A 49914-nucleotide genomic window follows, 5' to 3' on the forward strand; every position below is an offset into this window, starting at 1 on the left:
CGCGCAGGGCCATGATCTCGTCGGTCATCGGGGGTCTCTCGGGTTCGGGGTTGGTCGTCGCAACCCGACCCTACCCGGCAACCGCCGATGACCACCCCTCAGCTACACCACCGCCTGGGACACGACCTTGACTTACCGTTTGCGTCGCTCGCAAGCCATCGACGATGTGCTCCTGCGTCGGCTCGTCCGTGAGATCGATCTGATCGAAGCGCGCCTCGTGATTTAGCTATCGATCGTCCTGGGCTGAGGAGCTCCGCCTGACTTAGGATGACTGCCTCGCGCACGCCTTTTGCAATTGATTGCACGAAGGATTGAGCGCTGTGGAGTTCGAGAAGCCCGAGGACAGGATCGGGTCCGCGTTCGTCCGGCGTCACCCTGCACCGACAGCGTCACCGCATCCGATCGAACGACGAAGAGGATCCTCTGGAGCTAGGTTCCGTACGATGAAAACGTCATCGGTTTTCCAGCCATTGATCTGATGCAACGGCGCAGTGCTGCGGCGTTGCCTTCACGATCAGGCGGGGACGGGGGCTCTACCAATTGCGTCGCTCGCAAGCCGGCGTACGAGATCCGCGTAGCGAGCCGAAACCCGCAGGAGAGGCGAGCGCCACAGGCCGTAGCCGTCGTCGCACAGGGGGTCGTTGACCACGGGACTGCCATCGTCTCCGACGAGGACGTTGCCGATGTTTGGGTCGAGGCTCTGGGGCGACACGGTTCGCAACGCGGCAACATAAGCCTCGTAGCCAGGCCACGCGGTCCTGAACGCCTCGCGGATGCCGTCGAAGCTCGGATGGTCGACCCGGGGCTCATGCGCCGGCCATTCAGTCTTGAACCGATCGCGCACACCCTCATCCATCGCAATTCCCGGATGGTCCGCGATGACGGCGTGGGCGTAGGCTAGCCACCAGGTGTCGCGGGAGGGATTGGACAGTCGCGAGCCCACGGTCATCAGCGCACCGCAGCGGCTAACGTGCATGTCGTGGATACGCGGTGCATGCGGTCCGTCGGAACCAGCGAACCCTCTGCGGAGCAGAGCCGCATAGTCACCGAAGCCATCGGCTTTACGTGCAAAGCGCACGACGACGTCCGGGTGGTCCTGATGCGCATGGACGGTGCCATGGTACCCGAAGCCAATCTCGGACCAACCAGTCGCTATGAGGGCAGCATAGGCCTTTGCCGCCGACCGTTCGGCAATGCCCAGCGCGGCAAGTGAAGGACTGGATGCATCGACCTGGTTTCTGAACCCAAACATCGCATCCACTCCTTCCTGCCAATCCACGATCCGACGCGACGCGCTCCAAGAAGCCGCACAGGTGCAGCGTCGAGGAGGAACCGGACGGGCGTGTCCGGCAAAGGTCGAAGTGACCCTGTCGATGTCGGGAGCAGCGTGACGCGCGTGTCACTCCACTGTCATGGCATGACGCGTGCCCTCGGAAAGTTCAATCCCTAAGGGGGCGTTAAATCGGCGGTCGGGAGATGAGATCCGTTCCGACCTATCGTTCAGCGAACGACGTCCATCCCAGCCAGAAGTCTTCGAGCTTGGGCCGCGTCCGCTTCGCTTAGGCCGGACTCCGCAATCGGCCGGACGTGTCGGCCCGCGTGAGCGGGACCGACCGCGACGTCGTCGAGTACGAGGTAGTCTAAGATGCGGTTTCGAGCCGCGTGCTCGGCAATCTCGTCGCCACGCCCAGCTCGCTCGGCCGGGAGCATACCGCCCGTTTCAGCATCTCGGCTCGTTGGTAGGATGGCGGTTCGCCAGTCTGGGTGGAAGCAGGCCTCGGGAAGGCCGGCTTTCACCAGGGTCGGACGACAGTCGTCGACGCGCCATGTCGATGAGACGACCACTTTGGCATCGAACTCTCTCACCAAGCCGGCGACGAGGGCGACCTGGGTCGGGTTGAGCCTGTCCTCGCCGGCCTGCCGTTGGTAGCTGACCGTCGTCACGACGCCATCGACGTCGAGATAGATCGTCAGCGGTGCCGCTCCTCTATGGTCGTTCAAGAGGCCAACCTCGCCTGGAGCAGCAACCCTGCATCTGTCGCGGACGCCTACAATGCGCTGCTGCGACCGTCCAGCACGCTGCTGAAGGGACACCGTTGGCGCGGGCGATCGTCGTGGGCGCCGGCTCCACGTGGAGTGCCCGCGCTGCAAGTGGCGGATTGTGCAACGAGCTGGAAGGATCGCACAGGGTATGGCCAGCACCAAGAACCGACCAGCGAACCGGGCCTCCAGCCTACCTCTGAAAGTGGCCTCGGCTCATCGCGAATGCCGCCTGCCCGATGGAACGGCGTCGAGCCAGCTTGGTCATGCCTGTCTCGATGGCCTCCCGGTCTAGCGCGTCGGGATCGAACGGGCCGCCGTACCACTCCAGCATCCGCTTCCGCTCAGGATGCCGGGGCTTGGTGACAGCCTCGAGGAACTCCTCAAAGCCCATCGTCCCTCCTACGTCCTCGGGTGGCGCCCGCCGAGCGCCGTCTAGGAACCTCGGGTAGGCCACCTCGGGGTCCGCTGGGCCGACCTTTTCGACCGTGACGGTGTGCTGCCAGTTGTCTCCGAAATCGTAGGTGTAAGTGAAGGTGGAGGTGCCTCGACCGACCAGGGCCCCGAGCTTGGTGGTCTTCGCGCTGCGGGTCTCCCGCCCGGCCCACTCCGAGTCTGGGATTGCGTACCGCACGGCCCCCTCCCGGAACTCGAAGAGGTGGTAGTCCTGGAATGGCATCGCCGCCTGGATCACCTCGTGCAGGAGCTTAAGGCTTGCCGAAAGCGGCACCTCGACGGCCCGCCAGATGGTCGGCTTGGTGTCGTCGAGGGTGACACGAAGGCGGGCGATGCGACTCGTCTCGGGCATCGCATGAGGTTATCGCGCGGCTCCCCAGAGGCAACCGAGCCAGGACGCCTGCTCCGATCGTATAATGATCGCGGTGGCGCGCTATTAATTGCGCAGCGGTTCAGACTGCGATCTCCGCGGGTGCCGGCGATCATCGAACCGATCTCATCCTGCCCAACGAAGCGATTTCGCGAAGTCGCGACAGTGGCAAGCAGATCGTTCTTCCCTCGGTTTGGCGAATGATTTGCTGTAGACCTGTGAGGCCATTCGACATGCCGAACGCAGGGCGTAGGCCATGATTCAGAGGATCCCCTGGTACCGTCGGCTCGCTTGGTTCGTAGCCGCGCCTTGCCTGCTGCTTGCTCTTATCCTGGCCGGGCAAGCTACCTGGGATGCACGTCCTCTGCCTGCCTGTCTCGCCAACGGGCTTGATCCACTCAATCCCGCTCAGAAATGCCGCCGCCTCGTTCAACTCAGAGATAGCCACACCGCTGGGACTGCAGATCGCACTCTCACATTGATTGAGCAGGGCACCGTCTCGGGGGTGCCAGACCTCCGGCTTGCCGGGAGCGCTGCCCTCGTGGGCTTGATAATATATTTCGCCCTCTGCGGTCTCGGCTGGCTCGTCGAACACCGCCAGAAACCGCTGAATGGGTGAGGCGCTCTGACCCACGTCAGTAGGTCGTGTCGCCAAATCATCTTCCAGCCCTGATATTGCGACTATGAATGATCTTGCTGCCACCATCATGCTTGTCAGCGCCTTCAGCGCAGCAGCCCTCGTCGCAGCCGCGCATCCCAAGGTCGAACGCCTTGTCAGGCGGGTCTACCTACAGTGAGATCACAGGCAGCCTCCCCAAGGCAGGCAAGCCGGTACGCATGCTCCGATCCTATGATGATCGCGCTGGCGCGCTATTTATGGATCGGCGCCGATCGTGACCCTACCTGGCGTGGTTTTTTGTCCACTTTTGCAATGATTTGGGCGCAGTTATGGGAGGGGGCATGCTTCGACGCCGATCCACACCGTGAATCACATTGTGGCCGCGGCAACTTCGACAGGGTTTTGAACTGACCTACTAACCGGCTCGCAACGCCATGTTGTCGAGCAACGCACGCCTCGTTACAGCGCGCCATGGACAAGCTCGAAGCCCTCCTGGACCGTCTCAAGACCCGCCAGCGCGACCTCATCATGGAAGGGCGTGTCGCAAACTCGGATCTGAGACGCGGAACGACCTTTGCCGTCTCGCTTTCACCCTTTGTTCGCCTGGGGAAGCCCGAAGCAGAGTGCGAGTAGCTGGTTTTGCTCACGCACCGTCCATGCGCCGACGAAGCCGAAGCCCTTGCGCAGCCAGAGCATGGCCTCGAAGCCCTGGATCGTGCGCCGGGCCGTGTTGAACGAGCGGAAACCGCCCACCCGCGGCATCGACCGCTTCACCCGGAAGTGGTCGCTCTCGATCCCTTGCTGCAGGTGCTTCGTGACGTAGTGGGTGGGTTTGCCGGGCAGCAGTACCTCCTTTCGGCTCTCGGCGATGGCCGGCGGATAGGTGCCGGCCCCATCCGTACCGATCCGGTCCGGGGCCAACAGCGGTTGATCCTGCAGCATCTTGCGAAAGAACCGCTTGGCGGCGTCGAGATCCCGGTTTGCGGTCAGCAGGAAGTCGACTGGATTGCCGTGCTTGTCGACGGCCCGGTAGAGATAGCGCCACTCACCGCGGACATTGATGTAGGTCTCGTCGATTCGGATCGAGCCGCAATGCGCCTTGCGGAAGGTCCGCAGCCGCTTCTCGATCATCGGCGCGTAGGCCAGCACCCAGCGGTTGATGGTGCTGTGATCGACCTCCAGACCCCGTTCCAGGAACAGCTCCTCGATATTACGGTAGCTCAGCGGGTAGCGCAGGTACCAGGAGACCGCCTGCACGATGAGTGTCGCCTCGTAGTGCCGGCCCTTGAAGTCGGCCTTGGAGCGCTGTTTCAGCTTCGCAACGATGGCGGACAGGATCATGGGCCGGCTCCAGGGCGGAGGCGGCAAGCTGGTCAGGGATGGCTAACGATCCGTAAACGAAGGCACATTCGCGTTTGCGACAGGCCCGCTTGGGCTCGGCTGCGACCGCGATGACGCGCAGCGAGGACGGAATGAATGGGAGCAAACGCTTCGGCATGGGAGGCTTGGGGATGTCATTCATCCCATCCGAATCGCCGTTACGTCCGGCGGCTCCCGTTCACCCGCACCACCACACAAAATAACAGAGAATCCCTAGGTGTATGGTCACCGGATCAGCTCGATCTTCACCGAGACCGCCCGCTTCAGGCTCTTCCACGCCCTGTCCGAAGTGAGGGCCGGCACGCCCTGGTGTTTCGCGGTCGCGAGACAGGCTCGATCGCCGAGGGATAGGCCGGCCTCACGAGTGTGGCTGCGGAGACGTGCGGCTTCGGCGGCCTGCTCGAGATCGAAGGGTAGGATCGTGAGCTGCAAGCCGGCGACGATGTCCTCTACGGTCGCCTGCGGCATCCCCAGATCGTACAGCTTGGTCATGACCTCGGACACGTTGACGGTCGAGATCATGGCCCCGGGAAGATGGCTCGCGACGCGCTCGGCGCCCGCTTCGTCGAAGATGACGGCCAGGACAGCCGAGGCATCGAGCACGATCTCAGTCACGGCCAGCACCCATGTCCGTGCCGCCGTCGCGCGACGCCTCTTCCCGTCGATCGGCAAGGAGCTCGTCGACGACGGATCGGCCGTCCGCCTTGAACGGCGCCGCCAGGGCGCGGATCCGTTTCAGGGCATGATCGGCGGTGGTCAGCAGAACTCCGTTCTCATCCTGTGTGAGGATCACGCGCCCGGGCCCACTGAGGCCCAAGGCGCGGCGAACGTCCGCGGGCAGGTTCATGCGTCCGTTCTCGGCAACCTGGACCAGGCGCTGTCGCGGTTGTGGCATCACCGATCTCCCAAATTTCCAAGCGAGGATCACTACAGGAGTTCTCCCCGTCGGGTCCATAGGGAGAGGATCGGCTGCACTCCACGGAAAGGACCCAGAAAGCGGGAATCCTGGCGGCCGGCTCGCGATCCCCAGATTGCCGACGATAATGGTAGTTATCGCAGATCATTGTGGATCGTTCACGATTGGGCCGCTACGATCGGTCCATGGAGCTCGACGCCGACGATCCCGACGCCGAACCGCCGCGCGGTTCGGTCGCCCTACCCGTCCCGTTCGTGGAGGCGCTTCCGCCCGGCCTCGACCTTCTGGTCGCGCGGCTGGAGGATCATGCCCGCGCCGCACGCGGCGCCTTCGCCGACAATACGCTCCGCGCGCTGGCCGCCGACAGCCGGATCTTCTCGGCATGGTGTTCGAGCGTCGGGCGGACGATGCTCCCGGCCAGCCCGGAAACCATCGCAGCGTTCATCGACGTCCAGGCCGAGACCAAGTCCCGCGCCACGGTCGGACGCTACCGCTCGTCGATCGCCGCGCTCCATCGCGCCGCCGGGCTGTCCAATCCCTGCGGCGACGAGATCGTGCGGCTCGCGGTGAAGCGGATGACCCGGGCCAAGGGCCGGCGTCAGAAGCAGGCCGAGCCGCTCAACAGGGGCAGCATCGAGCGCATGCTCGCGGCCGAAACGCCCAGGCGCCTTCACAGAAGGGTCCTCGAGGGAGAGCGGGAGACGCCGTTGATCGCGCTGCGCAACGCGGCCCTGATCGCAGTCGCCTACGACACGCTGCTGCGCCGCTCCGAACTCGTCTCATTATATATAGGGGATCTGGAGCGCGGCGCCGACGGCTCGGGCACCGTGCTGGTGCGACGCTCGAAGGCCGACCAGGAGGGCGAGGGAGCGATCAAGTATCTTGCGCCCGACACCTGGGCGCATGTCGAGGCCTGGCTCGCGGCCGCGCGGCTCGACGGCGGTCCCCTGTTCCGCCCTCTGACGAAGGGCGGGCGGGTCGGAGACGCCATGCTCGGCGCCGCCGAGGTCTCGCGCGTGTTCCGCGACCTCGCCGTGACGGCCGGGCTGAAGCTCACCCGCCTCCCCTCGGGCCACTCGACGCGGGTCGGGGCGACGCAGGACATGTTCGCGGCCGGATTCGAACTGCTCGAGGTGATGCAGGCGGGTTCCTGGAAGACGCCGGCCATGCCGGCCCGCTACGGCGAGCCACTCAGGGCGCAGCGCGGAGCGGCCAGGAAGCTCGCCACGCTCCAGAACCGTGCCTGACGGCATCCTCGGTGCTGCTGCCAGGCGGAATCGGGAAAGGCGCGGAAGTTCTATCCTGTAGATCGGCTTCGAAGCATGGCCCCGGCAAAAACTTTGCTAACGTGCTCTCTGATTTGCGAAAATCGAGATCGGGGTGGGGTCACGTTCGGCGCCGATCGTGCCCCCACCCCAAAGCGAAATTTCGCTGATATTTCGGCTTATTGAGCCCAGTCCTGGGAGGGGTGAACCTTCAACGCCTTTTTACAATCCGAGAGGCGGGTAGAACCAGCCAAGCCATGCGGTAGCCGCACGCGGGCGTTCGACATGGCGGACGGGTCTCAGACCTTGCGGGGTGCTATGCCGACGGCCTCTCGACGCTTGCGCGCCGCGGCGGTCGCGAACGCCGGCAGGCAGCCCGGCACAGAGAGCACGCGATGACAGGCCGGCGCGGGCCAGTTCCCTGCGCCATGCCCGTGAAGCCTTGGGTCGGGTGGTCGTGTGAAGGTCGGTGGCGCAGGGAACAGGAACCGTTGCGCCGGCTTATGGCCTGTCCTTCGCCATCCTACTGTAGCTGATACGGATCGGCGTTTGCCCTGATCCAGCGCGGTGAGAGGATGTCGCCGTCCTCGGTGATGATCCAGGGCTGCGCGTCGTCAGCCTCAATGCTTTCGGCCGCAGCCGCGAGGGCTTCCCGCAGCGTCGAGAACGTCTGCCCTCGTGCGGTATGAGCTGGCCTGTTGGACGGCCAGACGGTCAGCTCGGCACGCTTATCGAGGTCAGCAAGTACCATGCACATGCTCCGGTTCATCGCAGGAGCAGAGGTGTCTACCGCTCCACCATGATCGGCGTGTGGCGATCTTGTTGCTGGACCGTGTCGCTGAAATCACGTGGGCGTGAGGTCGGTTTGGCCTTCGCGATGCGGATACCAGCCTTCCTGCGGTCGACCCGAAGCCCGATCGTCGCCAGCTTGCCCGCCATCCCCGTCAGGATCTCGCGAAGGTGCGCTACGTCCCGGCAACCGGTCGCCGCTGCGATCCCGGCCTCGTCATGCCGGCTGCCGAGGGCGAGAAGCGCCAGGATGCCCGCGATGGTCGCCGTGGTGCCGATCCCGCCACCCGGACCGACGATCATCATCGCGGCCTCGTTCACGCCCCACAGCTTGCCCGCCGGTGGCCGGAAATTCGGCATCACCTGAGCCTGGAACACGCGTGCGGCCTCGTCAGCTCGGGCTTGCGCCTCGGCACGCTTGGTCGCGACGGGGGCTGGTTCCGTTCCCGGTTGGCCGTGATCGGTTGGCTTCGACCCAGCCGGTACGGTGGTTCTGCGTCGCCGCGCACTCGAAACTGACACTTGGTACCACCTTACGGAAAGCAAGCTTCAGCGGATCAGCCAGACCCCTACGAGAGATAGGGTCGCCGAGTAGACCGGATGGTGATCCTCGTCGGTCACGACCACGGTATAGGCGTTCCGGCCGCTCTCATGCAGCGCTTGGTCCCTCGCAACGTCGGGGAGCAGCCGCATCGCCTGCTCGCGCACCTCGTCCAAGGTGTCGAACTCGGTGCCCTTGTCATCGAACTGATGAACGCTGCCGTCATGAACGTCGAAGAAGTAGCGCGCCACGGGTGCACTCCACGCGCCGGTTTGGGGGCGAGAGCACACGCATCTCTCGGGCACTGGCTGCCAGGGGATCGAAGCGACCGATCGCTAACCGTGCTCCTTCCGTCCGCAGGCCGCAATCACATAAGCGATAGGGAGCCAAGCGTCAGATTTGGACCACTGGCGATCACCGCGGCCCTCAGCGCGGCAGCGGCAGGCGCGATCAGCAGACTCGGCGCGGAATGAGAAAGGGCGGGACTGCTCCCGACCTGACCCTACTCGAACTTGCCACAGAGAACGCGAAGCTGCGCCTTCAACTCCCGGAGGCATAGAACCAGCTCGTCGTGATGGCGGTCAACGCTGACTAGCTGCACGCGCAAATCGACGCGTTGCAGGGGGAGCTGATGCGGCGACAGAATTATGGGGTGACCACTTCGGCGAGTTTGGTCGCAACGCTCGCCATCGAGCCCTCGGCGGTGCTCAGGCCGCTGCGAGAGGCGAGCATGGGGCTAATCTCACGTAGCGCATCGTACGTTGTGTTGTGCACGATAGGCACGAGCAGATCGCACGCTAGGAGTACGGAAAGCTCCTTCTCGGCAATACCCTCCGCCTGAATGCGAGCCAAGAATGCGGTAGTCACCAGGACGAGGCCAACGCGCGACTTGGCTGTAGATCGGTTTCGAAGCATGACCCCGGCAAAAACTTTGCTAATGTTCTCTCTGATCTGCGAAAATTTAGATTGGGGTGGGGTCACGTTCGGCGCCGATCGTGACCCCACCCCAAAGCGAAATCTCGCTTATATTTCAACTTATTGAGCCCAGTCCTGGGAGGGGTGAACCTTCAACGCCTTTTCACAAACGATATCGACCAGAGGACCAGACCGCCGAGGGCGAGGGCGACCCCGACCCATCCGGTCGAAGGCAGGCCGAGCCCGGCCACGAGAGCGAGGCCGGCGAGCCAGGGCCCGAGAGCGTTGGCGACGTTGAAGGCGGAATGATTCAGGGCCGCGGCCAGGGTCTGGGCATCCTCGGCCACGTCCATCAGGCGGGTCTGCAGGATGGTGGCGAGACCGCCGCCGCATCCGATCAGGAAGACCACCGGACCCAGCGTCCACAGGCTGCCCACGGCGAAGGGGTATAGGGCGAGAGCGCATACGCTCCAGATCAGCGTCGCCCCGGCCGCCGGCATCAACGCGCGGTCGGCCGCCCAGGCGCAGACGAGATTGCCGACGGTGAGGCCGAGGCCGAACAGGGCCAGCACCACCGGGATCGCGACCGGCGAGGCATGGGTCACCTCCAGCATCGTCGAAGCCAGGTAGGTGTAGACCGAGAACAGCCCGCCGAAGCCGATCGCGCCGGTCGCGAGCGTCAGCCAGACCTGACCGCGCCGCAGGGCTCCGAGCTCCCGCAGGGCGCTCGCACCCTGGGCGGGGGCGCCGAGCGGCGCGAGGATGCGCACCATGGCGGCGGTCGTCAGGGCGAGCAGGGCGACCAGACCGAAGCTCCAGCGCCACCCGACGAGCTGCCCGATGACGTTGGCCAGGGGAACGCCGACGACGGTGGCGACGGTCAGGCCCGCGATCACCCGGGAGACCGCCTGGGTCCGCCGGTCGCGCGACACCAGCGAGGCGGCCACGAGGGCGGCTACGCCGAAGTAGGCCCCGTGCGGCAGGCCGGCGAGGAAGCGGAAGCCGAGCATCCAGTGGTAGCTCGGCGCCAGGGCGGAAAGGCCGTTGCACAGCGCGAACAGGACCATCAGCCCGACGAGAAGCGTGCGACGGGCGATCCTGGCCGCGAGCACCGCGATGACGGGCGCCCCCACCACGACGCCGAGGGCGTAGGCGCTGATCACGTGGCCGGCGGTGGGAGCGTCGATGCCGAGATCGGGGGCGAAATCGGGCACGAGGCTCATCGCCGCGAACTCGGTCGTGCCGATGGCGAACCCGCCCATCGCCAGCGCGAGCAGCACGAGGGTCGGATGATGGCCCGGGTTCGGCGCGTTCGGCGCGGCCGTCGCCGCCGCCTCGGCGTCGAGCGGAGCGGTCTCGGGGAGATCAACGAGGGTCATCGGATTGCAACCATGGAATGTGCGTGGCCGCCGCCGACGCCCTCGTCCGAAGCATCCAGCGCATCGAGCAAGTAGCCTGCCCGTTCACACGTCCCCAAGCAGGTGACGGCTCCCAAGCATGTCCGGCGCGTTGTCAGCGGTTGGCAGGAGGACATCATGGGCGACGACAAGGACAGAACCGACGAAGCGCCGGCGCCGACCGAGGACCTCGGCTTGCCGACGCCGCCGAGCCCGGGACGACTACCGCCGCCCCACCTGCCGCCGCCCCCGGAAGACGACGTCCCGTCCGACGAGCCTGTCCCAAGCGGACGAGATTGAGCCGACCGTCCCGATCGCTAGGCGAGACCCTGCCAAGGACCGGCGGGGCGACGACTGTCGATTGGCGGGACGCATCCCCATGCCCGGCAACCTCAGTCGTCGGTTTCGCCGCCCGATCCCGCACGGGACCGCTCGTAGGCGGCGATGGCCTGCGAACATCCCGGCGAAAGATTCGGGCGATTGCGCCTGAAGCAGGCCTTCACCTCGGGCCCGCCCGGCTTCATGCCGGCGCACAGGCGAAGGTAGTCGCCCCCGCAATTCGCACGCATCGCCTCCATCTCGGGGCCCTCCTGGGCATTGGAGGGCCGGGAGACGACCAGAGCGCCCGCGACGGCGAGTCCGGTCAGGGCGAGGATGCGGATATTCATCATGCTGTCTTTTCGAGTGGTGGGGCCGGATGCGAAACTCACGCGGGCGCCAGCCCGCGCGGGTCGACGTCGCCTCAGCGAGCGGGCTGGCTCGGCGCGGCGGGCGGGCTGGCGAGTTGCTGACGGACCTCGGCGAGCTTCGCCTGGGCCGTGCTCAGATCCTGACGGGCCGCGGCCAGCCGTTCGTCGAGAGCCGCAGCCTCCTTGTTGCGGGTCGCGAGGGTCTCGGTCAGCGTAGCCAACTCGCCCTGCGCGTCGGTCTGGCGCTTGCGCAGGGTATCGAGGGCGGCCGTACCGGCATCGCGGTCGGCTGAGAGCTTCTGCAGCGCCTGCTCGGCCTGTCCGCGCTCGGACACGACGCGGTCGCGCTGCGCCTGGGCCTCGGCGAGTTCCTTGCGGACGTTCGCCAGCGCATCCCGCGCCTGCTGGGCGTCGCGGTTGGACTGCTCGATCTCGGACGTGAGCTTGTCCTTGCTGGCGGTCAGGTCGGCGACGGCCTTCTCGCTGTCCGTCCTTTGATCGGCGGTCTGGCCGGTCGCGGCGCGTGCGTCCGCCAGTTCCTTCTGGGCGGCGGCGGCGGCCTCGCGGGCGTTCTGTTGGCGCTCCTCGGCCTTGGCGAGGTCGGCTGCCTTGGCGGTCGCCTCCTGGGTCATGGTCGCCAGATCGGCGCGGAGCTTGGCCTCCTGCACCCGGGCGTCCTCCAGGCGGCGTCCGACCTCGGCTAGGTCCTGGGTCCGGTCGGCGGCGGACTTCTCGGCGGTGGCGATGGCCTCGCGCAGCGGGGTCAGCTTTCCTTCGGCCTGGGCCACCTGGGACTGCAGGTCAGCGAGCTTCCGGGTCTCGGCCTCCGCCGCCTTCTTCGCCTCGGTCGCCTTGGCCTCGGCCGCCTGCTGCTCCTGGGTCAGGGTCGCGGCGCGGGACTTCGCCTGCTCGGCGGCTTGGCTCGCCTGCTTGTCCTGCTGTTGAGCGGTGGCGATCTTGGCCTGGAGCGAAGACAGGGTGCCGGCGGTCGAGACCTGTCGGTCCAGATCGGTACGGAGCGCGGTCTGCTGGCCCTGCAGTTCCTCGATGCGATGGTCGCGGGCGCTGCGCTGACGCGCGCCGGCGATCGAGGCGACGATCAGCCAGACTAGGAGGACGGCGGCGACGACCGCGAGGCTGAAGGTCAACGGGCGTCGAAGTTCGGAACGGTAGTCGATGGCCATGGGGGTCTCGCAAGGTCTGGGAAGGCGGTGGTTCGAACCCCGGCGCGGCATCGCCCGGCGTCAGGTGCGGCCGGCGCCCCGGGGTGCCGACCGTGTCGCGGCGTCAGGCTGGACGGCGACCGTCGCTGGCGTAGCGGTCGATGGCCGAAGGCAGCTCCCGCGAGAGGCGGGACAGGAGCGCCGAGCGGCTCAAACCGGTTTGCTGGGTGAGATGATGGAGGGTGTCCGGGCCGATGGCGCGTTCGAGGTCGGCCTCGGGGATGTCGCGGTTGGCGCCCTGGTTGACCCATGAGTTCGCCGTCTCGCCGTGCCCGCCCTTGGTGAAGTGGTCGACGAGCTCGCCGAGGCCGCTGGCGATCAGGCCGCCGACGCCGGCCGTGCCCAGACCGCCGAGCAGGCTGCCGAGATTGCCGATGCCGCCCGTGGCGCCGGCGTTCGACGCGGTGTTCGGGATCGGCGGCACGGTGGCGTGGGTCGGGTTCAGGGAGGGGCTCGAAGCGGTGTCGTGGCCCTTCAGCAGCTCGGCGAGCTTGTCGCGGTTCTGGTAGCCGGCCACGGCCAGCAGGCCCAGCAGCGCGGTCATCGAGGGGTAGCCCTTGCTCATCGTGTTTCCCTTTCCGTGTTCGATGCGTCCCGGACGACGTCGTCCGGGTCCTCGCGGTCAGCCGATCGAGGCGGCTCCCGACGATGTCATGAGCCCGGCGAGGTCGGGCTCGTCGCCCTCCGGTTGCCCGGCGGCGATGGTCCGCTTGACCGTCGAGCGGGCCGCGTCGATGGCGATGGCCGCCGCCGACATGGTCCTGGCCTCCGTCGGACGCTCGAGCGCGTGCTTGGCGATGTCGCCGGCCAGATCGTCGATCTCGCGGGCGAGCGCTTCGAGGCGGTGCGGCTCCGCGTCGTCCTGTGCCTCGCGTCGGATCTCCAGCAGCCGGTCGGTGGCTTCCTCGACGCGCTCGCGCCGGATGCGCGACAGGCGCTGCCCGACCCACGCCACCGCCGAGCCGATGCCGCCGCCGAGAAACGCGACGAGGTAGATCCAGGTTTCGTAGCGCTCGACGAAGCTCTGCTGCTCGCGCTCGAAATAGTCGACGGCGCCCGGATGGATCGGCAGCCGCGCGCTCGTCGCGGCCGCGGTGCTGTCGTAGCTCGGCGCCTGCAGGTAGTCCGCGGCCGGGGTCACGTTCGCCATGCCGCTGCGCAGCTCGAACAGGTGCTGGGTCACGTCGGCCGCCACCGGCCGCGACAGGTTCGCCCGCGCCATCAGCCGGTAGGAGGCGCCGACGGTGGCGACATCCTCGGCGGGGACCTGCGGGCTGCCGCCGAAGGTCTCGGCGGGCATGGTGACCGCCTGAAGACGCGGCAGGCGGGCGACGATGGCGGCGGCGTTCGCGACCGTGACGAAGGCGACCTTCCGGTTCTTGCTCGCACCCTGCACGATGCCGATGATGCGCTGTGCGGCCGCCGCCGTCGGCGAGATCACCGAGATGACGGCGTCCACGCGCTTCTTGGCGAACGCCGCCGCCAAGTCGGCTTCGGGCATCTCGACGAGGGCGACATGCCGGGGCGGCAACGGCCCCTCGGGATCGTGGTCGAGCAGCGTCAAGCCGTAATGCTCGACCATCGCCTTGATCAGGTCCTGGTCCGCGTCGCGGTGGGCGAGGATGGCGAGGCGCTTGCGGTCGAGGTCCGGGAAGCTCGTCAGGCCCGACGCCTCGGGCGAGGCGATGATCATCGCCTGATCGCGCAGGATCGCGAGCGTCAGTCCGTTGTCGGGAAGGTTCACGTCCGGACGCACCACCGCGAGGTCGGCCCGGCCGTCCTCGAGCGCCGCCGCGCTGTCGCGCACGTCGTCGAAGGGCAGGATCTTGAGGCGGATCTCCTTGTGCCGCCGGGCCAGCGCGTCGGCGTAGGCCCGGATCACGGCCGGCTCCGTGCCGTCGCTGGGCGCCACGGCGATGGTCAGCACCGTGGCGCGCGACACCCAGTAGGCGGCCGCCGCCCCGAGCCCGAGCACCACCGCGAGGGCGAGGAACACGAACTCGCGGCGGAGGACCAGGGACGTCATGATGGACCGGGTCAGAACTTGCCCGGTGCGTTGCCGGCCTTCTCGAGACGCTGCTCGGTCTCGCCGGGGAGCGCCTGGAGACCCTGCCGTTCCGGCATCTGCAGTTCAGGCTCGAGGGCACGCATCGAGCTGTAGAGCCCGGCGGCGACGGCGCCTCCGAGGAGCGGCGCGACGATGAACAGCCAGAGCTGCTGGACAGCGGCCCAGCCGGCGAACAGGGCCGGTCCGATGCTGCGGGCCGGATTGACCGAGGTGTTGGTCACAGGGATCGACACGAGGTGGATCACCACCAGGACGGTCCCGATCGCGAGCCCGGCGAAGCCGACCGGAGCCTTGAGATCGGTCGCACCGAGGATGGTCAGGACCAGCAGGGTCGTCAGCACGAACTCGGCGATGAACGCCGCCGCCAGATTGTAGTGGCCGGGCGAGCGCAGATCGAACCCGTTCGAGGCGAAGCCGGTGGCGACCGCGTCGAAGCCGGGCCGACCCGTCGCGATCAGGTAGAGGACGTAGGATGCCGCGATGGCACCGAGGACCTGGGCGGCCACGTAGGCGGGGAGCCGTGCGGCGGGGAACTTCCGGCTCAGCGTCAGGCCGAGGGTCACGGCCGGGTTGAGGTGGCACCCGGAGATCGGCCCCAGGGCGTAGATCATCGCCATCAGGGCGAAGCCGAAGGAGAGCGCGACGCCGGCGTAGCCGATGTGGTCGGCGGCGAGAACGGCGCTGCCGCACCCGCAGAGGACGAGGACGAAGGTGCCGACGAACTCGGCGAGGTAGGGGCGCATCGGTGGGGAAGCCTTCCGGATCGAGGTCGGGGATGTCTGCGGAGTGCCGGCAACACGAGACATCCACGGATCCGCGACGCGTCCGGGAGCTATGGCGTCATGGCACCGGGCCCGCCGCCCTGGCAGGCCCGGTGGTTCGGTTCGTTACGGACAGGCGTGACGAACGCCGTCGTTGCCGAGGTACGTTCCGCTCGACGCGTCGTAGGAGCGGAAGCGACGGGCGCAGTAGGCGACGGCGTCCGGACCCGGACCGCCCTGCACGACCACCGGCGCGGCCTGCGCCTGCGAGTTGGCGATGGCCCCGCCGATGATGGCGCCGGCCGCGAGACCCGCAACGCCCGCGCCCACCGCGGCGCCGACGCCGGGCCCGCGGCGGTAGCCGTAGCCGCGACCGTAGCCCCGACCGTAGCCGTAGCCCCGACCGTACCCGCGGCCGCCGCGCCATCCGCCACGATGGCCGAATCGGCGGAACTGGACGTACCCGGTCGGCAGGTCGCCGCGCACGAGTGCTTCGATGGGAGTCGTGGAGGTCGCCGGCGCGGCATGCGCCGGCAGCCCGGCGAGGGTGGCGGCAATGGTGGCGGCGAGGGCGAGGGACAGCTTCATCGTGGATCGTCTCCTGGCGTTGAGGGTGGCGAGGGGTCTCAGTAGCCCCGACGGTTCGTCGGGGTCGTCGACCGGCCGGTGAAGCCGCGGCTGACGTAGGCGATGATCTTCGGGAGCACGAAGGCGGTGAGGAGCTTGCGGATCATGGGCTGGTCTCCGGGACTGCGGGTTCAGTGCTTGCGGCGGGACAACCAGCCCACCGCGAAGGCGACGGCGGCGAGGCCGAGCAGGGCAGAGGTGCGGTGGTCGTCGGCGTAGCGCACGGCCTGGCGGCCGTAGGTCGTGCCGCGTTTCCGGGCGTGACGTGCGAAGTCGCGTCCGTCTTCGATCAGATTGCCGGCCCGGTCCCGGACCTCGTGGGCGAGATCGCGTCCGTCGTCGATGAGATCCTCGGCCCGGTCGCGGGCGCGGCCGTAGGCGTACTGAGCGCCCCCGGCGACCTGGTTCACGGCGCCTCGGACCTGCCGGGCCGGATCACCGGTGATGCCGCCGACGGCGGTTTGGGCGCGCCCCTTGAGGTGACGGGAGGCGCCGCGGAACTGGTCGCGGTTCATGGGGGACTCCTGGGTTCGAGGATGATGGGGGCGGCGGGACCTGGGTGATGTCTCCCACCGCCGTCGCGGATCAGCGCTTGCCGGTGACCTTGTCGACGACGGAGGCGACACCGTCCTTGGCTTCGCCGACGGTGCGCTGGGCCTCGCCCTTCAGCTCCTGGGCCTTACCCTCGACCACGAGCTTGTCGTTGCCCGTGACCTTGCCGGCGGCCTGCTTGACGTTGCCGGCCGCCTCGTTGGCGAGGCCCTTCAGCTTGTCCGTGGTGCTGCTCATGGGATGCTCCTTGATGTCCGGTGAAAGCGGTCTTCGGTGAGGAGGCCGGCCGGTCGCGGAGACCGGCCGGGGATCGGTTCAGGCGCGGCGGGCGGCGTAGCCGTCGGCCAGGGTGTGGAGCTTCGGGGCGCCGAAGCGGCCGCCGAAGAAGCCGGCGAGCGCGCCGAGGATCAGCGCGAGCGCGCCGTAGAACGCACCCTGGGTGGCGGCGCTGCGGGCGGTCTCGGCGGCGACGGTCGCCTTCTGCTTGGCGTCGGCGAGCGCCGTCTCGTACTGCTTCTCGTAGCCCTGGATCTGCGTCTTGGCCTGATCGACCGGAATGCCCTGGGCCTTGGCCAGCGCGTCGGCGGCGCGGTTCTCTGCCTGGGCCTTCTGGGCCGGGTCGCCCGAGAGCAGGGCGCGGATCGCGGAGGCTGCGGCGTCACGCAGGGCCTGCGGGTCCTGACCGTTGGCCTGCTGGCGCACCGACTTCTCGATGCCGTCGAGCGGGTTCGAGATCTGGGCCAGCGACGGGGCAGCCGCCTGGGCTGCGGTCTTCACGGTGCCGCCGACGAGCGAGCCGGCGCCGCCGAGCGTGCTGGTCACGCCGGAGAACGCGCCGCCGATGAGGCCGCCCGCGGTCGAGGTGAGCAGGTACAGCACGACGAGGGTGGTCACCGCCCAGGAGACGAGGCCGTGCAGGCCGGCCGCTCCCGCGATCGGCTTGCCCGAGAGACGTCCGGCGAGAAAGCCGCCGGCGAGCGCAGCGACGATGCCGGAGACGACGAACCAGATGCCGGCGCCCATGGACAGGGTCGAAGCGGTCGGGTTGTCGGCCGCCGGGCCGCCGACGCTGGACAGGCCGACGCCGACGCCGACCATGTTGAGGACGACCTGGGTCACCAGGGCGGTGACGGCGCCGGCGAAGATCGCGCCCCACGAGACCTGGTTCAGCAGGACGGTACGGGTGTCGGCCGAGGCCGCGGCGGTCGGGGTCGTGAGGATGGGGGAAGTGGACACGTACAGGTACTCCGGGTCGTCGGTCGTCCGAGAAGTTCGGTCGTTCGAGGGGTCAGTCGGCGGGGTGGAACTCTGCGATCCGACCGCGCAGTCCCCGCGCGGTCGGATCGATCAATCGCGGATCTGGGTCAGTCGCGACCGTGGATGAGCAGGCCGAGGCCGTAGCCAAGCAGGCCGACCACAAGGAGAGCGGCGATGGGGTGCTCGGCGATCCGGCCGGTGGCTGCGCCGCCGCCTTGGCGAAGGGCGCGGGCGCCGTCCTCGTAGGCGTCGCCGGCGCGGTCGTAGGCGTCGCGCCCGGCGCTGCGGACGTAGCGCTCGCCGCGGTCGTAGGCGTCCTCGGCGGCACCCCGGGCCCGGCGGGCGCGGTCCTCGACGTCGTCCGAGCCGACGAGGTTGCCGACCGCGTCGCGGACCCTGCCGCCGATGTCGCGAGCCGTATCGGCCACCGTTTCCGCCGCATCGCGCACGGTGTCCTTGGCCTGGCCGTAGAGGTTCTCGGCGGCGCCCTGCGCCTCGCGGGCGCGACCCTCGACCGAGTCCCGCTTCGACCCGGTGAGGTCGCCCACCGTGCCCTGCACCTTGCCGCCGAGTTCCTTGGCGGCGCCGGTGATGCGATCCGTATCAACCATGATCTTTGTCCTAATCAATCTTCGACGTGGTTTCGTCAGATGAGGCGTATGACGGAAGCTATGCCGTTGGGGTGGGCTTCGGTTTCGCTTCGGCCTTCGACAATTTCTGCTTAGATTTGCCCTCGGCCTCGACTTTGGGATCGCCGACCAACTTTCCGATGGCTTCCATGATCGTGCCTTTGGTCTTTTCGGACGTGTCGGTCGACTTCCGCGCGTTCACGATGCTCTCCCAAGCCTGGACGATTCATGCACTCGTCAGGTGGCCCGCCGATCCCGGCGAGCAATGATGCAGATGTACCGGTTGTCAGGTTTTTATTTGCCAGTCGCGGTCGTCGGAAAGCCGTTCTCGCGGCCCCAGACGATGACCTCGGTGCGCTTGTGGACGCCGAGCTTGCGGTAGAGCGATGCGGAGTGGTTGCGCACCGTGTTCTTCGAGAGGTTCAGCCGCCCGGCGATGGCGTCGTCGTGAAGGCCCTGGCAGATCAGGTCCAGGATCTGGCGCTCGCGCACCGTGACGTTCGGGACGATGCCGTCCTCGTGGTCGTTGCCCGGCCGGCGCAGGTTGGCCAACTTCTCGATCAGCCCGCGGCTGAACCAGGAGGTGTCGGCCATGACCGCCTCGACCGCTTCGAACATCTCCCGCTCGCTGCGCTTTCGGTCGGTGATGTCCTGCAGAACCATGAGGGCGAAGCTCTCGGAGCCGATCTCCACGCGCTCGGCCGAGACCAGGCAGTCGAAGTTGGTGCCGTCCTCGTGCTTGAGGCAGACCTCCAGGCCGAGCACGAAACCGGTCCGCGCCACCGCCGACTCGAACCTGGTCCGGGCCACGTCGTGAACCCAGAGTCCGAGTTCGTCCGGCGTGCGCCCCGAGACCTTGTCGGCGCCGTAGCCGAACACCCGGGTGAAGGCCTCGTTGGCCCCGGTGATGGCGAAGTCGTCGACACGCGCCAGAATTGTCGGCACCGGGGTCAGGCGGAACGCCTTGGCGAAGCGCTCCTCGCTCTGCCGCAGGGCCGTCTCCGCCTTGCGGCGCAGGTCCAGGTCGGCGAAGCTGAACAGCATGCACGGCTCGTCGCCGAGCTCCATCGGCTGCCCGGCGACGATGACGTAGCGGGTGCCGCCGTCCGGCAGATCGAGGCAGGCCTCCATCTGCGGGATGGTGGCGCCTTCGTTGAGCCGGTTGATCGCGAGATCGCGGTTGCGGGCGCCGGCCAGCACGTCGACCTCGTAGACGCTGCGGCCGATCACGGCGTCGCGGGTGTAGCCGGTCATCTCGAGGAAGCCGGTGTTGACCTTGACGTGGCGTAGGTCCGAGAGCCGGCAGATCACCGCCGGCGCCGGGTTGGCGTTGAAGGTGGCCTCGAAGCGCTCCTCGGCCTCGAACTGGTCCGAGACGTCCTTGAGGATGAGCGCGAGGCAGCTCGGATTGCCCTCGTGGTCGGTGGCGACGAGGCTACGCAGGGAATGGACGAAATCCACGTCCGGTTTGTCGGTGCGCTTCACGTCGACGATGACGTCGTGGAAGCGCTCGCCCGATACCACCCGCTCCATCGGATACTGGTTCGGCGTGTGGTTGTTGCGGTAGCGCAGGGCGAAGCGCTCGCGATAGGCGTCCACCGTCTCGCCGAGTTCGCCGACCGTCTCCGCACCATGCATCGCGAGCGCGGCCTCGTTGGCATAGGCGATGGTCTGGTCGGGCTCGACCAGGATCACGCCTTCGCTGAGGCCGGCGATGATCTGCCGGAGCTCATGCCTGTCGACGCCAACCGTCACCTTCGCCCGCCTTCCGTGCTGCTCGACTCAATGCAGCCCGTAACAGCCATCTCCGGCCACGGTTCCGGTCGGACGCAAGAAAGCGGCTGGTATATCCAGATCATTGACGTGAACGTGAACGATCAGCCAAAACCCGGCGGGCAACTTTCATCGTAGAGGGGCGGACACACCCGGTCGTTTCCCGGGAGAAGGCTGAATTCCCTCGCATGTACTTAAGCAAAAACACCGACGAACCTTCGCCGAGCGAGGGACTGCCCCGTCATGTCCAGGATCTGATCGGGCGGCGACTGGCCGAGATCGTTCCGAAGGTGGACGACGTCGACGACGGGACGCGGCTCGGGCAGGTCTTGCTTCGGCTCAAGGCCGCCTTGCGCGACGCGGAAGCGGAACGACAGATCACGAAGGCGTTCGGCGACGAACTCATCGCGCTGGTACCGCGTCTGCGCCGGTTCGCCCGCCTTCGCACCGGCTCGGAGGCGGAGGCTGACGACATGGTCCAGGCCACGCTGATGCGGGCCTGGGAGCACCGCTCCCAGTTCCAGGCCGGCACCAACCTCGTCGGCTGGCTCTTCACGATCCTGCGCAACACCCACCTGAACCAGCGCAAGCGCCGGCGTCGCGAGGTCGAGGACGTCGACGGCCTCTTCGCGGGGGCGTTGTCCGCGGCGCCGGACCAGGAGCATCGGATCGCCCTGTTCGAGTTGCAGGCCGCGCTCGACGCCCTTCCCGCCGAGCAGCGCGAGACGCTGCTGCTCGTGACGGTGGACGGGCTCAGGCACGATGAGGCGGCGGAGGTTCTGGGGTGTCAGGTCGGCACCGTGAAGAGCCGGGTGAGCCGGGCGCGCGAACGCCTCTCGGCGACCCTGGGTCTCGCATGACGGCCGACGCGCCTGCCGACGATGCCAAGGCGCCCCTTCGGCCGTTCGATCCCGCGCCGACGGCCGCCTTGGTCCGGGCCGCCCTGGATTGCCACCTGCGGGAACGCGCGCCCGACCAGCGCCTCGCGTTCTGGAAGGCCGTCGCCCTCGGCTGCGGCGGTGTGTTCGAGGAGCTCGCAGGATGTTCGGCGAAGGAGTCCGCCCTGCCCAGGCCTGGGCCGGCGGATGGCCCGTCGACGCCCTGAACGTCGGCGGGCGGCTAGGTTTTACCAAAATATCTTTCATTAAAATGATGCATCTGCATCATTGAGCACCGGCATCGCAATCATATCTTTCGCCCATCGCCGAACACCGCGGGTGAGCGGCGAGACAGCTTCGAAGTTATGCCGGGCCACCTGAAAACCCCCGATCGGGTCCGCATGGCCGCAGGGCCGGGCGTCGTGCCGTTCCGGGCGCACGTCCGGCCCGTAGGCCCACTCCTCGAACAGCGATGAAGGATACCAGAGTGGCCAATCCCGGCATGCCCGATCCCATTCCCGGTCGCGACATTCCCTCGGAGACGCCGCCGAGGCCGTTCCCGGGCGAGCGCCCGCTCGGACCGGACGAGCCGTCCGCGCCGTTCGAGGAACCGCCGTCCGACATCCCGCGCGAACCCGACGAACCGCCCGGCGAGCCGGCGGGGCCGGGGACACGCGCCTGAGCGCCCTCCTGCAGACCTACGAGGCGCGGGCGATCGAGGAGGCCGTCGAGACCGGCATGGCGCGCAGCGAACTCATGGCGACCCTGGGCGGCCGGCGCCTGACGGAGGTCATCCCGCCCATGGCCGGCGAACCCATTCCGGACTACGCGGCCCGGGCCACCGGCGAGCTCATGGTCCGCTACCTTGCCCACGACGACGACACCACGCCGCCCGGCTGAAGGGCGGTTCCTCAAGAGGAGCCCATGTCACCCCATTTGAAGTTCGCCGCGCTGCTGCTGAGCATCGCCTGCGCCGCACCTGTCCCCGTCGAAGCCCGGACCGGCTTCGACGGCCGATGGTCCGTTTCCGCCACCGTCGATGATGGCGGCTGCACGGGCCCCTACCGATATCCGATCGTCGTCCGCGACGGCATCGTCGACGACGCGAGCGGCAGCGGAGCCGACGCGTCCGGGCGCGTCGGGAAGGGCGGTCGCCTCGTCGGATCGATCAGGAGCGGGTTGGCCAGCATCGCCGTCGAAGGCCGCCTTCGGACATCGGCCGGATCCGGTCGATGGAACATGGCCGGACCCATTTCCTGCAGCGGCCGCTGGACGGCAAGCAGATCGGGGTGACGACATACCAAGCAAGGGCGTCCGGTTCGCATCGGGCGCCCTTTTCCGTTGGACGTCTCCATGAGCTGGGAGCGGATGATGGTCCGTTCGCGCCCGAGGCGAACCTGCAGCGTCCGGCAACCGGTCTGACGGGTGCGGAGCCTCGCATCGAGGGCATCGTGCGGTATCGGGATCGCACCGGCTGACGCGCGCCCGGCCATCGAGCAACTGGTCGAGGAAGGCACGCTCGTCCCCGTGCACGGCCGCGGCTGGCAGCATCAGGCCTATCTGCACAGGGATGCGAAGCCCGGGTGCATGATGCCGACCTGCGGTTGAAGCGGGCGTTTCATCCTTCCGATTCAAGTCGAAGTCGGCCTCGGGATTGCCTCATCTAGAAATTGAGTCCACGTTCGCGACCTTCGCGTGCAGGTAACCTATGTCCGGGTGCGCGACGCAAACCGGAGTCGCCCATGGTGGATCGCCAACACCCGGATCGATGCCTCGAGGTCGCCCGCGAGCTGCGCGCGGCGGCCGAAGAGACGCGGCGGACGATCCAGGCGTCGCGCGATCTCGTCCGGCGCTCCCGCGAGCAGACCGCCGCAGGGCCGGCATCGCGCGAGTGCGACGGCGATGCACCTTCGAACCAGTTGGTGACGTCTCTCATCGAGGCCTACGAGGCCGCCGAAATCGACGCCGACGAACGGACCCGCCAGCTTCTCGGGCAGGTGCTCCATCATGTCGGGCGTCGCGTCGCTGCCGCGATGGGACCGCGGGCGGCCGGGATCGCCGTGCATTGATCGGCGGCAGGCCATGACGAACGGCGATGATCCGCAGGACGACGACGTCGGTGCGCTGGACCGCATCGCCCGGGCGCTGGGCGTTCCGATCGCAACCTTCCTGACGGCCTGCCCCGCCGGAACATCGGACACCGCACTCGACATGTCGTCGCTGGATAATCCTGCCGAGGTGGTGACCCTGCTGCGTCTGTTCGTGCGGCTGAAGAGCCCCGAGGCGCGGGCGCGCTGCCTCGCCTACATCGCGCAGGAAGCCACGAACGACGACTGATCCGCACCGTCGTCCTCGACATCGGGCGAGAAGGCATGTTGCTGGACCCCGACGAACGGCGCGGCATCGATCCGAAGGCTCAGAACGTGGCGATGGACCAGGACCACTTCCCGATCGTCGGCATCGGCGCGTCCGCGGGCGGCATCGAAGCGATGCAGGGCTTCTTCCGCGGGGTGCCGGAGACGCTGGAGGCGGCCTTCGTCGTCGTCACGCATCTCAGCCGGAAGCACAAGAGCCTGCTCCCGGAGGTGCTGGCCCGGTTCACGACGTTCGACGTCGAGGCCGCTGCCGACGGCGTGCCGGTCCGACCGGGCCACGTCTACGTCATGCCGGCGGGCTTCGTCATGGGCATCGCGGGTGGTCGGCTGACGTTGAGGCCGCTCGGTCCTGAGGGCCGCGAGGCCAAGCCGATCGACATCTTCCTGACCGCCCTGGCCATCGACCAGCGCGAGCGCGCGGTGGGCGTGATCCTGTCCGGCGGCGACGGCGACGGCGCCATCGGCGTCAAGGCGATCAAGGAGCACGGCGGCCTGACCCTGGCCCAGACCGCGGACGGCGACGGTCCGGAGACCGCCGACATGCCGATCAGCGCGTTGCGGACCGGCTTCGTCGACTTCGGCGAGACGGCGGAACGGATGGGCGAACGGATCGCCGCGCACGGCGCCGCGCAGGATGCCCTTGCCGGCACCGCCCCGAGGGAGTTCGACGCCGCGCTCCTCGCCGAAGTCTTCGCCATCCTCCGCTCGCAGGTCGGCCACGACTTCTCGGGCTACAAGTCCAGCACCTTCGTACGCCGCATGCAGCGGCGCATCGGCGTCGTCGGCGCGGCCGGGCCCCTCGACTACGTCAGGCTGCTGCGGGCCGACCCGGCCGAGGTCGGGGCGCTGTTCCGGGACCTGCTGATCGGCGTGACGAACTTCTTCCGCGACGCAGCGGCCTTCGAGGCGCTGGCCAGCCAGGTCGTCCCGAAGCTGTTCGAAGGGCGAGCTGAAACCGACGTCGTGCGGATCTGGGTGCCGGCCTGCTCGACCGGCGAGGAGGTCTACTCGCTGGCCATCCTGCTGCGCGAGCACATGCTCACCCTGGCGGAACCGCCGCGCGTGCAGATCTTCGCCACCGACATCGACGAGCGCTCGCTCACGGTCGCCCGGACCGGGCTCTATCCGAGGACCTACCTGTCCGCGGTCTCGCCCGAACGCATCGCGCAGCACTTCGTGGTCGAAGGCGACAGTGCGGTGGTCGCCAAGGCCGTGCGCGACCTGTGCACCTTCGCCCCGCACAGCGTCCTGCGAGACCCGCCGTTCTCGCGCCTCGATCTCGTCTCGTGCCGCAACCTGCTGATCTACCTCGGCGTCGAAGCCCAGCAGCAGCTGATGCCGGTGCTGCACTACGCCCTCCGCCCAAGAGGCTACCTGTTCATCGGGATGGCCGAGAACGTGACGCGGTTCGAGGACCTGTTCGAGACGATCGACAAGCGGCACCGCATCTTCCAGGCCCGCGACGCGATCCCGTCGGTCCGGCTGCCGCCGATGACCGGGCCGGACACGCCGATCTTCGCCGGTACCAGCCAGCCGCACCGGCGCAACGCGACGACGCACGCGGCCCTGCGGCACACGGTCGAGACGCTGATGCTGGCCGAGTTCACGCCGCCCCATGCGGTCGTGACCCGAACGGGCGAGGCGGTGCACTACTCGTCCCGGATCGGCGACCACCTGGAGGTCGTACCCGGTCAGCCGACCCGCGAGCTGGCCGCGATGGCGCGCAAGGGCCTGCGGCTGGATCTCCGGACGGCGCTGCGCGAGGCGATCGAGGGCAACACCCAGGCCGTACGCGACGGCATCGGCGTCGTGCTGCCGGACGGCCGCCTTCAATCGATCTCCCTGGTCGTCAGGCCGCTGAACGCGTCCGGCTCGACCGAACCGCTGTTCCTGGTCGTGTTCGACGAGGTCGCCGCGCCGGCCGAGAAGGATCGCGGGCAGGCCCTGGAGGCGAACGAACGGGACGCGGCGCTCCAGGGCCTGGAACGCGAATTGGGCGAGACGCGCGAGCGGCTGCAGGGCGTGATCGAGGAGTACGAGACCTCCCTCGAGGAGCTCAAATCCTCGAACGAGGAGCTGTACTCGGTCAACGAGGAGATGCAGGCCGCCAACGAGGAGCTCGAGGCTTCGAAGGAGGAGACGCAGTCTCTGAACGAGGAGCTGCAGACGGTGAACTTCGAGCTCACGTCCAAGATCGAGGCCATCGACCAGATGAGGGACGACCAGTCCACGCTGTTCGAGTGCATGAACGTCGCAAGCGTGCTCCTGACGCCGGATCTCCGGATCCGCATGTTCACCGCCGCCGCGGCGCAGATCTTCGGCCTGCAGCCGAGCGACATCGGCCGGTCCCTCCGCAACTTCTCGGCGCCGATCCCCCTGACGTGGCTGTCGGAGGAGATCCCGACGGTGCTGACGGCGGACCGACCCTCCGAGCGGACGATCGAGGGGGCGGACGGCGCCCGCTACCGCGTCCGGTTGATGGCTCCGTCCCGGAAGAGCGGCCGGACGCCGGGGATCGTCGCCATCTTCACGAACCTGCAGGAGCAGGAATGACCGATCGGCCTACGCTCGCGGTCGAAATCTGATGCTTGGTCCCCATCCCCGAACGTCCGAGAAGGGTGGGTAGCGGTATGGCTGCTTTCGGTGGCGTAATGTCTTCAAGCAGACATAGGTCCTATCGACAGATGCCTACCCCTCCGCTCAGAAGCAGTCATCGTTTAAGCCGAGAATGCTGCGACGCTGCTGGAACTAACGACCCATACCCAGGCGGTCCTACACCTGGCGCGAACCCGGAGATTAATATCACCAACATCATGGTGGTCCTGGATTACGGCAGTGCTGATACACCCGCTTTGATAGCCGACCCAATGATCCGATTTTGAACCTCAAAGTTCCCGCAAAATCAACCTAGAGTAAGCGGGCCTCCTGATGCTAGTCGGGTGGCCCGTTTCATTGTGTGGCAGGCTGCAAACGGTTTGTGATGTGCAGCGGGCAGGACATAGATCGTTCCTACATGCTGGAGCGGCTCTGTCGGCGAAAATCAAATCCTTATGCCGAACCGTCTCGCACCCTCTCGAACGCTTATGCGGGTTCGAGGATCGTAGTCGGCCGCCCCGATGGGGTGCCAGGTTGATTTCCCGTGGACCTTCCCGACCGACGACCGGCCCGATGCAATGGCGACGGCACCATCGGCCGATTCCGGACCCTTGAATGTCTGCGGCGCCTGCTCTCCCGGTGCCGGGCATGCGGGACCGCATTCCACGGCTATCGTCTCGGTGTCGATGGCGTAGTCCAGGTCGACCGTTCGAAGTGGCGGATCGAATGCCCCCGGGCCGCCCAGGCAGGCTGCCCGCTCGGGTGTGCCGAGTTCCGTCTCGCCCTGCGCACGGCCGCGCCTACGGACTGAAAGACCACCGTCCCAGGGTCGACCAGCGAGCCCTCCGCAATCCTAATGCGACCCTTATAAAATCGTCCTCGCTTCCGTCTCGAACCCTAATGCGGTTCGCGTCCACATTGGTCCTGGGTGAGACCGGTCCTGCATCGGCCCCCGAACCGAAACGGACCGACCATGCTCGACATCGCCTTCATCGCCGCGGGGCTCGCCTTCTTCGGCCTGGCCGCCGGCTACGCCGTCCTCTGCGAACGCCTCTGAGGCTCGCCATGACCCTCGACCTGACGCTTGGCGCCCTCGTGACCCTGGGGCTGCTCGGATACCTCACCTACGCCCTCGTCCGCCCCGAGCGGTTCTGAAGGAACGCCTCCCATGACCATCAACGGCTGGATACAGATCGCGCTGTTCTGCGCGGTCGTCCTCGCGCTCGCCCGCCCTCTCGGCGGCTACATGACCCGTGTCTTCACGGGTGAGCGAACCTTCCTTTCGCCCGTGCTCGCCCCCGTCGAGCGCGGGCTCTACCGCGTCGCCGGCATCGACGCCCGCCAGGAGCAGCACTGGCTCACCTACGCGCTGGCCATGCTCGCCTTCCACGTGCTCGGCTTCCTCGCCCTTTACGCGCTGCTGCGCTTCCAGGCGGTGCTGCCGTTCAACCCGGACGGGCAGTCCGCCGTCGCGCCGGATCTCGCCTTCAACACGGCGGCGAGCTTCGTGACCAACACGAACTGGCAGAACTACGGCGGCGAGACGACGATGTCTTACCTCACGCAGATGCTGGGGCTGACCCACCAGAACTTCCTCTCGGCGGCCACCGGCATCGCCCTGGCCGTCGCCCTCGTGCGCGGGTTCTCGCGCGCCTCGGCCGCCACCGTGGGCTCGTTCTGGGTCGACCTGACCCGGACCACCCTCTACGTGCTGCTGCCGATCTGCGTCGTCTACACGCTGTTCCTGGTCTCCCAGGGCATCCCGCAGACCCTCGGCGGGGCCGTCGAGGCGACCACCCTGGAAGGCGCCAAACAGACCATCGCGGTCGGCCCGGTGGCGAGCCAGGTCGCGATCAAGATGCTCGGCACCAACGGCGGCGGCTTCTTCAACGTCAACGCCGCCCACCCGTTCGAAAACCCGACCGCACTCTCGAACTTCATCCAGATCGTGTCGATCTTCGCCATCGGCGCGGCGCTCACCAACGTCTTCGGGCGGATGGTCGGCGACGAGCGCCAGGGCTGGGCGATCCTCGCCGCGATGGCGGTGCTGTTCCTGGCGGGCGTCACCGTCGTCTACTTGGCCGAGAGCGCCGGGAGCCCCGTCCTCAACGGCCTCGGCCTGACCGGCGGGAACATGGAGGGCAAGGAGGTCCGCTTCGGCATCGTCGCCTCGGCCCTGTTCGCGGCCGTCACCACGGCGGCCTCGTGCGGCGCGGTGAACGCCATGCACGACAGCTTCACCGCGCTCGGCGGCATGATCCCGCTGATCAACATGGAGCTCGGCGAGATCATCGTCGGCGGCGTCGGGGCGGGCCTCTACGGCATCCTCGTCTTCGTCATCGTGACGATCTTCGTCGCCGGCCTCATGGTCGGTCGTACGCCCGAGTACCTCGGTAAGAAGATCGAGGCCAAGGAGGTCAAGATGGCGATGCTCGCCATCTTGTGCCTGCCGCTGATGATGCTGGGGTTCACCGCGCTGGCCAGCGTGGTCGCCGCCGGCCTCGCCGGCCCGGCCAACGCCGGCCCGCACGGCTTCTCGGAGATCCTGTACGCCTTCACCTCGGCGGCTGCGAATAACGGATCGGCCTTCGGCGGGCTCACCGGCAACACCCTGTTCTACAACACCACGCTCGGCCTAGGCATGCTGTTCGGCCGGTTCTTCGTGATCGTCCCGGCGCTCGCCATCGCGGGGTCGCTTGCCGCCAAGAAGACGGTACCGGCCTCGGCCGGGACGTTCCCGACGCATGGGGGCCTGTTCGTCGGCCTGCTGGTCGGCGTGATCCTCATCGTCGGCGGCCTGACCTTCTTCCCGGCGCTGGCGCTCGGACCCATCGTCGAGCACCTCGCCGGCGGCCTCGGCCAGACCTTCGCGGCGGGGGGGTGAGGTGCAGGACGCCATGCTTCCATCCCGCAACCGCGCCGCCATGCGGCGCACTCTCGCACGTCACCGGCCGAGGCCGCCGACATGGGACCGGGTCCGACGGGACCGCCGCGACCTCCGCCTGTCGGACGTCATCCTCGGCATGCTCGGTCTCACGCTGCTCGGCGCCCTCGGCATCATTGCCGGGACTGCCCTCCTTGGCAGCGCCCTGACCCCCTGAGCCCCCACTCGGCGGCGCGTGACCGCGCCGCCGCCCGAGACGCTTCACCATCCAATCGGACAACCGCAATGGCCCGCCCAAACTCCACGAGCCTGTTCAGCGCCGCCCTCGTCGGGCCGGCGCTCGTCGGCGCCCTGACCAAGCTCGACCCCCGTAAGATGATCAAGAACCCGGTCATGTTCGTGGTCGAGGTCGTGGCCGCGCTCACCACCGTCCTGTTCGTCCGCGACGTGCTGACGGGCGGTGCCAACCTCGCCTTCTCCGGCCAGATCATCCTCTGGCTCTGGTTCACGGTGCTGTTCGCCAACTTCGCCGAGGCCATCGCCGAAGGGCGCGGCAAGGCCCAGGCCGACAGCCTCCGGCGCACCCGCACCGAGACCATGGCCAAGCGCCTCACCGGCGCCGGCCGCGACTTCGAGACCATCCCCGGCAACGACCTGAAGGTCGGCGACGTGGTTCTGGTCGAGGCCGGCGACATCATCCCGTCGGACGGAGAGGTCATCCTCGGCGTGGCATCGGTCAACGAGGCCGCCATCACCGGCGAATCCGCCCCCGTCATCCGCGAATCCGGCGGCGACCGCTCGGCCGTGACCGGCGGGACGCAGGTGCTCTCCGACGAGATCCGGGTGCGCATCACGGCCGCGGCCGGCTCGACCTTCGTCGACCGCATGATCGCCCTGGTGGAAGGCGCCTCGCGCCAGAAGACCCCCAACGAGATCGCGCTCAACATCCTGCTCGCCGGCCTGACCATCATCTTCGTCTTTGCCGTCGCCTCGATCCCGAGCTTCGCCTCCTATGCCGGCGGGTCGATCCCGCTGATCGTGCTCGTCGCCCTGTTCGTCACCCTGATCCCCACCACCATCGGCGCGCTGCTCTCGGCCATCGGCATCGCCGGCATGGACCGGCTGGTGCGCTTCAACGTGCTCGCCATGTCGGGCCGCGCGGTGGAGGCGGCCGGCGACGTCGACACCCTGCTGCTCGACAAGACCGGCACGATCACGCTGGGCAACCGGCAGGCCACCGAGTTCCGCCCCGTCCGCGGCGTGACCGAGCAGGATCTCGCCGACGCGGCCCAGTTGGCCTCGCTGGCCGACGAGACCCCGGAGGGCCGCTCCATCGTCGTCCTGGCCAAGGAGAAGTACGGCATTCGGGCCCGCGACATGGCGAGCCTCAACGCGACCTTCGTACCGTTCACCGCGCAGACCCGGATGAGCGGCGTCGATCTCGACGGTTCCTCCATCCGCAAGGGCGCCGTCGATTCCATCATCGCCTCGGTGAGTTCACAGCCGATGGCAACCCGTGGCTCCGGTGCGGCGCTGGCTTTCAGCCCAGGCGTCGCCGACGAGACGGTGCGCGAGATCCAGTCCATCGCCGAGGACGTCGCCAAGGCCGGCGGCACCCCGCTCGCCGTGACGCGGGACGGCCGGCTTCTCGGCGTCGTCTATCTCAAGGACATCGTGAAGGGCGGCATCCGCGAGCGCTTCGCCGAGCTCCGCCAGATGGGCATCCGCACGGTGATGATCACCGGCGACAACCCCATGACCGCCGCCGCCATCGCGGCCGAGGCCGGCGTGGACGACTTCCTCGCCCAGGCCACGCCGGAGGATAAGCTCGCCCTGATCCGCAAGGAGCAGTCCCAGGGCAAGCTCGTCGCCATGTGCGGCGACGGCACCAACGACGCCCCGGCGCTCGCCCAGGCCGATGTCGGCGTCGCGATGAACACCGGAACGGTGGCGGCGCGCGAGGCCGGCAACATGGTCGACCTCGACAGCGACCCGACCAAGCTCATCGAGATCGTCGGCATCGGCAAGCAGTTGCTGATGACCCGCGGGGCGCTGACCACGTTCTCCATCGCCAACGACGTGGCCAAGTATTTCGCCATCATCCCGGCGATGTTCCTGGTGCTCTACCCGCAGCTCCAGGCCCTCAACGTCATGGGCCTCGCCTCGCCCGAGAGCGCGATCCTGTCGGCCATCATCTTCAACGCGCTGATCATCGTCGTGCTGATCCCGCTGGCGCTGAAGGGCGTGTCCTACCGGGCTGTCGGGGCCGGCGCCCTCCTGCGCCGCAACCTCCTGATCTACGGCCTCGGCGGCATCCTGGTGCCCTTCGTCGGCATCAAGGCCATCGATCTGGCCATCACCGCCCTGCACCTCGTCTGAGCCCCGCGAAACTCCAAATCAGGCCAACGTCCATGCTGAACCAGCTTCGCCCCGCCCTCGTCCTGCTGATCGCCCTGTCGGCCATCACCGGGCTCGCCTACCCCCTCGCGATGACCGGCATCGCGGGGGCGATCTTCCCGGCCAAGGCCGCCGGCAGCCTGATCGAGCGCGACGGCAAAGTCGTCGGCTCCAGCCTGATCGGGCAGTCCTTCACGCAAGCCGGATACTTCCACGGTCGCCCCTCGGCCACGAGCGCCGCCGATCCGGCCGACGCCGGCAAGACCGTCCCGTCGCCCTACAACGCCGCGAACTCGTCGGGCTCGAACCTCGGGCCGACGAGCGCCGCCCTGGCCGAGCGGGTCAAGGGCGAACTCGACGGCCTCAGGGCCGAGAATCCCGGTAAGCCCGTCCCGGTCGACCTCGTCACCACCAGCGGCTCGGGCCTCGACCCGGACATCTCGCCGGACGCCGCCCTGTTCCAGGTGCCCCGGATCGCCAAGGCGCGCAGCCTGCCCGAGGATCGGGTGCGTTCCCTGGTGGAAGCGCAGGTCCAGGGTCGTCTCCTCGGCATCCTCGGCGAGCCCCGCGTCAACGTGCTCGCCCTCAACCTCGCCCTGGACGGTTCGGGGTCGAAGTAGAACCGCCAGATGACAGGCCGCCCCATGTCGACGCCGCATCGCGATCCGGACCGTCCCTCGCCCGACGCCCTGCTGGAGGCCGCGCGTCGGGAGGAAGGCGGACGGGGTCGCCTCAAGATCTTCCTCGGGGCGGCCCCGGGGGTCGGCAAGACCTACGAGATGCTCACCGTCGGGCGCGCGCGGCTTAAGGCCGGCACCGACGTGGTCGTCGGCGTGGTCGAGACGCACGGGCGCGCGGAGACCCTGGCGCTCGTCGAGGGCTTCGAGGTGCTTGGCCGGCGGTCGGTCGCGTACCACGGCACGGCGCTCGACGAGATGGACCTCGACGGCCTGCTGGCCCGCAGGCCCGCCCTGGCGCTGGTGGACGAGCTCGCCCACACCAACGCGCCGGGCTCGCGCCATCCGAAGCGCTACCAGGACGTCGAGGAACTGCTCGACGCCGGCATCGACGTCTACACCACCCTCAACATCCAGCACGTCGAGAGCCTGAACGACGTCGTCGCGCAGATCACCCGCATCCGGGTGCGCGAGACCGTGCCAGACGGCATCCTCGACCGCGCCGACGACATCGAGGTGGTCGACCTCAACCCCGACGACCTGATCCAGCGCCTCCGGGACGGCAAGGTCTACGTGAAGGGCAACGCCGAGCGCGCCCTCAAGCACTACTTCTCCCGCGGCAACCTGACGGCCCTGCGCGAGCTGGCGCTCCGCCGCACCGCAGACCGGGTCGACGACGAGCTCATCAGCCACATGCGGGCCAACGCCATCGCTGGCCCCTGGGGAGCCGGGGAGCGGGTGCTCGTCTGCGTCAGCGAGGACCCGAACTCCGCCGGCCTCGTGCGCCACGCCAAGCGCCTCGCCGACCGCCTGCACGCGCCGTGGACCGCCATCACCGTGGAAGGGCCGCGCAGCCTGTCCCTCGACGAGGCCGCGCGCGACCGCATCGCCGACACCCTGCGCCTCGCCGACCGGCTTGGCGGGGACGCGGTCACGCTTCCGGGCGGCCGGCGCGTCGCCGACGACATCCTCGCCTTCGCCCGCTCGACCAACGTCAACCACGTCATCCTCGGCAAGGCCGAACGCTCGCCGCTGTTCGAGCTCCTCAACGGCTCGGTGGTGCACGACATCATCCGCCGGTCCGGCAACATCAGCGTGCACGTCATCACCGGCGAGGCCGCGAAGGCCGATCCGGTCCCGGCGAAGACGGTCGCGACGGCGGTCGAGAAGCGGCCCGTCGAGATCCTGCCCTATGCCGTCGGGCTCCTCGGCACGGGTGCCGCCCTCGGGCTCGCGCTGCTGGTCGAGCCTTATCTCGGCGTCGAGAACGCCGACCTCATCCTGCTGACCGCCATCGTCGCCGTCGCGGTGCGCTTCGGCCTGGGGCCGTCGCTCGTGGCCGTGGTCGCCGCGTCGTTGGCCTACAACTTCTTCTTCCTGCCGCCGGTCTACACCCTGACCATCGCGGACCCGACCAACATCGCCGCGTTCCTGTTATTCACGGTGGTGGCGGTAGCCGTCTCGAACCTGGCGTCCCGATCCCGCCGCGAGGCGGTGGTCTCGCACGGCAGGGCGCGGGCCACCGAGCGGCTCTACGGCTTCAGCCGCAAGCTCGCCGGATGCGGCACCCTCGACGACGTGCTCTGGGCGACCTCCGCCCAGATCGCCGCCATGCTGAGGGTCCGGGTCGTCGTCCTGCTCCCCGATCAGGGAGCGGTCTCCGTCCGGGCCGGCTTCCCGCCCGAGGACACCCTCGATGCGGCCGACCTGGGCGCCGCGAATTGGACCTTCGACAACGAGCGGCCCGCGGGGCGGGGCGCCGACACGCTACCGGGGGCCAAGCGGCTGTTCCTACCGATGCGGACGGGCCGCGGCATCGTCGGGGTCATCGGCCTCGACACCGACGGCATCGGACCGATCCTCTCACCGGAGAGCCGGCGCCTGTTCGACGCGCTGGCCGACATGGCGGCACTGGCCATCGAGCGGGTGCGCCTGGTCGAGGACCTCGACCGGGCGGAGCGCGCCGCCGAGACCGACCGGCTGCGGCAGGCCCTGCTCACCTCGATCTCGCACGACCTGCGCACCCCTCTGTCCTCGGTGCTCGGTGCGGCCACGACCCTGCGCGACCTCGACGAGGCCTTGGAAGCAGACGCCAAGAGGGACCTTCTCGACACCATCATCGAGGAGTCCGAGCGGCTGAACCGCTTCATCGTCAACCTCCTCGACATGACCCGATTGGAGGCGGGGGCCGTGGCGGCGAGCCTCACGCCGCAGGACGTCGGCGAGACCGTCGACACCGCACTGCGCCGCTTAGGCTCAATCCTCGCCGGCCATCGGGTCGAGCTCGATCTTCCGGCCACCCTGCCGGCCCTGCGCCTCGATCCGGTGCTGTTCGAGCAGGTGCTGGTCAACCTCCTCGACAACGCCGCCAAGTACGCCCCCGAGGGGTCCACCGTCACCGTCAGGGGCTCTGTCGAGCGTGGGCAGGTCCGTCTCACGGTCCTCGACGAGGGCGACGGCCTGCCCGAGGCCGACGTCGAGCGCGTGTTCGACAAGTTCTATCGCGTCCGGAAGGGCGACAGCGTCCGGGCCGGGACCGGCCTCGGCCTCGCCATCGCCCGCGGGTTCGTCGAGGCCATGGGCGGCACGCTGACGGCCGGCAACCGCCGCGACCGCCTGGGCGCCGTTTTCACCGTCCTCCTGCCCGTCCCCCCGGCGGGAAACGTTCGCGCGGATCTGGCGGCATGAGCATGAACATCCTCGTCATCGACGACGAGCCGCCGATCCGGAAGCTCCTGCGCATGGGCCTTGCGACCCAGGGCTACGAGACCTTCGAGGCACCGAACGCACGCGCCGCGCTGGACGTCCTGTCCCGTGAGACCGTCGACCTGATCATCCTCGACCTCGGGCTGCCCGACATGCGCGGGCACGACCTGCTGCGCCTGATCCGCAAGGACCATCGCGACCTGCCCGTGGTGGTCCTGTCCAGCCGGGACGACGAGGCCGGCAAGGTCGAGGCGCTCGACCTCGGGGCGGACGACTACGTCACCAAGCCCTTCGGCATGGGCGAATTGCTGGCCCGCATCCGCGCGGCCCTGCGCCACCAGCTCGCGGTCCAGGGCGAACGCGCCCTGTTCGAGGTCGACGGCCTCAGCGTCGACCTGGTGCGCCGCCTGGTCCGGGTCCGCGGCGAGGAGGTGAAGCTCACGCCGCGCGAGTACGACTTCCTGCGCGTCCTGATCCAGCATGCCGGGAAGGCCTTGACCCACGCCCAACTCATGAGCGAGGTCTCCACCTCGTCCGACCCGCAGTACCTGCGGGTCTACATGCGCCAGCTTCGCCTAAAGCTGGAGGCCGATCCCGAGCGCCCGCGCATCCTCCTGACCGAGACCGGCGTCGGCTATCGCCTGCGTGCCCCCGAGGACGAGGCCCGGGCTTGATGGCGGGTTTCGCCGTGCATGAAGGCGAACCCTTCGAGATCCTTCCGGACCCGGGCGCTTGAGCGAGCCCCTCGACCCCTACCGCAGTTCCGCGACCGAGCCGACCCGAATGACCATCGACGAGATCCTATCGCCCGACCAAGTCGCCGTCGGGGTCCGCACGGCGAGCAAGGCCGCGCTCCTGGACGACCTGGCGCGCCGGGCCGCCCAGGCGCTCGGCCTCGATGCCGCGTCGCTGCGGACGGCGCTGGAGAAGCGCGAGGGCCTCGGTTCGACCGGGGTCGGGGACGGCATCGCGCTGCCGCACGCCCGGCTGGAGAGCGTCAGGCGCCCGTTCGGATGCCTGGTACGCCTGCGCGACGCGGTGGACTTCGACGCCATCGACGAACGGCCGGTGGACCTCGTGTTCCTACTGCTGCTCCCGACCGATGCGCAGGGTTCGCAATTCAATGCCCTGGCCTGCGTCGCCCGCCGGATGCGTGATACCGAGGCGGTGGCGGCGATGCGGGGAGCCCGCGATGCGGGCGCGCTGTACGCGACCATGAGGGGCAGCCGGACGGCACCGTGACGGTCTACCCGCTGTCGATACAACGACACTGGATGCCATGCAGCCTAACGTTCCATGATGGGTGGATTGCAGTCGGTCCGCTTCTGGGGGCCAATGTATGTGTGGATCGGCGTCGAAAAATGACACCGGCCGAGCCGTTCCTAACTTTCTAACGCAGTGTGAAAATTGGAGTTTCCAGTAGGGTCACGATCAGCGCCGGTTGTGACCCCACTCCTCAAGGTACTTTGTCAAACATCGCAGTGACTTTACAGAGCTGAAGGAGGGTTCAGGCTTCAAAGCTGATCCACAGCGGAACGATGCAATCCGAAAATCGGCCCTTTCAGAGCCCTGATCCAGGGCCTCGCCGAGGCGCTCCGACCGAGCTCGCGACGTCGCCGGGAGCAGTCAGCGGAACCCTGCTGCGCCAGGCGGTCCCGGATCGCGCCTTCTCGAAGCCGGCCTCGTAGAGGCTTCGCATGTACGAGACCTCGAAGCCGTCCACCGTCGTCGGCCTGGGAGCCGACCCGTCGATGTAGGCGAGGTGGAACCCTGCCCGGCGGCTGGCGGCGAAGGCGTAGGCCGCCGCCAGGCTTGCCGAGCTACGCGCCTGCGCCCCAGTGGCGAGGGTCTGCTGGACGATGGGAAGGGTCTCGGCCCGCACGATCTCGAACTCGGGATCGATCCGCCCGTTCATGAGGACGTAGAAGTCGGCCTTCCCCGGGGCGCCACGGATCCTGTCGCCGACGAGCGCCGCCTGGGGCAGGATGAAGACCGGCGCGACCACGGCGCCGTCGACGTGGAGTTCCTGATGGACGCGTCCCTCGGCCTGCACGTCGAAAAGCTGCGGTTGGAACACCGCCGGCACGCTGGCCGATGCCGTGAGCACGTCACGGAACAGTGCCATGGCGCTCGGGGCGCCGCTCGCGGCGATGGTGCCCATGTTCCAGACCATGGCCCGCTTGGCGTCGAGGTTCGTCGTCATGACCAGTAGCCGTCGACCCTTGGCATGCTCGCTCGCCACCGCCGCCAGCAGGTCGGTGGTGACGTAGCGCCCGACGAGGTCGCGAAGGCGCTGGTCTCCGAACAGCCCCGATCCGAAGACCACGTTGGCGAGGCTCGGATTGGCGACGAGCGAGGAGGCGACGCCACTCGTGTAGATCTCGGTGAGGACCGGGTCGTAGGCCGTTCCCAGGAAGGCGAACGGCGCGATCAGCGCTCCGGTGCTGACGCCCGAGACGAGGGAGAACTCGGGCCGCGTTCCCGCCGCCGACCAGCCGTTGAGGACCCCGGCCCCGTAGGCGCCGTCGCCGCCGCCGCCCGACAGCGCCAGGTATGTGAACGGCCTCGAACGCGGCTGTCGGGCTCCCATGAACGTCGCGTACCGCTCCAGGGGAACGTCGGCGAATATCCGTGCGCCGGGAATGCCCGCCACCTCGGCCGCCGCGGACTCGCTCGCGGTGTAGGGCGTCCGCGGAAGCGAGGCGCAGGCCCCGAGACTCGACAGTGCGGTCGCTGCGACGACGGCCCGTATCCGGCCTGCGAATGGCATCGTCTTCATGGAAAGCCTCTCGCTCCCCCTCAACAGAGGGTCGGTCACGCGCGCACTCGGCCGGTTCAGACTTGGGCCAGCCGCAGAAGGTCCTGCAGGGCCGCGGTCAGCCCGGCCGGGTCGGCCGGTCCGAGCCCGAGGGCGATGGCAAGCCAGGAGCCCTCGACGAGAGCTCGCACGGCGTGGGCACGGCCCGGTTCGATGCCGTTCAGGTCCGGGTCCAGCCATGCGTCGGAGAAGCCCTGCCACCGGCGGAGCGCCTCCGGGTCGGCAAGCAGCGCCGCCAGGATGACGGGCCGGTTGCAGGCAGGGTCCGGCGCGACGAGGGCCTGGACGTAAGCCCTCAGACGACGTCCTCGCGGATCGGGATCGGCGGCCGAGAAACGGAGCAGGTCCCGCTGAAGCCGGGCGATGAGGTCGTCCAGCAACGAGGCCCGCAGCCTCGCCTTGCTGGGGAAGTGATGGAGGAGCCCGCCCTTGCTGGTGCGCGCCTCCCGCGCGACAGCCTCCAACGTCAGCGCCTGCACGCCGTGGCGCAGGAGTACGCGGGAAGCGGCCTGGAGGAGCCGCTCCTTGCGGTCCGAGCCCTTCCGGGCGCGGATCGGCGATGCTGGCGGCGTGGCCGATGCCATCGGGTCGTGGGCCACGAGCATCACGCCGGCACCTGTCCGTGGCTATGCGGGTCCGCGGCGGGCACCGCCTTTCCTTCGCCCTGACCGGGCTTGATCCGGTACCAGCCGACATACAGTGCGGGCAGGAAGAACAGGGTCAGGAAGGTGCCGGCGATGATGCCGCCGATCATGGCGTAGGCCATCGGCCCCCAGAAGATCTCGCGGGCGATGGGGATCATCGCGAGGCTGGCGGCGGCGGCGGTTAGGAGAATGGGCCGCATGCGATGGCAGGTCGCCTCGACCACCGCGTCCCACCTCGGCATGCCCGTGGCCTCGTACTCCTCGATCTGGGCGACCATGATCACCGAGTTGCGGATGATGATGCCGATGAGGGCCAGCACGCCGAGGATGGCGACGAAGCCGAGGGGCGCCCCCGAGGGCAGAAGGGCCGCCACGACGCCGATCAGGCCGAGGGGCGCGACGCTGACCACCAGGAAGAGCTTCTGGATGCTCTGCAGCTGCACCATGAGGAAGAAGGCCATGGCGAGGAGCATCACGGGCGCCACGGCCGCGATGGGACCGGAACCCTTCCCGCTTTCCTCGACCTCGCCACCCGTCGCGAGGACGTAGCCTGGGGGAAGCGTCTTCCGGAACGCCTCGATCTCGGGCTTCAGGGCGGCCACGACCGTGGCCGCCTGCGTGGCGTCCTTGATTGTGGTCTTCACGGTGATGGTGGGGAGCCGGTCGCGCCGCCAGACGATGGGTTGCTCCAGGTCGTAGCGGATTTTGGCGAAGGCCAGCAGGGAGACGGTGCTGCCGTTGGGGAGCGGGACCTGCAGGCTCTTCAGCGTATCGATGGAGTGCCGCTCGGCGGCCTGGGCGCGGCTGACCACGTTTACGAGATAGATCGAATCCCGGACTTGGGTGATGCTGCCACCGCCCACGACCCCGTTGAGGATCGTGGCGATGTCCTTCGAGGTGATGCCGAGCTGGCGGGCCTTGTCCTGCAGGATCTCTACCTTCAGCACCTTGCCGGGCTCGTTCCAGTCCAGCGTCGGGACGGACAGGCTGGCGTTCGCGGCGACGATGTTCGACAGTGTCATCGCCGACTGGCGCACCACCTGCAGGTCGGGACCGCCGATCCGGTACTGGATCGGGCGTCCGACCGGCGGCCCGATGTCCAGTGGGTGTACGAAGACGTCGGTGCCGACGAAGTCCCGCTTCGCAACCTTGCTCAGGCGAGCGATGGTGCGACCGCGCGCTTCCAAGGAGGCCGTCTCGATGACGATCTGGCCGAAGAAGGCATTGGCGAGCTGCTGATCCAGCGGAAGGTAGAAGCGGACGGCGCCCTGTCCGACGTAGGACGTCCAGTGCCGGATCTCGGGATCGCCCTTCAGCACGCTCTCGAAGCGGTCCATCTGCGCCTGCGTCTCGCCGATGCTGGCGTTCTGCGCCAACGTCATGTCGACGAGGACCTCAGGGCGATCCGAGGACGGGAAGAACTGCTGCTGCACGAAGCCGAGGCCATAGACGGAGGCCCCGAGCAGCGCGACGCAGAACGTCACCGTCAGCCAGCGATGGTGCATGGCGGGCAGGAGCAGGGCGCGGAAGGCCGAGAGCGTGCGGCTCGGCTTGTCGTGGTGGCCCTTGATCGTCTTCGGCAGGATCTTCACTCCGATCAGGGGGGTGAACGCCACGGCCACCACCCATGAGACGAGGAGCGACACAGCGATCACGACGAAGAGCGAGTAGGTGTATTCGCCCGCCGACGAGCCGTTGAAGCCGATGGGGATGAAGCCGGCCACCGTCACGAGCGTGCCCGTCAGCATCGGGAAGGCGGTGGAGGTGTAGGCGAAGACCGCGGCCTTCTGCAGGCTGTCGCCGACCTCCAAGCGTGCGACCATCATCTCGACGGAGATCATGGCGTCGTCGACGAGCAGGCCCAGCGCGATGATGAGCGCGCCGAGCGAGATGCGCTGGAGCGTCACCCCCATGGCGTCCATGATCACGAAGGTGATGGCCAGCACCAGCGGGATGGAGAGCGAGACCACGAGGCCAGCGCGCCACCCTAGGCTGATGAAGCTCACCGCCAGTACGATCACCACCGCCTCGACCAGAGCCTGGACGAAGCCGCCCACCGCCTCCTCGACGATCTTGGGCTGATCGGAGACGAGGTGGATGCCGACGCCCGCGGGCAGATCCGCTTCCAGTTCGCGCATCTTATCCTTCAGCGCCTCGCCGAAGTGGAGGAGGTTGGCGCTGGCCTGCATGGCGATGGCGAGCCCGATGGCGGGCTGGCCGTCGTAGCGGAACAGCGCCTCGGGCGGATCGGTGAAGCCGCGGGAGATCTCGGCCACGTCCGAGAGCCGGAAGAAACGGTCGTTGATTCGAAGGTTGATGGCCTTCAGGCTGTTCTCGTCCGTGAACTGCCCGCCGACGCGTACGCTGACTTGCTCGGGCCCGGCCTGGACCACGCCCGAGGGCTGGACGGCGTTCTGGGCCTGGAGGGTGTTGATGACGCTCTGCATATCGATGCCGAGCGCGGCGAGCTTGCGCACCGAAAAGTCGAGGTAGATCACCTCGTCGCGCGCGCCCAGGACCTGGGTCTTGCCGACGTTCTCCACGGCAAGGACGCCGGTGCGCACCTGCTCGACGTAGTCGCGGAGCTGACGCATCGAGAGGCCGTCCGAGGTGAAGGCGTAGACGTTGCCGAACACGTCGCCGAACTCGTCGTTGTAGCCCAGCGGCTGGACGCCCTGCGGGAACGTACCCTGGATGTCGCCGAGGCGCTTGCGCACCTGGTAGAACAGCCACGGGATCGTCTTGGGGGGCGTGGTCTCGCGAAGGTTCACGAACACCGTAGTCTGGCCCGGGGTCGTGTAGCTCTTGGTGTAGTCCACGGCGTTGATCTGCTTGACCTCCTTCTCGATGCGCTCGGTCACCTGTTGGAGCGTCTCGTCGATGGTGGCGCCCGGCCAGCGGGCCTGGACGACCATGGTCTTGATCGCGAAGGCCGGGTCCTCCTCGCGCCCGAGCTTGGTGTAGGCCATGGCCCCGGCCACCAGCGCGATGGCCATGAGGAACCAGATGAAGGACCGGTGGGACAGCGCCCATTCCGAGATGTTGAAGGATTTCATCGGCGCATCCTTGCGCGGCTCGACAGGTCGGGAACCCGCGGGTGAACGGGAAGGGCGATTGAATGGGAAGAGCGAGGCGGATCGGGCCTAGAGGCCGGTCTCGGGGAGCCGGACCGCCTGGCCCTCGGTGAAGCCGTGGACGCCGGCGACGGCGACTTTCTCGCCGGCCTTGAGACCGGTCCCGACGAACGCGCGTCCCTCCTCGCGTTCCAGGATCGTGACCTCGCGGCGGTTGATGGTCCTGCCGTCCGGCGCGACGACCCAGACCGCGGCATGGCCGTCGTCCTCGACGACAGCCGTCGACGGCACGGGGAAGCGCGGGGAGACCGGGCGCTCGAACGCGACCGTGACGGTATTGCCGAGACGGAAACCATCGGGCGGATCGATCAGGGACATGCGCACGCGTCGCGTCCGGGTCGAGGCTTCGGCCAGGGGACCGATCTCGCGCACGCGGGCCCGGGCGGTGACCTCGGGCACCTCCTGAAGCCTGACGGTGAACTCGATGTCCTTCGGCAATTCGCCGATCAGATCGTCCGGGATGTCGACCACGGCTTCGCGCACGTCGGGACGCGCCACCGAGACGACGACCTGACCCGCCGGGATCACCTGTCCGACTTCGGCGCTCCACGACGTGACGACTCCGTCGAAACCTGCGGTCAGCGTGGCGTAGCCGAGCTCGTCGGTGGCCTTCTGCAGGGCGGCCTTGGCCTGGGCCAGCCGGGCGTCGGCGGTGTCGCGATTGGCCACCGCCCCGTCGAGCTGGGCCTGCGTCACGGCACTGTTGTTCTCGAACAGGATGCGTTGCCGCCCCTCCGCGGCCGAGGCGTTCTTCACCTGTGCCTGGGCATCGGCCACGTCGGCGCGGGCCCGCACCAGGGCGAACTGCTGCACGGTGGGATCGAGGGCGGCGAGCCGCGTGCCCTTGGCGACCTGGTCGCCGACGAAGACATCGCGAGCGACGATGCGACCGCCGATCCGGAAGCCGAGTTGGCTCTCGTAGCGTGGCTGGACTGTGCCCGCGAAGGGGCCGAATATCCGGGCTTCCTCCAGTGCCACGGTCGCCGTCAGGACCGGGCGAACAGGCGGCGGGGCTTCGGCCTTCTGCTCCTTGCAGCCAGAAAGAGCGACGAGGACAGCGATGGGGAGGACGAGGCGGCTCACGGCGTGCCCTTTCCGGCGACGGTGACCTTCCGGCCCGGTGACAGGAATTGGATGCCGGCGGTGACGACCTCCTCGCCGGGCTCGACGCCACCGGCGAGGACGATGCCCGAGCCTTCGTAGCGTTCGATCTCGACCGGCTTGGGCGACACGCTCCCCGTACCCGCGTCGAGGACCCAGACCGCCGATGCGTCCTTCCAGCGAAAGAGCGCGCTCCATGGCAGGGTCACCGCATCCCGCGGACGCAGGCGGGCACGTCCGAGCACCACCGCCCCCAGCGACATCCCGGCCGGCACGGCGTCGAGACCGATCTTCACACGCACGCCGCCGGAGTTCGTGTCCACGGTGGGGGAGATCTCCCGCACGGTCCCGACGGTGGTCACGCGCGGGTCGGCCTGAAGCGAGACGTCGACCTTCCGGCTCTCGGGGGGCGGCTCCAGCAGGATGGTCGGCACCGTGAAGACGGCGTCGCGGCTCCCGTCCTGCGCCAGCGTGAACACGGTCTGTCCCGAGGAGACCACCTGGCCCGCCTCCGCGCTGCGGGCGGTGATGATGCCGGCCACGCCGGTTCGAAGCTCGGTGTAGGTGAACTGCTCCTTGGCCGTCCCGAGGGCCGCCCGGGCCGAGTCGACCGACGCCTGCGTCGTTCTAAGCTGCTGCTCCGCCCCGTCGTAGGTGGTGCGGGTGGTATAGCCGCTCTTCATCAGGGTCTGCTGGCGCTCGAAGTTCACCTTGGCTTGGGTGAGGAGCGCCTCGGCGGAGTTTAGCGCCGCCTGGGCGGTGTCGACGTTGACCTGTTGCTCCTGCGGCTCCAGCCTCGCGATGACCTGATTGGCCTGGACGTGGTCCCCGACCTCGGCCAGGCGCTCCGCGATCTTGCCGGTTACACGGAAGGAGACGTTGGATAGATACTTCGCCTGGATGTCCCCGCTCAGCACCACGTCCTCCGAGACCGGGGTGCGGATCGCGGTGACCGTCTTCACGGAGACCGCCTCGGTCGTAGGCCGACCGTCGGCCGCAACCGCATCGGCGGCGGCGAGCAGCGCGACAGAAACAAGCGTCAGGCGGGTCATCATGGGATCGGGCTCCGTGTCACCCGCGTGGATGGGAGGCGAAGGAGCGGCTGCGAGGGGGCGGAGCAGCCGCTCCTTCTTGGCCGTCGAACCTGAGGAGGGGGCGACGGCCATTCCGGTGCCCCGGGATGGGGCGAAAAGGTTTTCCCGGCGTGGTGATGCGGCCGTGACGGCGACGCGCTTGCCGGAATGCCCTTGATCTACTAATAACTAACCAGTCAGTCAACAGGGAACGAAATGAGCAAGGCGGCGGTCGGACCGAGGCAAAGACGCAAGGAAGCGCGACCGGGCGAGATCCTGGAGGCGGCGTTCGAGGAGTTCGCCCTCAAGGGCTTCGCCGGGACGCGGGTCGACGACGTCGCCGTGCGCGCCGGGATCACGAAGGGCACGGTCTACCTCTACTTCCCGAGCAAGGAGGATCTGTTCGTCGCCACCTTCAAGGAGATGGTGCAGCCGACCCTCGACCTGCTCGCCAGCTTGGCGACCAATCCGAAGGGCCCGGCGATGGAGATCCTTCGGGCCTACTTCCGGTTCGTCTACGACGCCCTGGTCCATGACCGACGCGGCCGGGAGTTGCTCCGGCTGCTGCTCGCCGACGGGACGCGCTTTCCGGAACTGGCTGTGCGGTGGCACGACGAGGTCATCGGGCCGGTGAACGCCCGGTTGGCCGCCGTCCTCGCCTACGGTGTGGAACGCGGCGAATTCCGGCCGGTCGCGGCGAGCGAGTTCCCGAACCTCATGATGGCAGCCGCGGTGTCCGCCTCGATCTGGCGCACGCAGTTCGGGGATGCCTACCCCATGGATATGGCCGCCTACTTCGACGCCCACCTCGACATGCTTGAACGGACCCTCGTCGTGGGCCGCGCAGGCGAAGGTCGCTGAGATTCGATCAGGAGGACGTCATGGAAATCGCGGTCCTTACGGCCGCCACCGGCCTGGCCGGCTCCCTCGTGGGCGCGGCCTCGTCGCTGGTGACGACGTGGCTGACCCAGAACGGCGCGCGCAAGGCGCAATGGCAGGCACAGGAAGCGGGAAAGCGCGAGGCGCTCTACGACGAGTTCATCGCCGAGGCGTCGAAGTGTCTGGCCGACGCGATCACGCACGATCCGGAGGGGCCGGAGGTGGTCGTCGGCATGTTTGCCATCATCGGTCGCATGCGCCTGAGATCGACACGTCCGGTGATCGAGGCGGCCGAGCGGCTGCTGTCGCGCGTGGTCGACATCTACGCCTCGCCGAACCTGACCTTCGCCGAGATCCAGGACAGGATCAGGCAGGGGAAGGACGCAGACCCCCTCGCCGACTTCGGTGAAACCTGCCGCCGGGAACTCGAAGTCCTTCGGCTTTAAGGCGAAACCGGAGCGCATTGGCGGCCGTCCTCGCGAGGGCGATGCTTGATGTGTGTGGCGTTAGACCGGTGAGGACACTCATGGCAGGTCAAGGACCAAGTCGTGAATTTGCTGCGGACGTTCGCTTGCTGCGGCGGAGACACGGCGCTGCTCCTCTTCGGGAACAGCATGAGGCCACTCTCAAGCACCTGCATCCCGAGACCGTTGCAAGCGATGCCAACCGATGCGCGCGCGCCTCAGCCCTGTCCCTAATTCAGATTAGGATTGGTAGGTCTCAGCTCCCTCAGGATGACCCTTCATCCACCAAGTTCGATCTGCTCTCTTCAAAGGGACGGAGCCGCCCTTCAGTCAGGCATTTTGTGGCCTTGAACGATCTAATTGGCGCCTGACAGCGATCAGAGGCGGGGTTGTGTGCTCTAAGGCAAGCCAAAAGGTCATCGCTTCCTGAACACTCAGACCACGAACGTCCGCTCCCGGGAGTACCATCGACGGGCTACTATGGCAGGGTCGGGTCGGGACCCGTCCGCTCTACGACCGGGTTGGGTGGATTTCTGCCCGTCTGCTTTCGAGCGACCAGGCACGATAGCAGACGTCGTCGCTGGGCCCACTCACGGCCCATACCGGCCACCCGAACGGTGTGAGGATGATTGATGAAGGTCAGAAGCCGAGGCCGTCGAGTTCCGCTGCCATGGCATCGACGAACACCCGTGCCCGCGTCGGCATTCCACGCCCGGATGCGATGAGCGCGTAGACCGGGGTCGGCGCACTGGCATGGCTCGGGAGCACCCGTTCGAGGCGGTTGGCGGCGAGATCCGCCGCAAGGTCGAGGGCAGACTTCAGCATGATCCCTCCACCCGCCAGCGCCCAGTCGTGCACCGCATCGCCGCTATCCGAGCGTAGGCGCTTTCGCAAGCGAACGTCCGTCTCGATGCCGTTCGGGCCGACCAGCCGCCAGGTCGTGGGGGCATCGCCGTAGCTCAACCCGTCATGGGCGGCGAGGTCCGCCGGGCACGACGGGCGCCCATGCCTGTCGAGGTAGCTTGGCGACGCGACGAGGATGCGCCGGTTTTCGGCCAGTCGGCGCATGACCATCGTGCTGTCCTGCGGCGGACCGATGCGGATCGCCACGTCGATGCGCTCGCCGATTAGGTCGACGACCCTGTCGTCGAGCGTCAGGTCGACGTCGAGGCGTGAATGCAGGGCGACGAGACGGCCCAGGACCGGGGCCACGTGCCGACGCCCGAACGAGACCGGCGCACCGACCCGCAGCAATCCCATCGGTTGGTCACGTCCGGTCTTGAGCCGTTCCTCGGCGGCCTCGATGGCATCCAGCGCCCGATCCACCTGCACGAGCAGGGCCTGGCCCTCGTCGGTCAGCGAGAGGCTGCGCGTCGTGCGCTGGATCAGCCTGGTCCCAGCGCGCCGTTCCAGGGTCGTCAGCCGCTTGCTGACCACCGCCAGGCCGACGCCGAGTTCGCGCGCCGCCGCGGTCAGGCTGCCGAGCGCCGCGATGCGTCGGAAGGTGCGCAACTCGTTCAGATCGTCCAACATCCGCTCTCAACCGTCGTTCAAGTGTGTCTCCACGATCAGCGTCCTTATGCGCTCGATTTGCAAGAGCTAGATCCTGGTCATGAACCGGGACGCCTCAAACCTCGACCACCGCGCCCATCGCGACCGGCCTGCCCGACTCGGCCGAATGAACCCCCGTCCCACGCAGCAGCACGCGGAGACCTGAACGATGCCCATGGACCTGAACGGACGCAGCGTCCTCGTCGTCGGCGCGGCCGGCGGGATCGGCTCGGTGACGGCGGAAGCCTTCGCCCGGAACGGCGCCCGCGTCGTCGCGGCGGGTCGACCCGGTCCGAAGCTCGACGCGGCCGCGCGGACCGCCGGTGCGGAGCCCGCCGCCCTCGACTTCACGGACGAGGCGGCTGTCGAGGCGTTCTTCGCTGACCGAACCGCCTTCGACCACGTCGTCGTCGCGGCGGCGTCCACCAAGACTGGCTCGGTGGCCTCGCTTTCCCTGGCGGATGCCAAGGCGGCGATGGAGTCGAAGTTCTGGGGCGCCTATCGAGTCGCGCGGGCCGCGAGGGTCGTCGATGGCGGATCGCTCACCTTCGTCTCGGGCTACCTCAGCCAGCGTCCCGGTCCCGCCGCGGTGCTGCAGGGGGCGATCAATGCCGCCCTCGATGCGCTTGCCCGAGGGCTGGCGCTGGAGCGGGCGCCGGTGCGGGTGAACACCGTCTCGCCGGGGCTCGTCGACACGCCGCTCTACGCCAAGATGGATACGGCCGACCGGGTGGCGATGTTCGAGACGCGCGCCGCGCAGTTGCCGGCACGCCGGATCGGGCAGCCGGACGACATCGCCCAGGCGATCCTGTTCGTGGCGACTAACCCCTTCGCCACAGGCTCGACCGTCACCGTCGACGGCGGCGGCACCATCGCCTGACGGCGCGGTCGATGCGCCTCGACCACGTCACCCTGCGCGTCCGGGACCTGGACGCCCATCGCCGGTTCTTCAAGGCGGTCCTCGACCTGCGGGACGGGTTCCGTCCGGCCTTCGGCTTCCCCGGGTGCTGGCTCTACGCGGGCTCCGAACCCGTCGTGCACCTCATCCCGGCCCGGCCCGGCGGCGCCGAGGCCGCGCCGAGCGGCGAGGGCATCGATCACGTCGCCTTTCTGCGCGACGACCATGACGCGTTCAGCGAGCGGCTCGATCACCACGGCATCCCCTACGGCCGGATGGAGCTTCCCGAGATCGGCGAGCGCCGCCTGTTCATCCACGCGCCAGGCGGCGCGCTGATCGAGGTAGCGTTCCGGGAGCCGACGCCAACGCCCCGAACACAGGAGGCCTTGCCATGATCCCGCACGTCCGTCCCATCGCCCTGGCTCTCGTCCTCGCATCCGCGCCCGCCGCGGCGGAGACGCTCGTGGCGCCGAAGGTGCTGATCTTCGATGCCGATCAAGCGACGCAGCAGCGCGACGCCGTCGTCCTGGCGGCACGCCGCTACGCCACATTCTGGAACACCGGCGATCCGACTTACGCGCGGGCGGCCCTGGCCGACGGCTTCGTGGACGAGACGCCGCCGCCCGGCCGCGTCCAGGGCCCGAGCGGGCCGCTCCTCGCGTCCGAGGGGTTTCGCAAGGCGGTCCCCGACCTGACCTGCGAGGTCGAGCAGATGATCGTCGCCGGAGACCGGGCGGTGCTGCACCTACACCTGCGCGGCCATTTCACCGGTTCGTTCGAGGGCCGCCAGGGCCGGGGCGAACCGGTCGCGTTCATCGCGACCGACATCTACCGCGTCGTCGACGGGCGCATCGCCGCCAACTGGCACATCGAGGACAACCTCACCTTGCTGCGTCAGCTCGGCGCCGTGCCTGCTCCGTAAAGGCACCGGCCGTTCCAGACGCCTTCACTGTTCAAGGAAATCAGACCATGCCCGTCGCCCGTTGCCCCGTCATCATCAGCCTCGCGCTCGCCGTGCTGGCGGGCGCCCTTTCCGTTCCGGGCGTCGGCCGGGCCAAGGCCGCGGAAGATCCTCGACTTGCGGTGGCGATAACCCTCGACGTCCCGTCGACCGGAATTAGCATCGCATCGGACGGACGGCGCTTCCTCGTGCTCGCGCGCCTGGACGGCTCGGCCGGTCCGCAGGTGGTGGAATGGAAGGATGGCCGCCTCGCCCCATACCCGGACGCGGCCCGGAACGGCTGGACCAAGGGCGACGACCCGGCCAAGGCCTTCATCCGCGTCAACGCACAGCGCATCGGGCCGGACGGGGCCCTGTGGCTGGTCGACACCGGCGCACCGGGCATCGGCAATCCCGTCCTGCCCGGTGGGCCGAAGCTGATCCGCGTCGATCTTGCGACGAACGCCGTCGCGCGCATCTATCCTCTGGCCGCTGTGACGCGAGCCGACAGCTTCGTCGACGACGTCCGCTTCAACGGGGGACACGCCTACCTCACGGACGCGGGCGCGCCCGGCCTGATCGTGCTCGATCTCGCCACCGGGCAGGGACGGCGCGTCCTCGACGGGCATCCCTCGACGGTGAGCGACCGACCGGTCTCGGCCGAGGGCAAGCCGATGCACGGTCCCGACGGCAAGCCCCTCCACATCCATGCCGATCAGCTTGAGGTCTCCCCCGACGGACGCTGGTTCTACTACCAGCCGAGCTCCGGCCGGATGTCTCGCATCGCGACGCGCTATCTCGACGACCCCTCGTTGAGCGATGCGGCCCTCGCCGCCTACGTCGAGCCGTTCGCCGAGACCCCCTCCACCGGTGGCACCGCCATCGACGCGGCGGGCAACCTCTACGTCAGCGACACCGACCGGCTCGCGGTCTTGAGGTTCGCCCCGGACGGCACCCGTACCACCGTGGTCCAGGACCCGCGCCTGGTCTGGGTCGATGCGATGTGGATCGACGATGCCGGCAAGCTCTGGATGCCGGCGGCGCAACTGAACCGTATGGCGCCGTTCAACGACGGGACTGACCGGGTGGCGAAGCCGCTGACCGTGTTCACGCTCGCCATCGACGCCAAGCCCGCGCCGAACGACCATCGGTGATCCGTGGAAGGCGCAGACCCTGAGCGTGGCCGTCCGCCCTCGTCACCGCACCGGTTCCCGCGACAGGCCGCCAGAGACGTCGTCCTCGACGGAAAGGGATCACGCTATGCGAACCGAACCGGTTCTCAGGTTCGAGGAGCTATCCATGCTAGTCAAGCCAGGGCTCACAGGGCGACGTCCTCGAAGACACTCGCATGAACACTTCGGGGCGAAAGTCGGGGTCCGCTTACCAAACCGAGCTGAAATTGCCTGATGGTCAATGAACGGCCGCTTATAGGATACGCCGACGACGTTTCTTACGACTGGCATGGGTCGGGACCCGTCGGTCCGTTCTACGGCTGGGTTGGGTGGATGAACGAACCCGCTCGCGCGGGATGGGTGGCAGCTTCGAGGTTTTCGGATTGAGACGAGCGCCCTGCGCTGATTGAGCGTCGCCCGGCCTGGGCGGACGATCGTGGCTCCCTTCATCCGAGTGGAGC

54 protein-coding genes are annotated in these 49914 nt (G+C 68.2%); 26 read left to right on the top strand and 28 right to left on the bottom strand.

Going from position 1 to position 49914, the window contains the following annotated elements; all coding sequences use genetic code 11:
* Positions 1–514 precede the first annotated feature (514 nt).
* The 3 genes from FV234_RS14475 to FV234_RS14485 form a co-directional block, all read right to left on the bottom strand.
* A complete protein-coding gene (locus FV234_RS14475) occupies positions 515–1252 on the bottom strand; it encodes a hypothetical protein (protein WP_210250895.1) in 738 nt (245 codons plus the stop codon).
* 248 nt (positions 1253–1500) lie between these two features.
* Positions 1501–2001: an HAD domain-containing protein gene (locus FV234_RS14480; RefSeq protein ID WP_147829995.1), complete on the bottom strand. Its 501-nt coding sequence runs from the start codon at positions 1999–2001 to the stop codon at positions 1501–1503.
* 232 nt (positions 2002–2233) lie between these two features.
* Complete coding sequence (locus tag FV234_RS14485) at positions 2234–2848, bottom strand: plasmid pRiA4b ORF-3 family protein (RefSeq protein ID WP_147829997.1); 615 nt, start codon at positions 2846–2848, stop codon at positions 2234–2236.
* A gap of 868 nt (positions 2849–3716) precedes the next feature.
* Between FV234_RS14485 and FV234_RS26490 the strand changes: the two genes are divergently transcribed.
* A complete protein-coding gene (locus FV234_RS26490) occupies positions 3717–3896 on the top strand; it encodes a hypothetical protein (RefSeq protein WP_210250897.1) in 180 nt (59 codons plus the stop codon).
* Positions 3897–4073: 177 nt separating this feature from the next.
* Here the strand turns inward: FV234_RS26490 and FV234_RS14490 are convergent, their stop codons facing one another.
* The 3 genes from FV234_RS14490 to FV234_RS14500 all read right to left on the bottom strand — a co-directional run bounded on the left by FV234_RS14490 (position 4074) and on the right by FV234_RS14500 (position 5712).
* The gene (locus FV234_RS14490) at positions 4074–4826 is read right to left on the bottom strand and encodes an IS6 family transposase (protein ID WP_147829999.1); all 753 of its coding nucleotides are present in this window, start codon (positions 4824–4826) and stop codon (positions 4074–4076) included.
* A gap of 264 nt (positions 4827–5090) precedes the next feature.
* Positions 5091–5480, bottom strand: coding sequence for a type II toxin-antitoxin system VapC family toxin (locus tag FV234_RS14495; RefSeq protein ID WP_147830001.1), 390 nt, complete (start codon positions 5478–5480; stop codon positions 5091–5093).
* Positions 5473–5712, bottom strand: a complete 240-nt coding sequence (locus FV234_RS14500) for an AbrB/MazE/SpoVT family DNA-binding domain-containing protein (RefSeq protein ID WP_246686203.1) — start codon at positions 5710–5712, stop codon at positions 5473–5475. The genes FV234_RS14495 and FV234_RS14500 overlap by 8 nt, the downstream gene beginning before the upstream one ends.
* A 254-nt stretch (positions 5713–5966) precedes the next feature.
* Between FV234_RS14500 and FV234_RS14505 the strand changes: the two genes are divergently transcribed.
* Positions 5967–7028 (top strand): tyrosine-type recombinase/integrase, encoded by a 1062-nt coding sequence (locus tag FV234_RS14505; RefSeq protein WP_147830005.1) that lies wholly within the window; start codon positions 5967–5969, stop codon positions 7026–7028.
* A gap of 541 nt (positions 7029–7569) precedes the next feature.
* Here the strand turns inward: FV234_RS14505 and FV234_RS14510 are convergent.
* The 4 genes from FV234_RS14510 to FV234_RS14530 all read right to left on the bottom strand — a co-directional run bounded on the left by FV234_RS14510 (position 7570) and on the right by FV234_RS14530 (position 10670).
* Positions 7570–7797 carry a hypothetical protein gene (locus FV234_RS14510; RefSeq protein WP_147830007.1) on the bottom strand — a complete coding sequence of 76 codons (228 nt, stop codon included), beginning with the start codon at positions 7795–7797 and terminating at the stop codon, positions 7570–7572.
* Between the two features lie 35 nt (positions 7798–7832).
* Positions 7833–8213, bottom strand: a complete 381-nt coding sequence (locus FV234_RS14515) for a hypothetical protein (protein ID WP_147830009.1) — start codon at positions 8211–8213, stop codon at positions 7833–7835.
* A gap of 171 nt (positions 8214–8384) precedes the next feature.
* A complete protein-coding gene (locus FV234_RS14520) occupies positions 8385–8627 on the bottom strand; it encodes a hypothetical protein (RefSeq protein ID WP_147830011.1) in 243 nt (80 codons plus the stop codon).
* 816 nt (positions 8628–9443) lie between these two features.
* Positions 9444–10670 (bottom strand): MFS transporter, encoded by a 1227-nt coding sequence (locus tag FV234_RS14530; protein ID WP_147830013.1) that lies wholly within the window; start codon positions 10668–10670, stop codon positions 9444–9446.
* Between the two features lie 156 nt (positions 10671–10826).
* Between FV234_RS14530 and FV234_RS26495 the strand changes: the two genes are divergently transcribed.
* Complete coding sequence (locus tag FV234_RS26495) at positions 10827–10988, top strand: hypothetical protein (protein ID WP_210250899.1); 162 nt, start codon at positions 10827–10829, stop codon at positions 10986–10988.
* Positions 10989–11080: 92 nt separating this feature from the next.
* Here FV234_RS26495 and FV234_RS14535 read toward each other — a convergent pair whose 3' ends face one another.
* The 12 genes from FV234_RS14535 to FV234_RS14590 all read right to left on the bottom strand — a co-directional run bounded on the left by FV234_RS14535 (position 11081) and on the right by FV234_RS14590 (position 20249).
* Positions 11081–11356 (bottom strand): hypothetical protein, encoded by a 276-nt coding sequence (locus FV234_RS14535; RefSeq protein WP_246686204.1) that lies wholly within the window; start codon positions 11354–11356, stop codon positions 11081–11083.
* 74 nt (positions 11357–11430) lie between these two features.
* The gene (locus tag FV234_RS14540) at positions 11431–12561 is read right to left on the bottom strand and encodes a chromosome partitioning protein ParA (RefSeq protein WP_147830015.1); all 1131 of its coding nucleotides are present in this window, start codon (positions 12559–12561) and stop codon (positions 11431–11433) included.
* A gap of 103 nt (positions 12562–12664) precedes the next feature.
* Positions 12665–13165 carry a YidB family protein gene (locus tag FV234_RS14545; RefSeq protein ID WP_147830017.1) on the bottom strand — a complete coding sequence of 167 codons (501 nt, stop codon included), beginning with the start codon at positions 13163–13165 and terminating at the stop codon, positions 12665–12667.
* Between the two features lie 57 nt (positions 13166–13222).
* Entirely contained in the window at positions 13223–14626 is a 1404-nt protein-coding gene (locus FV234_RS14550) for a TAXI family TRAP transporter solute-binding subunit (protein ID WP_147830019.1), read from the bottom strand.
* Between the two features lie 11 nt (positions 14627–14637).
* A complete protein-coding gene (gene aqpZ / locus FV234_RS14555; protein WP_187273691.1) occupies positions 14638–15411 on the bottom strand; it encodes an aquaporin Z in 774 nt (257 codons plus the stop codon).
* Positions 15412–15555: 144 nt separating this feature from the next.
* Positions 15556–16017: a BA14K family protein gene (locus tag FV234_RS14560; RefSeq protein ID WP_147830023.1), complete on the bottom strand. Its 462-nt coding sequence runs from the start codon at positions 16015–16017 to the stop codon at positions 15556–15558.
* Positions 16018–16187: 170 nt separating this feature from the next.
* Entirely contained in the window at positions 16188–16571 is a 384-nt protein-coding gene (locus tag FV234_RS14565) for a CsbD family protein (protein ID WP_147830025.1), read from the bottom strand.
* A gap of 70 nt (positions 16572–16641) precedes the next feature.
* Positions 16642–16845, bottom strand: coding sequence for a CsbD family protein (locus FV234_RS14570; protein ID WP_147830027.1), 204 nt, complete (start codon positions 16843–16845; stop codon positions 16642–16644).
* A 78-nt stretch (positions 16846–16923) separates the two neighbouring features.
* A complete protein-coding gene (locus tag FV234_RS14575) occupies positions 16924–17844 on the bottom strand; it encodes a PhnA-like protein (RefSeq protein ID WP_147830029.1) in 921 nt (306 codons plus the stop codon).
* Positions 17845–17972: 128 nt separating this feature from the next.
* Positions 17973–18476 carry a CsbD family protein gene (locus FV234_RS14580; RefSeq protein ID WP_147830031.1) on the bottom strand — a complete coding sequence of 168 codons (504 nt, stop codon included), beginning with the start codon at positions 18474–18476 and terminating at the stop codon, positions 17973–17975.
* 58 nt (positions 18477–18534) lie between these two features.
* On the bottom strand, positions 18535–18696 hold the full coding sequence (locus FV234_RS14585; protein WP_246686205.1) for a CsbD family protein: 162 nt from the start codon (positions 18694–18696) through the stop codon (positions 18535–18537).
* 92 nt (positions 18697–18788) lie between these two features.
* Positions 18789–20249 carry a helix-turn-helix transcriptional regulator gene (locus FV234_RS14590; RefSeq protein WP_147830036.1) on the bottom strand — a complete coding sequence of 487 codons (1461 nt, stop codon included), beginning with the start codon at positions 20247–20249 and terminating at the stop codon, positions 18789–18791.
* A gap of 308 nt (positions 20250–20557) precedes the next feature.
* Between FV234_RS14590 and FV234_RS14595 the strand changes: the two genes are divergently transcribed.
* The 17 genes from FV234_RS14595 (at position 20558) to FV234_RS14665 (ending at position 36021) form a co-directional block, all read left to right on the top strand.
* Entirely contained in the window at positions 20558–21127 is a 570-nt protein-coding gene (locus tag FV234_RS14595) for a sigma-70 family RNA polymerase sigma factor (RefSeq protein WP_246686206.1), read from the top strand.
* Positions 21124–21372 (top strand): hypothetical protein, encoded by a 249-nt coding sequence (locus FV234_RS14600; protein WP_147830038.1) that lies wholly within the window; start codon positions 21124–21126, stop codon positions 21370–21372. The genes FV234_RS14595 and FV234_RS14600 overlap by 4 nt, the downstream gene beginning before the upstream one ends.
* 245 nt (positions 21373–21617) lie before the next feature.
* Complete coding sequence (locus tag FV234_RS14605; protein WP_246686207.1) at positions 21618–21827, top strand: hypothetical protein; 210 nt, start codon at positions 21618–21620, stop codon at positions 21825–21827.
* Between the two features lie 56 nt (positions 21828–21883).
* The gene (locus FV234_RS26240) at positions 21884–22045 is read left to right on the top strand and encodes a hypothetical protein (protein ID WP_187273692.1); all 162 of its coding nucleotides are present in this window, start codon (positions 21884–21886) and stop codon (positions 22043–22045) included.
* A gap of 24 nt (positions 22046–22069) precedes the next feature.
* Entirely contained in the window at positions 22070–22438 is a 369-nt protein-coding gene (locus FV234_RS14610) for a hypothetical protein (RefSeq protein ID WP_147830040.1), read from the top strand.
* Positions 22439–22887: 449 nt separating this feature from the next.
* Positions 22888–23214 (top strand): hypothetical protein, encoded by a 327-nt coding sequence (locus FV234_RS26500; protein WP_210250901.1) that lies wholly within the window; start codon positions 22888–22890, stop codon positions 23212–23214.
* Positions 23215–23227: 13 nt separating this feature from the next.
* On the top strand, positions 23228–23482 hold the full coding sequence (locus FV234_RS14625) for a hypothetical protein (protein WP_147830075.1): 255 nt from the start codon (positions 23228–23230) through the stop codon (positions 23480–23482).
* A 35-nt stretch (positions 23483–23517) separates the two neighbouring features.
* A complete protein-coding gene (locus FV234_RS14630) occupies positions 23518–26073 on the top strand; it encodes a CheR family methyltransferase (RefSeq protein ID WP_147830046.1) in 2556 nt (851 codons plus the stop codon).
* Positions 26074–27043: 970 nt separating this feature from the next.
* Positions 27044–27172 carry a hypothetical protein gene (locus tag FV234_RS26940; RefSeq protein ID WP_281406706.1) on the top strand — a complete coding sequence of 43 codons (129 nt, stop codon included), beginning with the start codon at positions 27044–27046 and terminating at the stop codon, positions 27170–27172.
* 8 nt (positions 27173–27180) lie between these two features.
* Positions 27181–27270 (top strand): K(+)-transporting ATPase subunit F, encoded by a 90-nt coding sequence (locus FV234_RS14635; RefSeq protein ID WP_036267122.1) that lies wholly within the window; start codon positions 27181–27183, stop codon positions 27268–27270.
* 13 nt (positions 27271–27283) lie between these two features.
* Positions 27284–28999, top strand: a complete 1716-nt coding sequence (gene kdpA / locus FV234_RS14640) for a potassium-transporting ATPase subunit KdpA (RefSeq protein WP_147751743.1) — start codon at positions 27284–27286, stop codon at positions 28997–28999.
* 13 nt (positions 29000–29012) lie between these two features.
* Positions 29013–29216 carry a hypothetical protein gene (locus tag FV234_RS26505; RefSeq protein WP_210250903.1) on the top strand — a complete coding sequence of 68 codons (204 nt, stop codon included), beginning with the start codon at positions 29013–29015 and terminating at the stop codon, positions 29214–29216.
* Positions 29217–29284: 68 nt separating this feature from the next.
* Complete coding sequence (kdpB, locus tag FV234_RS14645; RefSeq protein ID WP_147751745.1) at positions 29285–31378, top strand: potassium-transporting ATPase subunit KdpB; 2094 nt, start codon at positions 29285–29287, stop codon at positions 31376–31378.
* Between the two features lie 32 nt (positions 31379–31410).
* Positions 31411–32016 carry a K(+)-transporting ATPase subunit C gene (locus tag FV234_RS14650; RefSeq protein WP_147830048.1) on the top strand — a complete coding sequence of 202 codons (606 nt, stop codon included), beginning with the start codon at positions 31411–31413 and terminating at the stop codon, positions 32014–32016.
* A 24-nt stretch (positions 32017–32040) separates the two neighbouring features.
* Positions 32041–34761: a sensor histidine kinase KdpD gene (locus tag FV234_RS14655; protein ID WP_147751747.1), complete on the top strand. Its 2721-nt coding sequence runs from the start codon at positions 32041–32043 to the stop codon at positions 34759–34761.
* A complete protein-coding gene (locus tag FV234_RS14660; RefSeq protein ID WP_147751748.1) occupies positions 34758–35453 on the top strand; it encodes a response regulator transcription factor in 696 nt (231 codons plus the stop codon). Before FV234_RS14655 ends, FV234_RS14660 begins: the two co-directional genes overlap by 4 nt.
* Positions 35454–35511: 58 nt before the next feature.
* Positions 35512–36021 (top strand): PTS sugar transporter subunit IIA, encoded by a 510-nt coding sequence (locus tag FV234_RS14665; RefSeq protein ID WP_238232447.1) that lies wholly within the window; start codon positions 35512–35514, stop codon positions 36019–36021.
* A gap of 319 nt (positions 36022–36340) precedes the next feature.
* Here the strand turns inward: FV234_RS14665 and FV234_RS14670 are convergent, their stop codons facing one another.
* The 5 genes from FV234_RS14670 to FV234_RS14690 form a co-directional block, all read right to left on the bottom strand.
* The gene (locus FV234_RS14670; RefSeq protein WP_147830077.1) at positions 36341–37549 is read right to left on the bottom strand and encodes a patatin-like phospholipase family protein; all 1209 of its coding nucleotides are present in this window, start codon (positions 37547–37549) and stop codon (positions 36341–36343) included.
* 65 nt (positions 37550–37614) lie between these two features.
* Positions 37615–38202, bottom strand: a complete 588-nt coding sequence (locus FV234_RS14675) for a TetR/AcrR family transcriptional regulator (RefSeq protein WP_147830050.1) — start codon at positions 38200–38202, stop codon at positions 37615–37617.
* The gene (locus tag FV234_RS14680) at positions 38202–41297 is read right to left on the bottom strand and encodes an efflux RND transporter permease subunit (protein WP_147830052.1); all 3096 of its coding nucleotides are present in this window, start codon (positions 41295–41297) and stop codon (positions 38202–38204) included. Before FV234_RS14680 ends, FV234_RS14675 begins: the two co-directional genes overlap by 1 nt.
* A gap of 87 nt (positions 41298–41384) precedes the next feature.
* Positions 41385–42458 (bottom strand): efflux RND transporter periplasmic adaptor subunit, encoded by a 1074-nt coding sequence (locus FV234_RS14685; protein WP_147830054.1) that lies wholly within the window; start codon positions 42456–42458, stop codon positions 41385–41387.
* On the bottom strand, positions 42455–43531 hold the full coding sequence (locus FV234_RS14690; RefSeq protein ID WP_147830056.1) for an efflux RND transporter periplasmic adaptor subunit: 1077 nt from the start codon (positions 43529–43531) through the stop codon (positions 42455–42457). Before FV234_RS14690 ends, FV234_RS14685 begins: the two co-directional genes overlap by 4 nt.
* 234 nt (positions 43532–43765) lie before the next feature.
* Between FV234_RS14690 and FV234_RS14695 the strand changes: the two genes are divergently transcribed.
* The gene (locus tag FV234_RS14695; protein ID WP_147751753.1) at positions 43766–44410 is read left to right on the top strand and encodes a TetR/AcrR family transcriptional regulator; all 645 of its coding nucleotides are present in this window, start codon (positions 43766–43768) and stop codon (positions 44408–44410) included.
* A 20-nt stretch (positions 44411–44430) separates the two neighbouring features.
* Positions 44431–44874, top strand: a complete 444-nt coding sequence (locus FV234_RS14700; RefSeq protein ID WP_147764908.1) for a hypothetical protein — start codon at positions 44431–44433, stop codon at positions 44872–44874.
* Between the two features lie 657 nt (positions 44875–45531).
* Here the strand turns inward: FV234_RS14700 and FV234_RS14705 are convergent.
* Positions 45532–46425 carry a LysR family transcriptional regulator gene (locus FV234_RS14705; RefSeq protein WP_147830057.1) on the bottom strand — a complete coding sequence of 298 codons (894 nt, stop codon included), beginning with the start codon at positions 46423–46425 and terminating at the stop codon, positions 45532–45534.
* Positions 46426–46612: 187 nt separating this feature from the next.
* Here FV234_RS14705 and FV234_RS14710 point away from each other — a divergent pair, with 187 nt between their 5' ends.
* The 4 genes from FV234_RS14710 to FV234_RS14725 are packed head-to-tail and all read left to right on the top strand — an operon-like array spanning position 46613 to position 49435.
* Positions 46613–47323 (top strand): SDR family oxidoreductase, encoded by a 711-nt coding sequence (locus tag FV234_RS14710; protein ID WP_147830059.1) that lies wholly within the window; start codon positions 46613–46615, stop codon positions 47321–47323.
* Between the two features lie 11 nt (positions 47324–47334).
* Positions 47335–47736, top strand: coding sequence for a VOC family protein (locus FV234_RS14715; protein WP_147830061.1), 402 nt, complete (start codon positions 47335–47337; stop codon positions 47734–47736).
* Entirely contained in the window at positions 47733–48263 is a 531-nt protein-coding gene (locus FV234_RS14720; protein WP_147830063.1) for an ester cyclase, read from the top strand. Before FV234_RS14715 ends, FV234_RS14720 begins: the two co-directional genes overlap by 4 nt.
* Before the next feature lie 47 nt (positions 48264–48310).
* Positions 48311–49435 carry an L-dopachrome tautomerase-related protein gene (locus FV234_RS14725; protein ID WP_147830066.1) on the top strand — a complete coding sequence of 375 codons (1125 nt, stop codon included), beginning with the start codon at positions 48311–48313 and terminating at the stop codon, positions 49433–49435.
* Positions 49436–49914: the final 479 nt, after the last annotated feature.

The sequence above is a fragment of the Methylobacterium sp. WL8 genome (genome assembly GCF_008040045.1).
GTDB classification, from domain to species: Bacteria; Pseudomonadota; Alphaproteobacteria; order Rhizobiales; family Beijerinckiaceae; genus Methylobacterium; species Methylobacterium cerastii.

What these genes read in the sequence shown, in the direction of transcription:
- FV234_RS14545 (WP_147830017.1), bottom strand. Translation starts at nt 13,165, where the DNA reads ATGAGCAAGGGCTACCCCTCGATGACCGCGCTGCTGGGCCTGCTGGCC.
- FV234_RS14580 (WP_147830031.1), bottom strand. Translation starts at nt 18,476, where the DNA reads ATGGTTGATACGGATCGCATCACCGGCGCCGCCAAGGAACTCGGCGGC.
- FV234_RS14715 (WP_147830061.1), top strand. Translation starts at nt 47,335, where the DNA reads ATGCGCCTCGACCACGTCACCCTGCGCGTCCGGGACCTGGACGCCCAT.
- FV234_RS14530 (WP_147830013.1), bottom strand. Translation starts at nt 10,670, where the DNA reads ATGACCCTCGTTGATCTCCCCGAGACCGCTCCGCTCGACGCCGAGGCG.
- FV234_RS14600 (WP_147830038.1), top strand. Translation starts at nt 21,124, where the DNA reads ATGACGGCCGACGCGCCTGCCGACGATGCCAAGGCGCCCCTTCGGCCG.
- FV234_RS14540 (WP_147830015.1), bottom strand. Translation starts at nt 12,561, where the DNA reads ATGGCCATCGACTACCGTTCCGAACTTCGACGCCCGTTGACCTTCAGC.
- FV234_RS14565 (WP_147830025.1), bottom strand. Translation starts at nt 16,571, where the DNA reads ATGAACCGCGACCAGTTCCGCGGCGCCTCCCGTCACCTCAAGGGGCGC.
- FV234_RS14695 (WP_147751753.1), top strand. Translation starts at nt 43,766, where the DNA reads ATGAGCAAGGCGGCGGTCGGACCGAGGCAAAGACGCAAGGAAGCGCGA.
- FV234_RS14650 (WP_147830048.1), top strand. Translation starts at nt 31,411, where the DNA reads ATGCTGAACCAGCTTCGCCCCGCCCTCGTCCTGCTGATCGCCCTGTCG.
- kdpA (WP_147751743.1), top strand. Translation starts at nt 27,284, where the DNA reads ATGACCATCAACGGCTGGATACAGATCGCGCTGTTCTGCGCGGTCGTC.
- FV234_RS14705 (WP_147830057.1), bottom strand. Translation starts at nt 46,425, where the DNA reads ATGTTGGACGATCTGAACGAGTTGCGCACCTTCCGACGCATCGCGGCG.
- FV234_RS26240 (WP_187273692.1), top strand. Translation starts at nt 21,884, where the DNA reads ATGGCGCGCAGCGAACTCATGGCGACCCTGGGCGGCCGGCGCCTGACG.
- FV234_RS14625 (WP_147830075.1), top strand. Translation starts at nt 23,228, where the DNA reads ATGACGAACGGCGATGATCCGCAGGACGACGACGTCGGTGCGCTGGAC.
- FV234_RS26490 (WP_210250897.1), top strand. Translation starts at nt 3,717, where the DNA reads ATGATGATCGCGCTGGCGCGCTATTTATGGATCGGCGCCGATCGTGAC.
- FV234_RS14680 (WP_147830052.1), bottom strand. Translation starts at nt 41,297, where the DNA reads ATGAAATCCTTCAACATCTCGGAATGGGCGCTGTCCCACCGGTCCTTC.
- FV234_RS26495 (WP_210250899.1), top strand. Translation starts at nt 10,827, where the DNA reads ATGGGCGACGACAAGGACAGAACCGACGAAGCGCCGGCGCCGACCGAG.
- FV234_RS14700 (WP_147764908.1), top strand. Translation starts at nt 44,431, where the DNA reads ATGGAAATCGCGGTCCTTACGGCCGCCACCGGCCTGGCCGGCTCCCTC.
- FV234_RS26500 (WP_210250901.1), top strand. Translation starts at nt 22,888, where the DNA reads ATGGTGGATCGCCAACACCCGGATCGATGCCTCGAGGTCGCCCGCGAG.
- FV234_RS14690 (WP_147830056.1), bottom strand. Translation starts at nt 43,531, where the DNA reads ATGATGACCCGCCTGACGCTTGTTTCTGTCGCGCTGCTCGCCGCCGCC.
- FV234_RS14630 (WP_147830046.1), top strand. Translation starts at nt 23,518, where the DNA reads ATGTTGCTGGACCCCGACGAACGGCGCGGCATCGATCCGAAGGCTCAG.
- FV234_RS14550 (WP_147830019.1), bottom strand. Translation starts at nt 14,626, where the DNA reads ATGACGTCCCTGGTCCTCCGCCGCGAGTTCGTGTTCCTCGCCCTCGCG.
- FV234_RS14505 (WP_147830005.1), top strand. Translation starts at nt 5,967, where the DNA reads ATGGAGCTCGACGCCGACGATCCCGACGCCGAACCGCCGCGCGGTTCG.
- FV234_RS14490 (WP_147829999.1), bottom strand. Translation starts at nt 4,826, where the DNA reads ATGATCCTGTCCGCCATCGTTGCGAAGCTGAAACAGCGCTCCAAGGCC.
- aqpZ (WP_187273691.1), bottom strand. Translation starts at nt 15,411, where the DNA reads ATGCGCCCCTACCTCGCCGAGTTCGTCGGCACCTTCGTCCTCGTCCTC.
- FV234_RS14655 (WP_147751747.1), top strand. Translation starts at nt 32,041, where the DNA reads ATGTCGACGCCGCATCGCGATCCGGACCGTCCCTCGCCCGACGCCCTG.
- FV234_RS14610 (WP_147830040.1), top strand. Translation starts at nt 22,070, where the DNA reads ATGTCACCCCATTTGAAGTTCGCCGCGCTGCTGCTGAGCATCGCCTGC.
- kdpB (WP_147751745.1), top strand. Translation starts at nt 29,285, where the DNA reads ATGGCCCGCCCAAACTCCACGAGCCTGTTCAGCGCCGCCCTCGTCGGG.
- FV234_RS14475 (WP_210250895.1), bottom strand. Translation starts at nt 1,252, where the DNA reads ATGTTTGGGTTCAGAAACCAGGTCGATGCATCCAGTCCTTCACTTGCC.
- FV234_RS14660 (WP_147751748.1), top strand. Translation starts at nt 34,758, where the DNA reads ATGAGCATGAACATCCTCGTCATCGACGACGAGCCGCCGATCCGGAAG.
- FV234_RS14605 (WP_246686207.1), top strand. Translation starts at nt 21,618, where the DNA reads ATGAAGGATACCAGAGTGGCCAATCCCGGCATGCCCGATCCCATTCCC.
- FV234_RS14485 (WP_147829997.1), bottom strand. Translation starts at nt 2,848, where the DNA reads ATGCCCGAGACGAGTCGCATCGCCCGCCTTCGTGTCACCCTCGACGAC.
- FV234_RS14635 (WP_036267122.1), top strand. Translation starts at nt 27,181, where the DNA reads ATGACCCTCGACCTGACGCTTGGCGCCCTCGTGACCCTGGGGCTGCTC.
- FV234_RS14500 (WP_246686203.1), bottom strand. Translation starts at nt 5,712, where the DNA reads ATGAACCTGCCCGCGGACGTTCGCCGCGCCTTGGGCCTCAGTGGGCCC.
- FV234_RS14570 (WP_147830027.1), bottom strand. Translation starts at nt 16,845, where the DNA reads ATGAGCAGCACCACGGACAAGCTGAAGGGCCTCGCCAACGAGGCGGCC.
- FV234_RS14720 (WP_147830063.1), top strand. Translation starts at nt 47,733, where the DNA reads ATGATCCCGCACGTCCGTCCCATCGCCCTGGCTCTCGTCCTCGCATCC.
- FV234_RS14710 (WP_147830059.1), top strand. Translation starts at nt 46,613, where the DNA reads ATGCCCATGGACCTGAACGGACGCAGCGTCCTCGTCGTCGGCGCGGCC.
- FV234_RS14670 (WP_147830077.1), bottom strand. Translation starts at nt 37,549, where the DNA reads ATGCCATTCGCAGGCCGGATACGGGCCGTCGTCGCAGCGACCGCACTG.
- FV234_RS26505 (WP_210250903.1), top strand. Translation starts at nt 29,013, where the DNA reads ATGCTTCCATCCCGCAACCGCGCCGCCATGCGGCGCACTCTCGCACGT.
- FV234_RS14535 (WP_246686204.1), bottom strand. Translation starts at nt 11,356, where the DNA reads ATGAATATCCGCATCCTCGCCCTGACCGGACTCGCCGTCGCGGGCGCT.
- FV234_RS14725 (WP_147830066.1), top strand. Translation starts at nt 48,311, where the DNA reads ATGCCCGTCGCCCGTTGCCCCGTCATCATCAGCCTCGCGCTCGCCGTG.
- FV234_RS14675 (WP_147830050.1), bottom strand. Translation starts at nt 38,202, where the DNA reads ATGCTCGTGGCCCACGACCCGATGGCATCGGCCACGCCGCCAGCATCG.
- FV234_RS14560 (WP_147830023.1), bottom strand. Translation starts at nt 16,017, where the DNA reads ATGAAGCTGTCCCTCGCCCTCGCCGCCACCATTGCCGCCACCCTCGCC.
- FV234_RS14510 (WP_147830007.1), bottom strand. Translation starts at nt 7,797, where the DNA reads ATGGTACTTGCTGACCTCGATAAGCGTGCCGAGCTGACCGTCTGGCCG.